34 protein-coding genes (1 of these 34 cut by a window edge) are annotated in these 57671 nt (G+C 66.4%); 23 read left to right on the top strand and 11 right to left on the bottom strand.

The annotated features are described in order from the left end of the window. The 3 genes from OIE68_RS36395 to OIE68_RS36405 form a co-directional block, all read right to left on the bottom strand. On the bottom strand, positions 1-229 hold the 5' portion of the coding sequence (locus tag OIE68_RS36395) for a hypothetical protein (RefSeq protein WP_327095454.1). 1274 nt of this gene lie to the left of the window's left edge; the window shows 229 of its 1503 coding nt (coding positions 1-229); it begins with the start codon at positions 227-229; its stop codon lies beyond the left edge, outside the window. Positions 230-483: 254 nt separating this feature from the next. Next, positions 484-915: a D-aminoacyl-tRNA deacylase gene (dtd, locus tag OIE68_RS36400; protein ID WP_327095455.1), complete on the bottom strand. Its 432-nt coding sequence runs from the start codon at positions 913-915 to the stop codon at positions 484-486. Between the two features lie 43 nt (positions 916-958). After that, complete coding sequence (locus OIE68_RS36405; protein ID WP_327095456.1) at positions 959-2716, bottom strand: hypothetical protein; 1758 nt, start codon at positions 2714-2716, stop codon at positions 959-961. Between the two features lie 240 nt (positions 2717-2956). On the opposite strand from OIE68_RS36405, the gene OIE68_RS36410 reads away from it, so the two are divergent. The 5 genes from OIE68_RS36410 to OIE68_RS36430 all read left to right on the top strand — a co-directional run bounded on the left by OIE68_RS36410 (position 2957) and on the right by OIE68_RS36430 (position 27695). Continuing rightward, on the top strand, positions 2957-3868 hold the full coding sequence (locus OIE68_RS36410) for a cupin-like domain-containing protein (RefSeq protein WP_327095457.1): 912 nt from the start codon (positions 2957-2959) through the stop codon (positions 3866-3868). 159 nt (positions 3869-4027) lie between these two features. Beyond that, positions 4028-4342, top strand: coding sequence for a hypothetical protein (locus OIE68_RS36415; RefSeq protein ID WP_327095458.1), 315 nt, complete (start codon positions 4028-4030; stop codon positions 4340-4342). Positions 4343-4352: 10 nt separating this feature from the next. Then, a complete protein-coding gene (locus OIE68_RS36420) occupies positions 4353-4868 on the top strand; it encodes a YbaB/EbfC family nucleoid-associated protein (RefSeq protein ID WP_327095459.1) in 516 nt (171 codons plus the stop codon). A gap of 16 nt (positions 4869-4884) precedes the next feature. Further along, positions 4885-25503, top strand: coding sequence for a hypothetical protein (locus OIE68_RS36425; RefSeq protein WP_327095460.1), 20619 nt, complete (start codon positions 4885-4887; stop codon positions 25501-25503). 569 nt (positions 25504-26072) lie between these two features. Next, a complete protein-coding gene (locus tag OIE68_RS36430; RefSeq protein ID WP_327095461.1) occupies positions 26073-27695 on the top strand; it encodes a hypothetical protein in 1623 nt (540 codons plus the stop codon). Here the strand turns inward: OIE68_RS36430 and OIE68_RS36435 are convergent. Next, entirely contained in the window at positions 27692-28357 is a 666-nt protein-coding gene (locus OIE68_RS36435; RefSeq protein WP_327095462.1) for a response regulator transcription factor, read from the bottom strand. The genes OIE68_RS36430 and OIE68_RS36435 overlap by 4 nt on opposite strands. 659 nt (positions 28358-29016) lie before the next feature. On the opposite strand from OIE68_RS36435, the gene OIE68_RS36440 reads away from it, so the two are divergent. From OIE68_RS36440 to OIE68_RS36495, 12 genes are all read left to right on the top strand, one after another. Continuing rightward, positions 29017-30288: a hypothetical protein gene (locus OIE68_RS36440; protein WP_327095463.1), complete on the top strand. Its 1272-nt coding sequence runs from the start codon at positions 29017-29019 to the stop codon at positions 30286-30288. A 274-nt stretch (positions 30289-30562) separates the two neighbouring features. After that, positions 30563-32371, top strand: a complete 1809-nt coding sequence (locus OIE68_RS36445; RefSeq protein WP_327095464.1) for a hypothetical protein — start codon at positions 30563-30565, stop codon at positions 32369-32371. Beyond that, the gene (locus OIE68_RS36450) at positions 32368-33153 is read left to right on the top strand and encodes an ESX secretion-associated protein EspG (RefSeq protein WP_327095465.1); all 786 of its coding nucleotides are present in this window, start codon (positions 32368-32370) and stop codon (positions 33151-33153) included. The genes OIE68_RS36445 and OIE68_RS36450 overlap by 4 nt, the downstream gene beginning before the upstream one ends. A 12-nt stretch (positions 33154-33165) precedes the next feature. Then, the gene (locus tag OIE68_RS36455; protein ID WP_327095466.1) at positions 33166-33507 is read left to right on the top strand and encodes a hypothetical protein; all 342 of its coding nucleotides are present in this window, start codon (positions 33166-33168) and stop codon (positions 33505-33507) included. A 28-nt stretch (positions 33508-33535) separates the two neighbouring features. Continuing rightward, positions 33536-33835, top strand: coding sequence for a YbaB/EbfC family nucleoid-associated protein (locus OIE68_RS36460; protein WP_327095467.1), 300 nt, complete (start codon positions 33536-33538; stop codon positions 33833-33835). 137 nt (positions 33836-33972) lie between these two features. After that, a complete protein-coding gene (locus OIE68_RS36465; protein ID WP_327095468.1) occupies positions 33973-34284 on the top strand; it encodes a type VII secretion target in 312 nt (103 codons plus the stop codon). Between the two features lie 2 nt (positions 34285-34286). After that, positions 34287-35564, top strand: coding sequence for a hypothetical protein (locus tag OIE68_RS36470; protein ID WP_327095469.1), 1278 nt, complete (start codon positions 34287-34289; stop codon positions 35562-35564). Positions 35565-35589: 25 nt separating this feature from the next. Further along, positions 35590-35922 carry a PE family protein gene (locus OIE68_RS36475; RefSeq protein WP_327095470.1) on the top strand — a complete coding sequence of 111 codons (333 nt, stop codon included), beginning with the start codon at positions 35590-35592 and terminating at the stop codon, positions 35920-35922. A 29-nt stretch (positions 35923-35951) separates the two neighbouring features. Then, complete coding sequence (locus OIE68_RS36480) at positions 35952-36932, top strand: PPE domain-containing protein (protein ID WP_327095471.1); 981 nt, start codon at positions 35952-35954, stop codon at positions 36930-36932. Next, on the top strand, positions 36929-37771 hold the full coding sequence (locus tag OIE68_RS36485) for an ESX secretion-associated protein EspG (protein WP_327095472.1): 843 nt from the start codon (positions 36929-36931) through the stop codon (positions 37769-37771). Before OIE68_RS36480 ends, OIE68_RS36485 begins: the two co-directional genes overlap by 4 nt. A 97-nt stretch (positions 37772-37868) precedes the next feature. Next, positions 37869-38171 (top strand): WXG100 family type VII secretion target, encoded by a 303-nt coding sequence (locus OIE68_RS36490; protein WP_327095473.1) that lies wholly within the window; start codon positions 37869-37871, stop codon positions 38169-38171. A gap of 48 nt (positions 38172-38219) precedes the next feature. Further along, entirely contained in the window at positions 38220-38510 is a 291-nt protein-coding gene (locus OIE68_RS36495) for a hypothetical protein (protein WP_327095474.1), read from the top strand. 96 nt (positions 38511-38606) lie between these two features. Here the strand turns inward: OIE68_RS36495 and eccE are convergent, their stop codons facing one another. Continuing rightward, the gene (eccE, locus tag OIE68_RS36500) at positions 38607-40337 is read right to left on the bottom strand and encodes a type VII secretion protein EccE (protein WP_327095475.1); all 1731 of its coding nucleotides are present in this window, start codon (positions 40335-40337) and stop codon (positions 38607-38609) included. Positions 40338-40665: 328 nt separating this feature from the next. Here eccE and eccB point away from each other — a divergent pair, with 328 nt between their 5' ends. Next, positions 40666-42171 (top strand): type VII secretion protein EccB, encoded by a 1506-nt coding sequence (eccB, locus tag OIE68_RS36505; RefSeq protein ID WP_327095476.1) that lies wholly within the window; start codon positions 40666-40668, stop codon positions 42169-42171. Positions 42172-42176: 5 nt separating this feature from the next. Here the strand turns inward: eccB and eccA are convergent, their stop codons facing one another. Next, positions 42177-43997, bottom strand: coding sequence for a type VII secretion AAA-ATPase EccA (gene eccA, locus OIE68_RS36510; RefSeq protein WP_327101952.1), 1821 nt, complete (start codon positions 43995-43997; stop codon positions 42177-42179). A gap of 270 nt (positions 43998-44267) precedes the next feature. On the opposite strand from eccA, the gene eccD reads away from it, so the two are divergent. From eccD to eccCa, 3 genes are read left to right on the top strand one after another with little or no spacing between them, the layout of a single operon-like run. Further along, on the top strand, positions 44268-45743 hold the full coding sequence (eccD, locus tag OIE68_RS36515; RefSeq protein WP_327095477.1) for a type VII secretion integral membrane protein EccD: 1476 nt from the start codon (positions 44268-44270) through the stop codon (positions 45741-45743). Continuing rightward, positions 45740-47173, top strand: a complete 1434-nt coding sequence (gene mycP / locus OIE68_RS36520) for a type VII secretion-associated serine protease mycosin (protein ID WP_327095478.1) — start codon at positions 45740-45742, stop codon at positions 47171-47173. Before eccD ends, mycP begins: the two co-directional genes overlap by 4 nt. 8 nt (positions 47174-47181) lie before the next feature. Continuing rightward, positions 47182-51234, top strand: a complete 4053-nt coding sequence (eccCa, locus tag OIE68_RS36525) for a type VII secretion protein EccCa (RefSeq protein ID WP_327095479.1) — start codon at positions 47182-47184, stop codon at positions 51232-51234. On the opposite strand, the gene OIE68_RS36530 is transcribed toward eccCa, so the two are convergent. Both OIE68_RS36530 and OIE68_RS36535 read right to left on the bottom strand, forming a co-directional pair. Then, on the bottom strand, positions 51216-51821 hold the full coding sequence (locus OIE68_RS36530) for a GNAT family N-acetyltransferase (protein WP_327095480.1): 606 nt from the start codon (positions 51819-51821) through the stop codon (positions 51216-51218). The two genes, eccCa and OIE68_RS36530, sit on opposite strands and share 19 nt — an antisense overlap. Before the next feature lie 30 nt (positions 51822-51851). Further along, positions 51852-52661: a GntR family transcriptional regulator gene (locus OIE68_RS36535; RefSeq protein ID WP_327095481.1), complete on the bottom strand. Its 810-nt coding sequence runs from the start codon at positions 52659-52661 to the stop codon at positions 51852-51854. 174 nt (positions 52662-52835) lie between these two features. Here OIE68_RS36535 and OIE68_RS36540 point away from each other — a divergent pair, with 174 nt between their 5' ends. Further along, positions 52836-53336: a DUF4254 domain-containing protein gene (locus OIE68_RS36540; protein ID WP_327095482.1), complete on the top strand. Its 501-nt coding sequence runs from the start codon at positions 52836-52838 to the stop codon at positions 53334-53336. Positions 53337-53479: 143 nt separating this feature from the next. Here OIE68_RS36540 and OIE68_RS36545 read toward each other — a convergent pair whose 3' ends face one another. Next, positions 53480-53752, bottom strand: a complete 273-nt coding sequence (locus OIE68_RS36545; RefSeq protein ID WP_327095483.1) for a hypothetical protein — start codon at positions 53750-53752, stop codon at positions 53480-53482. A 218-nt stretch (positions 53753-53970) separates the two neighbouring features. Further along, positions 53971-54402, bottom strand: a complete 432-nt coding sequence (locus OIE68_RS36550) for a VOC family protein (RefSeq protein ID WP_327095484.1) — start codon at positions 54400-54402, stop codon at positions 53971-53973. Between the two features lie 100 nt (positions 54403-54502). Between OIE68_RS36550 and OIE68_RS36555 the strand changes: the two genes are divergently transcribed. Beyond that, positions 54503-55477: a GlxA family transcriptional regulator gene (locus tag OIE68_RS36555; protein ID WP_327095485.1), complete on the top strand. Its 975-nt coding sequence runs from the start codon at positions 54503-54505 to the stop codon at positions 55475-55477. A 283-nt stretch (positions 55478-55760) separates the two neighbouring features. On the opposite strand, the gene OIE68_RS36560 is transcribed toward OIE68_RS36555, so the two are convergent. Further along, positions 55761-57047 carry an AAA family ATPase gene (locus tag OIE68_RS36560; protein ID WP_419150616.1) on the bottom strand — a complete coding sequence of 429 codons (1287 nt, stop codon included), beginning with the start codon at positions 57045-57047 and terminating at the stop codon, positions 55761-55763. Positions 57048-57671: the final 624 nt, after the last annotated feature.

A 57671-nucleotide genomic window follows, 5' to 3' on the forward strand; every position in this document is an offset into this window, starting at 1 on the left:
CGGCGGTAACGCGACCGGCGGCGAGCCAGTGCAGCCGGATGCCGACGGACTCCTGCGATGGCGCCAGCGCCTCGGCGGTCCGGTCCCTGCCGGGGCCGTTCTTGGTCGCGACCAGGCCTTTTGCGAGGTCGCACAGCGACGAGGCCAGACGCAATTCGTTCTCGACCGTCCGGTCGATCGCTGCCCGGCGATCCTCGGCTACCCGACGCTCGAGTGCACTCAGATCCATCGCGACCTCAACTCCCGCTTACCCTTCCGCGTCACGGTCGTCGAGCGGCCGCATTCTGCTCGACCGAGTTTGCCATAGAAATGGCCGGAATGAGCAGGCAATCAACCGGCGAGCGGTGCCGCCGCGATCGACCTGTTGACATCCACGGCAACCGCGCTTCGGCCGCCGTGGCTGTTCCGCGTGGTTCGTGAGTGTAGCCGAGCAAACCAGCGGTACGCGAAGTTGTCAGGGTGGTTGCGCTCGGGCGATCGTGTTCAGCCCTCCAGCAGCAGTGTCACGGGACCGTCATTGACGAGTTCGACATGCATATGCGCGCCGAACCGCCCGGTGGCGACGGTTGCGCCGAGCTCGCGCAGTGCCTGAGCGAAGGTCTCGACCAGCGGTTCGGCGACGGGGCCGGCCGCGGCGGCGGACCAGGACGGCCGCCGCCCCTTGGCGGTATCGGCGTAGAGGGTGAACTGGCTGACCACGAGAATGGGCGCATCCAGATCCGCGGCCGCGCGTTCCCCCTCCAGGATTCGCAACCGCCACACCTTGTCCGCCAATGCCTTCGCGGTGGATTCGGTGTCGTCATGCGTCACGCCGACGAGGGTGAGCAGGCCTTGCGGGTTCGGTTCGATCCGGCCCACGGTCTGTCCGTCGACGGTCACTTGCGCGGCGGATACGCGCTGCACCAGTACTCGCATTCGTCGATCCTCGCACCCGGGTGCACCTCCGGCCGGTCCGCCCTCAGGTCTCGTCGGGGTCGTCGGTCGTCTCGGCTTCGGTGATCGGGTGTGCTTCTTCGGTATGTGATGACGCCAGGTCGCGCAAGATTGCCGGGTCGATCGCGAGATCGTCCAGCGGAGCGAGATCCATCGACGGGATCGGCGTATCACGAACTGCCAGAAAGGTATCGAGGAGGGCAAGTGCGTCGGGCGTGAGGTCGGAACCGGCGGACGACAATTCGTCCTGCAGGATTTCCTGCCCGGACGCCGCTTCGATGCCGGGCGATGTCGGATCGACCCGCCGCCATTGCACCGCGACCGTCCATGACGGGTCACCGCATGCCCACGCCCAGATGACGTCGCGAACGAACTTGTGCCGCAAGGTGTATACGCGAAAGTGTTCGGACGCGGATCCCGCCCGGTGCTCGATTTCATAGACCCACTCGTGACGGCGCGTTTGAATGTAGGTCTCGTCCGCGCGTGCGACGACCAGGAACGGGTCGTCCGGGTCGGCGGCGGCGACCACCAAGTCCTCGAGCAGTGCGGGGGTGAGGTAGGGCAGTGACCGGCCGTCACCGACGGTCACGTGGACATCGACGTGCCCGCGAGGGTCATAGAGGTGGCCCGTCTCGACATCGAGCACGGCGAGGTCGCGGTCCTTGGTGAGTTCCAGTACCGCGAGCAGATTTCTGCCCCGGTGCGGTCCCCAGGTGCGCAGTACAGCGCCGCGCGAATCTGCAACGGGCGCAACGAATCCGACGGTGGCGCCGTCGCGTTCGATCTCGGCAATGAGGTTGTCGACGATGGGTGGGGTCGCACTGTGCTCCGGGGCGGTGCACATCTGTCGGTACTGCTCCAGCGCGTCGAGAGCGGTATCGACCGTGTCGGCGGGCACCACCGCGAACTCGCAGGTCACCGCCAGGCTGGTCAGTAGTGCCTCGAATTCCGGGGTCGGGCGCACTTCGACATTGTGGTCGGGATCGATCTCGGTAATGGCGGCCAGGCTGATCTCACCGTCCCGCCACCAGTAGACCGCCGGACTGATGGGCCGCGGCTCGCTGCGATAGGTGTTGGCGGCGACTTTGCCCAGCAGGATCATCGCCGTCAGCGCATTCGGCCCGACAATCGGATGCGCGTAGACGTTGCCCTCGTGCGATATGACGAAAAGTGCTCCGTACGTACCGATTACCGGATAGTCGCCGAGCCACTTCGAGTGGGCACTCGCGAAGTCCGAGCCGCTCAGAATGGCGAAGTGCGCATTCTTGTAGTTCCGCCATTCGATCTCTAGGCGGTCGGGGGTACGAGTGTTCGCCTCGGCCAGTTCGAAGAGCTCGGTGGTGGCGATCTGCCAGTGGGCGAGTTGGTCGGAAGTGACGGTCTCGGCGGTGCGGAGTTGCTCGAGCACCACCACCTGAATGATGCCCGGCGCGACGTATTGTCCGACAATGTCGATGCCCGCGATGGTGTCCGACGACGCGAACCGCGTCTTGAGAAGTCCACGCACTGTTGTGAATTCGTCGGTATCGAGCGGACCGGTGTAATCCTGATCCACTTGTGCCAGGAACGTTTCCACATGATCCGCGATGAGCGCGGGCCACAGATCGAATGGCTGCTCGGTCAGCCTGCGCCGTAGGTTGTCAAGCCACAGAAAATGTGGCCCGTCCCCACGCGGGCCCACCAACTGCACCTCGTCGGGTTCAGTTGCCCGGCACGAATACCCCATATGTTCAGCCGCCACGGTCACCAGCGAAATCACTGGGTCCGAAGGCAAGTCGGCCACGACATCTCCTGAAATCGGCGTACCCCGACCCTAGGCGAGTACCCCGCCCCCGTTGTTGCCGTCCGTGGGAGGTCCACCTGCTCGGGCCGTGAGTTGCGTCCCGATCTTCCCAGCGGTGGGCACGGATCGGGGCGGTAGACTCGAGGTTGTCGATAGGGTCGGGCTCACGGCGCAGTGAGGGTTGCTTCGGGCAACCGAAAGTCGAAGCAGTGCATCAATTCTCTTAGAAGACACGGGGATATGACTAAGGGTTACGATGAGAGGCCGGCCACGCTGGCTCCTATTTTCCTAGCCAGTTTCGTACTGTGGGCCGGTCGAAGTGTTCGCGATGTACTGAATCGGTCGACGGGTGGGCAACAAGGGCTGGTCGTACCCGATCGGGATTTCCAACTCGAGGCGGTCTTCGATAAACAGACTCCGGTCGTATTCCGCGGTGTCGCAACAACTTGGCCGGTATTCGAGGACTTTCAGCCGCATGCGCTGCGAGAGAAATACGGCGACCAGAAGGTCGCCGCGCTGACCAGCACGACCAACGTTTTCACACAGGAGACGTCGCCGGTCGAGGTGCTCGAATACCGTGACGTCATGGCAGCGGTTTTCGACGAGCCGAAGCCGGGCAAGAACTACTACTCGCGTGCCGCCGCCGACCCGCAGCCGCTCGCCGATCAGCTGCCCTCGCGCGTCGGCACCCGGCAGCAGAGCTCGGCGGCGAGCAGTGTGTGGATCGGCCAGCAGGGCAATCTGACACCGCTGCACAATGATCCATGGCACGGCCTGCTGATTCAGCTGCACGGCCGCAAGCGGGTCCGGCTGTTTCCGCCGAATGAGTACCGCAATGTGTACGGCCGGATTCCGATGAAGGTTTCGGACCCCTACACCGGACTCCCCGACGAGTTCGACCCGGATGTGAGCAGCTTCGAGAAGCTGCAGGATGCGTCCTGCTACGACGTGGTTCTCGAGACCGGCGACATCCTCTACATCCCGATGTTCTGGTGGCACCAGGTCGAATCCGTGGATCCGGCGATCTCGTATGTCGCGCGCTACAACCCGAGCTACTTCGAGTTCATGAAGGCGGCCTTCTTCCCGATGGCGGTGCGCGGTGTGCTGCGCATTGTCGACGGCATCGTGGGCAGGTTCCGCAAGCCGAAGTGACCGATCGCCGAGCGAACCGCGGTCGGTGGGCGCTGTAACTGGCGCGGCACTTGCCGTTCATGTTCGAGCTACTGGTGAGTTGCCAAGCGCTGTCATCGTCGAATCAGAGGATCCGATGGTGATGGGTGCGGGTAACCGCTGGAGCTCGAGGAGTACGCGATGTCGGACAAGTTGAGGCACGACGCGGATCTGTTCGAGAAGGCCGCGGAGCGGACCAGCGCCGTTCGGGATCGGGTCAATGGCGTGCTGAGCACATTGGATGCCGCGCTCGCCGGACGCGGTGCGCCGTGGGGGAACGACAAGCTGGGGCGCCAGTTCGCCGAGGGCCCCGATGGATACAAGGTCGCGCGCGAGCAGATGACCGGGAATATCAAGACCACGGCGGCGAATTTCGACAACTTCTACACCGGTCAGACCAAGACCGCCAAGGAACTGCGGCGGATGGACCAGTCCAACGGCGACGGCTTCCGGTGAGTTGTAGCCCATGACGAACGAATTTGCCAAGGCCGAGATGGCGGCGGTGCTCGATGAAGTCCAGCAACAGTTTCGGGCGATCGCGCAGGTGCAGCAGCAGCGTGCCGAACTGACCGCGAGCGCTACCGTGCGCAAGCGGATCACGGTCACCGTGAATGCCGACGGCACCATTATCGAAACCAAATTCGGTTCCGGCATAGACGAATTGAGCTACGGCGAGATCGCGAAGGCGGTGACCGAAGCGGCGCAGAAGGCGACCGCCGAGGTGACGCGCAAGGCACAGGAGCTGATGACGCCCCTGCACGACCGTCGTGCGCGACTGCCCAAACTGTCGGATCTGATCGAGGGCATGCCCGACCTGAGCGCCGAAATGCCGAAGGCGCCAAAGGTTTCGCTTGCACCGCCGAATTCCGAGGAGCGCCAATCGGTTGTCGACGATGACGGCGCGCCGATGGAATTCAGCAATGTCGAGGTCGTCTCGCGTCAATCGGCCACGGACCGCGGAGTCACCGATTCCAGCTGGTGACCGAGGGTGAGCGCAGATGGCTGAGCTGCCGGGTTATCTCAAATGGCTGGAATGGGTCGCCGGATCCGACTGGCCTGCGGGCGATCCCGATGGCATGTGGGGGCTGGCCGACGACTGGCGCGCGGCGGCCGCCGGACTGCGCGACATTCTGCCCGATATCCGTGCTGCGAAAACGGCGTCACTGAAGGCATATCAGGACGGCGACGGCATCGAGGCGATCATCGCCAACTTCGACAGTTATCTCGAAGGTCCGCAATCGCTCGAGATGCTGGCCCGCGATTTCGAGAAGCTGGCCGATTCGGCGACCAGCGTCGGCACCGAAATCGAATACGGCCAGCTCATGCTGATCACCTCCCTCGCGCTGCTTGCGGCCGAGATCGCGATCGCATGGATCTTTCCGCCGACCGCGCCCGCGGAGGAGGCGCTGGCGATTGCTGGAACGCGGGTGGCCATCCGGATAATCGCCAAGCGGATCATGGACAAGATCGTCGAGATCGTGGCCAAATTCCTCGGGCGTCGACTGGCGAATTTTCTGGTCCGGCACATTGCCATCGACACGGTCCTCGGCACCGTCCAGGACTGGGGAATTCAGCAGTACCAGGTGAATTCGGGGCATCGCAAGGAGGTCAACTGGGAGCAGGTCGGCATCACCGCGATCAGTTCTGCAATTGGCGCTGGTGTCGCGAGCCCAATCGGCGAGCGTCTCGGCAAGAAGCTCGCCGAGACCGAGATGAAGGCCTGGCTGCGTGGACTACTCACCGGCGCGACGGCGGGCACAGCGGGTGCCATCGCCGGATTCGGCGGCAGCGTCGGCGCGCAGTTCGCGTTCACCTGGGCGAAGTCCGGACCGGAAGGCGGCTGGGACAAGGCCGTCGAAGGTCTGAAGAAGACCGAATTCGACCTGCGCATGCTGACGGCGGGCGCCTCGAACGGCGCGATGTCCGGTGCGAATCGTGCGGCGGCCGAGAAGTTCTATCAGAATCGGCATCCGGATTGGTACCGGCCGAACGGTTCGCCGGTAAATCCGGATGACTTGACCCGCATCGGTTTTCGCCCCGATGCCGGTCCGGTTGGTGCCGGTGCCGGTGCCGATGGCGGCGGGCGTGCGGGTGCAGGTTCGGGAACCGGGCAGACCGGCGAGGGTGCGCCGAATGCGGGGCATACGGGCGAGCCTGTTGCCGGTCGTGGCGCTGGGGATGGTGCGGCCGACGGTTCGACTGCGCATGCCGTGGACGACGGGTCGGCGGCGGGAGTTGATGGTTCTTCGAATAGTCATGGTGCGGGCGATGATTCGGCGCGGGTGCATGGTGCTGATGACGGTATGTCGAAGGCGGGGGCCGCCGCCGATGGCTCTACTGCGCGTGCGGGTGATGACGGTTCGGCTGCGCATGCCGGTGACGATGGTGCGACGGCCCGCGCTGGTGGCGATGGTGCGACGGCGCATGCCGGTGACGACGGTTCGGCCGTGCGTGCGGGTGATGACGGTTCGGCCGTGCGTGCAGGTGACGATGATGCGACCGCCCACGCGGGTGATGACGGTTCCTCGGCTGCGCGGGCCGACGCGGATGCTTCCACGAACACGCAGCGCGTCGGCGATGGAACGGCGGATGGTGGAGTCGACCAGTCGAGCACGCGGAACTCGGAGGAGGGCGCCGGATCGGGAGGTGCCGTCCGTCCCGCAGGAGAATCCGCGAGTCATTCGGATGCGTCTGCGGTACAGACGAATTCGACTGCCGAATCCAACGGTGCCGGCGACCGTACGGGGTCGGCCGACCACGCGGGAGCGCGCGAGGGGCAGGGCCGCCTCGATGCCGATACCCGAGCCGACCTGACCCCTGCAAGCGTGGAACACAGTTCGAACGCGACCGCCGATGGTTCGCGCGTCTCCGGTGACAACGCGGCCCCGCAAGCAGGCACCGCCGCAGCATCGCCCACACTCCAAACCGGCACTGCCCCTACACATCCTGGCACCGCGCCGACCCACGCCGCACCCGACGCGCGGACCAGCGCAACACCATCTACTCCGCGCACGACCTCGACCGCCGACATGCGCCCCGGCGCAACCGCCAACACCGAAACCTCACGCGGCGAACAGGCCCGCCCACAACCGACCGCCGAACCCCGCACCACAGACCCACGTTCCACAACCCCATCCACCGCGGATACCCGCACCACCACCGATGGCCGCCCGGGCCCGGACCGATTCCGTACCGGCACCGGCGATACCTCCTCAGAACCCGAATCCCGCCGCGCCACAACCGAAATCCGCGCGGGCGCAGCCCAATCCACACCCCGACACCCCACCGCCGAACCCATAGCGGGCCCACAGCCAGAACCAGCCCCCATCCACGCCGAGACCCACGCCGACGACAATGCCACCGTCCGCCCCAACAGCGACCCCGCCGCACACCCGGACAGCGCCGGTGCCGTGCAGCCCAATAGGGATACCGCCGGGCGCTACGGTGCCGTGCCACCTGTCAACGACAGTGTCGTTCGTTCGGACGGCGACAGTGCGGTGCGCCCCGACAGCACCAATGCGCTGCGGCCCGAGGGCGAGAGCCCGGTGCTGTCCGACGGTGACGGTGCCACGCGGCCCGAGGGCGACGGTGTTGCCAGGCACGAGAGCGATGGCCCGGTGCGGCGCGACGGCGATGGTGCCGCGCTGCGCGATGGTGATGGCGCGGTTCCGTCCGTTGGCGACGGCGCGGTGCGCCCGGATGGCGATCGTGCCGTTCGGTCTGAGGGGGACGGCATGGCGCGCCGCGAGGGGGATAGTGCGGTACATCCCGAGAACGAGAGCGTCGTACGTCCCGACGGGGATGACGCGGTTCGTCCGCGCAACGAGGGGGCAGTGCGTATCGAGGGGGACGGCGTGTTGCGGGCAGAGGGTGAGGACGGGGAGCATCGGGGGGCGGATATCGAGCCTGCCAAGTCGCATCGTGCTGATGATTCGGCGCGGCGGGAGGAGGTCGAGGCGCGGCGGGAGGCGGCGCGGCAGCGGGCTCAATCTCTGGATCCCGCAGTGGCTTTCGTGCCTCAGCCGGCGGCCGAGCCGCATACTCATCGGACCGCGGGGGATGCGCCCACGGATAGGTCTCGTGAAGCGGCGGATGTTCAGCAGCGGCAAGGGGGCGATGAGCCTCGGATTCCGGAGCGGAATCGTGGTCGGTGCGCGGAGTTGTCGCTGCGGTTGATCAAGGCGCTTACCGGGAGTTCGGCGATCAGGTTGCCGGAGCGGGTGATCGGGCTGGACGGGATGACGGCCGCGGAGGTGCAGACGGCCGCGGGTGGGCAGTTGCGTTCGTATGACGGTCATGCCGAGATCGCGCGGCTGTTGCTTTCCATGCCGGAGGGGTCCTCGGCGCTGGTTGTCGATGAATACAGCGGTCCGGTCGACAGGTACAACGTCGGCGCGCACGCGTATGTGCTGGTGCATGAAAACGGCGGGATCGTGGTGCGTGACCCGGGGGCGGGCCGGGTGGAGGGCTTTCCGCCGACGGTGCCGCGCGAACTCCGTGGCACGTATGCGATTGCCTTCGACGCAGCCGGAAAGCCGTTGCACCCCATCGGTTCCGAGCATCCGCTCGCGACCGATCCTGGGGCCCGCATCGGCCGTTCGCTGGATGCGCAGCCCGATCAGGTCCGTGAACTGCTGCGCCAGACCGAGACCGGGCGACGGATCGCGGCAAGCTTCGACAACAGTCCCGTGCGCGACGGATTCGAGCCGTCCGCGGGTGACGGCCGAGCCGGTGAATTCCGACGGCGCGAATTGACCGCCGTCGCCTTCACCTCGGGCGCCGATCATGTCCAGCAGGCCCTCACCCTGGCCCATGAATCCGTGCACGCCGAACGGTACGTCCAGGGCCGAACCGGTGACGTCCGGGGGATGGCACGCGACGAATTCGTGCGCACCATGGTCGACGAGGAGGCCGCCGCAACCGGACGACGCTTCCAATTGGCCCAGGAATTCCGGGATCTCGGCCACGACATCGCGGTGCATCCGCTCGAAGAGACCTACACCACCGCCTACCGCGCCGCCGCCGATCTGTCGGCAAGTGATTCGTCGCTCACCCCAGCCGAGATCCGCCAGGCCGCACATGATGTCGCCGTCGATGCGCTACGCCAGGAAATCGCCACCCACGAGTGGCGAAACGGCAAGAACTACACCGATTACTACGGCGACGCCTGGGATCGCATGCATGCGGCCGATGCCGAACTCCCGTCGGGTGCCCGCATGCAGGACACCCCTGGTGATATCACCGAAAGCCTGCGTACCGGGGCGCTGGACCGCGAGTCGGCCTTCCGCGACCTGCGCAACACCTCGGAAGAACTAGGCAAGCGCGCGACGGCCCTCGGCCTCGATCCCACCCTCGCCAGACAGCCGCTGCAACGCCAGATCACCGAACGCATGCAGCGCATCACGAATGAACTTGCCGGACCGGATATTCCGCCCGAGCAGCAGGCCGAACTGCGTACCGAAGAACATGATCTGCGCACCCTCGCTGACCTGGCCGACCAGCGTCAGCATGCCCAGGCGACCTACGACCACCACGCCGACCAGTTGGCAGATGCGGCGATCAGAGAGGTTCTCACCCAACAAGTACGCGAGAACCCCGATGCGCGAATGCTCAACGAGCACATCGTGCATATTCCCGGGGAACCGGACCGTCTCGTCATCGCATCCGGCGCCGATGACCACCAGCGCGTCCTGCGAGAGGCCCAGCAGCACCCGGAAATCCGCGATCTGCTCGCCCGGCCCGAGGTCGTGCGCGAGCACCTGAACGTGGACGCCGACAAGATCGGCCGCATCAGGGTCGAGCCCATCGACGAGCCGTCACCCAACCAATTCGATCGCGCCACCGACCTCACGCCACTGGACCGTGCTGGTCAGGCGGCCCAGGAACGCATCGCCCGGATTCGAGAACAGCTGCGGGAGACCGAAATCGGCCGGTGGGCGGACGAGGTGCTCACCCGCCACGACGTCGATATCGTGCACGAGTCCGGCGCCGACGACCGCTACTACCCGAGCCGTCGCACCCTCGCCCTGGATGTCGGCACCTCCGATGCGGCACAGATGGCTGCCCTGGTGCACGGCGCCATCCACGTCGAATTGGCCCATACCCGTGCGACTCCCGGCGGTGCGCAGGAACGTATGCGCCTGCCGCGCGAGGAATACATCGCACGCATGCTCGACGAGGAAACGCGTGCGCACACGCTGGAAATCGTTGCGGCGAAACAACTCGGAGCCGCCGGACACGATCTCGCGGAAACTCCGCTGGAGCGCGCCTACACCGCGGCCTACGACCGAGCCCGCGCCCGAGCGCACGAAGAGAATTCGGAAGCGCCCGCAGCAGAACTCGATCGAATCGCCAATGATGCGGGACTGGACGCCATCCGCCCCGAGGTGGCTCAGCACCGCCCCGAGCATTCGACCGAAACCCATGCCGAGTTCTACGGCCACGCGTGGGATGACGCGCACGGCATCCGCTCGTTCGACGATATCGTCCGCTCCGCCATCGCTTCCGGCGAGCGTTCGGTCACGGTGCTCAGCGAGGGGTCCTCGGTGCATGCCGCCAGGAAGGTGGAGCTGGTCACCTTCAACGATGGCACCGAACTGATCCGCAAGACCGTCTTGAATCCGCGCCACGCCGTCGCCGAGCGGCTGGCGTCGCTGCTCGGCCGCACCATCGGCGCGAATGTGCCCGAGGTGTTCCATGCCAAATCCAATGTCGTGTACATGGAGAAGTTGACGGGACGGGTTGCGGCCGAACGGCATCCGCAGTTCGTCGATGTGCACGAGCTCGGTTACGCCGATACCGTCGCGGGTCGTGCGCTCGGTCTGCTCGACGCGCTGATCCGGATTCCGGACCGCGATGCACAGGGCTGGATGATCGGCCCGCAGCGTGAAGTGCTCGGTATCGACCACAGTCGCGGCTTCGAGGAAAGCGATGCCGCGCGACATGCGTTGAGCCCGTTCGCCGAACACTTCCTGCGTCGCAATGGTGACAGCATCGAGGTCATCGACCACCATCTGCCGCGCGCGGTGGTCGACGCGATCACCGAACGCGTCGCCGCGTTGCGACCGGAGTTCGTCAAGCACGGGCGGGGCCAGTGGCACGACACGGTGATGGCACGCCTGGCCGAAATCCGGGCGCACGCCGGCGAGCTGCCGCCCGAACACGGCGATGTTGCGATGCGGCCGGAGGATTCGAGCAGGCGCGACGAGGATTTCGACGACCGTCCGAACGCCTACACCAACCGGTACGGCGGTGACAACCAGCACGGCATCCACGGCCGAGTCGATGCGGACGGCGCGCTGCGCGCGACGGTGCGCATCGGTGACGGCACGCCGACCGGGCGCGAAATGTTCCGGGACATGATGCGGGAGCTCGGACATCAGGTGACCGAGATCCGTGCCGAATGGAATGCCGACGACCGGGTGCGGGACGACCTCGACACCTTCAATGCCGGTGTGCAGGAGCTGTACCTGACTCCGGAAGAGGCGGCACGCAACACCTTCACCGGCAAACTGGCTGTCGAACTCGGCTTCACCGAGGTGAGTTTCGATCACGATGCGATGCGCGGTCGGCCGGGCGAGTACGAGAAGGTCGTGGCGCATTTCAGCAGACCGGAGACCTCGGTCCGATCCGAAGCGCCGGGTGACGGCGCGGATTCGCCCGAGTTCCGGCCGACCGGCGACGGTCCCGAACCGGACACCGGGGCCTGGCAGGTCCGGCCGCGGGATATGGCCGGTGGTCCGGTGTGGGAACTGCTGGGGCGCAGCGAAATCGGACGCGAGGCCGCCGATGCACTGCGGGCCGCCGGTGTCGCGGTGCGCTTCGAAGATGGTCAGCGGGACTCGTTCAACGGCCGGACCATGGACGTGTCCGTCGACACCCATGACCGCAGCCAGCCCGCCCAGGCGGAGGCGCTGGTACGTGCGGCGGTACTCGCGGATGCCGTGCTGTCCGGTCGGGTCGAGGTGGATCCGGCCCGTATCCGCGCCATCGATCGCGCGGATTACGTTGACGCACAGCTACGTACGGAAGCAGAGGTGCTCGGCCGGCAGGCCGAGTTCCGTCGAGAGCTGGGCGCGGCCGGATATCCGGAAACGGCCCCGACCACACACGATATTGCCGATTCGGCCTATACCCGCGCCTTGCACGAGCAGTATCTGACCGCCCGCGACGCGGCCGTGGCCGCTGCGGATCCGGGGCTGGGCGAGCACGAACTGCGCCGAATCGGCCGTGCGGCGGGCATCGAGGCGGTGCTGTCCGGCGATATGTTCGACTCGCCGCTCTATCCGAGTGAGGGCGCGAGTCTGCGAGATATCCACGGCGGCACCTGGGACGCTCAGCAGCACCCGGACGGAATGTACGAGCCGGCGTCCGCGGAATCGGCACGGGAACTGCAGCGTCTGGTCCGCGAACATGCCGCGCTCACCCGGGAACTGCGTGCGGTCGAAGGCGATTGGAATCGAGCGGTCCGCCGACTCGGAGCCTTCGATCCCGAAATCCACCGCGGCGACCGGGATCTCTTCGAGCGCGGCCGACAAGCGGTGACAGACAATAGGATCCGGCGAGCCAGTGGTGCCGGAATGAATTCCGAGCGCACCGCGCAGGTGCGCGCGCTGGCCGAGCTGACCCGCCGGCATGGCGAGGTCGAGGCGGAGCGTAATCGTCTGCTCGATGAGATCGCGGCACGGGTCGGCCGCGAAGTGCTCGGCCCGGAAGCCCTGGACGGGCATTGGGTTGACGACCGGGTCGCGGTGCTGCCCGGTGAACCACTGCGAGTGATCGTGGTCGATGCTCGCGGTGATCATGCCGCGATATCGCGCGCGGCGGCGGATCGAGGCAGCGATCTGCATCGCGCCATCCGCTACGGCGATGCCGTCGCGGAACGGGTCCGCGTCAGCGTCGACGATTCCGGTGCCGTCCAGGTGCGCCGGGAGCCCGTGGATCTGCGCGCCGCCTGGGTCGACGCTGCCGCAGCGGATGTGCGTGCGGAGGTAGACCACCTGGTGGCACCGCGACCGCCGGACGAACCCGCCGCGGCATTGCCGGACCAGTCGATGGCCGACACCGCGCAGGTGGCGTCGGACCGGCTGCAGCGCATCCTCAGGGGCAACGGACTCGGACGGTGGGCGACCGAGGTACTGGCCAGGCACGGGGTCGAGATCCGCTTCGGACTCGACGTGGATTCCAGCCGCTACGACGGCAGACAGCAGCGTGGCGTCGACGCCGGATACGACCCGGCCTCGAATACCGTGCTACTCGGCCTGACCGATACACCGTCCCAGCATGCGGCGGAGGCGATTCGGGCGGCATATCTGGCCGAACAACTCGGCGACGGTCCGCTCGAGCGATTCACGCTCGGACGCGACGAATACGTCGATCTGATGCTCGATCGGGAGGCGATGGCACAGGCCAGAGCCTTCGAATTCGACCGGTGGCGGCAGTTCGGGACGGAAGCATCACCGGCTCCGGAAACGTTGCTGTCCAAGGCATATAAGGACGCCTTCAAACAGGCGGAGCAGCAAGCCTTGCGGGCCTACCGCGACAACCGTGAGGTCGCGGACAGCATGATCGATGCGGCCGCACACCATGCCGCCGCCCGTGAAGTGCGAAATCGGTTGGTGGAGTTGGGCCCGCGCGTCGACGGCGGTGACCTCGCCGCGTTCTACCGGGCGCGGTGGGACAGTGCACACGGAATTACCCGTGCGCCCGGCGAGGGGCCGCCGACGCACCACACCGACACCCCAGCGATCCGGGATCAGCGCAACCGTCAGTACGCGGCGGAGATCGAATCCCTTCGACTGCTGCGTGATTCGGGCCGCTTCGTGCCGGTCGGTCCGGCCGAACGCGCGTACGCCGACGCCTACGACCGCGCCTATCAGCGTGCGGAGCGTGCTGCGGCTCGCTCGAATGATCCGGCGATCCGGCCGGAGCGGGCGGGCTACGAGGCGGGGCGCGAAGCGCTGCGCAAATACATCGACAAGGTCGGTCTGGAGCCCGCCGAGGTCGCGTTCGATGTCGCTCGGCACGCCGACGACAACGTCGACGACTACCGCCCGTGGTCGGATAAGACCGAGCCCGAAACCGGGCGTCCGGCCGATCAGGACGCATCGCCGCGCCCGATGAGTTCGGAGGAAACCGCCGACCGTGTACGTCGTGCTCTCGACGATGAGCTGGCGCGGGATCCGGGTGGGGCCCGGCGCACCGAACGGGTCGGCCAGTTTCCGGGTCACCAGCCGGTGGGACGCGGACGTCTGGTGGTGGTGGCGCCCGAGGGCCAGCACATGGACGCGCTGCGCGAACTGGCCGCGACGCATCCGGAATACACCAATGTGCTGTGGGACGGCACACAACGGATCGAATACCTGCAAGTGGGGCCCGGTTCCGATGGTCTGCACGATGCCCGGTTCATCACCGCCGACACTGCCGAGGGTCCCTACCGTCGCCCGACCGAAGACGAGGCGGCCACCGAACTACTCGCGCACTACCTGCGCTACCGCGCCGCCGGGCAGACGGATGTCGGCTTCGATGCCTGGGTACGCCAGCTCGGCCCGGATGCCTTCAATACCAGGGAAAATGCGTACCCGAACCTCGAGGGCAGACTGCGCCTGGACTTCATGGCCCGCGGTTACGAACTGGTCGAAGCGGATCCGTCGATCGGCGAGCCGCATCCGGCGGAGGTGGCGCGTCGGCTGCTGACGCGGCAGGTGGCGATGCCGGAATCCGCTGATACGGCAGGGCGGGAACGTCGCTGGCCGCAGTTCAGTCGAACCGAAGTGAAGACGCGGGCGTGGGACTTCCCGGTCACGCTGCAGTCCGATGGCAATGGCGGCTGGCGGGTGGCGCCGCCCACCGGAGCCGGCGGCGCGGGCGATGTGCTGGCCAGGCAGTTCCAGGGCATGTCCGATACCGATACCGGGCGGCTCAGGGAACGGATAACCCGAATCCTGCTTGATGGTTCGGCCGATCTGCACGACCACAGTGCGCCGAAGGGCCTGCTGCGCAGGATTACCGACCGACTGTCGTTCGGGAACCGATCGGACGAGGGTGATGCCGCGCCGCGACCGATCGATCGGCCACGGCCCGAAGATGATTCGTTCGACGCACCGGAGTTCCCACCGGCACATCCGGACGATGGCGCACAGGAGCGACAGGCCCAGCAGCAGCGACAAGACGTGCTGGATCGGTTGGCGGCCGAGAATGCGGTTGCGGTGCGCGAGCGCGACGAGGCAAGGGCCGCAGGCGATCCGGAGCGCATCGCGCGGACCGAGGAGCGGGTCGAACGGCTCGATGAGGCGATGGCGATCGCACTGCAGCGCGATGCGTTGTTGCGGGCCGGTGCGATTCCGGTGACCGATCGGGTCGGTGTGGTGCCGGGTGAGCTGGCGCGCGTGTTCGTGGTCGGCTGGGGCGACGGTGATCCGGTCCGCGTGCTGGACGATGCGGCCGCCCAACATCCGCAGCTCGCGGAGTTGCGCGCCGAACCCGGCACGGTTGTGCGCGAGCTGCGGATCGGTGCGCAAGGCGAGACACGTGTACTGCGCATCGATGATCCGGCGGCGCGGCAAGAGGTCGAGCGGCCAGCCGAGGCTGGTGGCGGCGGTAAGAAGCCGCCGTCCGAGCCTCCCGTCCCCGCCGGGACGCCCGACTATCCGGAGCACTCGCGAAACGAGAACTCCGGCAACGGATCCGAGGAGCCGTCGGCGGGACGGCCGTTCGCTCCGGCGAATCCGGACGCGCCGCGCCGCGTCGTCATCGATGCCAATGGCGAAGAGGTGCCGCTACAGGTGCGGCCCGACGACGCGGGTCGCTGGCGGGTCGAAGCTCCCGAAGAATCCAGAACACCCGCTCGCCCAGCGGATTCCGAGCCGCCCGAGAAGAAATCGCCGCTGCGTCGAGCGTGGGAGCGGATTCGGGAGAAGATGCGGGTACGTGGTTACGTGGGCGACTACCCGAAGTACCCGTCGGGTTCGGGTGAGGACCGCCGCGGCCAGAACGCGCTGAAGGATGGCGTCGAACATGCACCGGACCTCTTCGAGTCGCATCCGAATGCGCCCCATCCGCCGCAGGCGACACCCGGGCACGAGACCGTCGCTCGACCGGCGCCGGAGAGTGCAGGCGAGGGCCTCAATATGGCCCGAATCGCCAAGGAGGGCTGGACCGCCTGGCGCAATCGGGAGCATCTGCCGATCCTGAACAGGTTCTCCGGTCGGACCCGGGATGTGGCAGGCGATTTCGTGGTGCCACGCACGTCCGATGGCGAGGAATACCGGTTCTGGGTCAGCGATGCCGATCCGGATCTGGTGCGCCAGACCGTCACCGAACTGCTCGAGGTCGAGGCCATCGCGCCGGAAGAGGCGCGGGCGGTGCTGGAAGAGGCACTGGCCGTCGCCGATCCGAAACAGCGGCAGCGGATCATCGATGACCTGGAGAACTTCGGTCTGATCTCCGACGAGGAGGCCAGGGCACTCGAGCACGAGCCGACGCATCCGGAGCCGACTACCGAACTCGACGGTCCGCCACCGGAAGACGAATCGCTCACCGATAAGGCACACCGCCTCGGTTTCGACCTGCCCGACGAAAGTCCGGAGACCATTCGCCGGGTACTCGACGAGCAGCAATACCGGACGATGCGTGAAGCGGCCGTGATCGCGGGCCTGGCGGAGGCGGCCGATCGCTTCAACGAGGAGGTCACGCGTCCGTACGTCGATGCCGACCTGCTGGGCGACTCGGCGCCCGAACTGCACGGTCGAGAGCCGGTGGCGGGCGAAATCGAGGATCCCGATGCCAGGCGGCTCGACGAGGACGAGGACTACTACGACGAGGACGAGCCGACCCGCGAGTCCGGCCCCGGATGGGGCGCGCCCGATGCCACGGGCCGTCCGGTGCCGCTGGCCGACCAGCTCAGCATCTTCGACGACAATCCGATGGGCCGCTTCCTCAAGGAGCTGATCAGCGCCTTCGACGGGCATCCGGGTCTGCAGAACTTCCGGCCGGTCGGCAATGGCGCTGACCCGCTGCGCGAATGGGGTGATATCGGGGACGGCCAGGAACTCGGCCGAGACCAGGGTCCCAGGGTGTTCTTCGAGCATGCCCTGCGCCGCGACCAACTGCGCGACGAGGCGTCCACGTGGGCGCAGATGTTCGGCTTGGATCTCAACGATGTGAACCCGCGGAATCTCGATGCCACGCTGCGCAGGCTATGGGCCGAGAACGATGCGCGCGCCGCTCGGGTCGCCGAATTCGCCGACGCCGCCGAACCGCATCTGCGTGCCGGAGAGCAGGAGCCGGTCGGGGAGATCCATGGCGATCAGGTCGCTCGGGTGCCCGTCGGGGAAGGCGCGCCGGACCGGCTGGTGGTGATCAATGGGCCGCTGGACCGGGCGGATGCGCTGGCCAGGGCGCTCGCCAATGATCCTGCCTTGGCCGATGCCCTCAATCGTGGTGAGGTCGAACTCGATTACCGGAACGCGCGCACAGATCGCGTGGGGCAGATTCATCTGGATCCGGTCGAAACACCCGAGGTGTACCACCATCGGGAGACGATCGATGGCCGCGAGCTGGTTGTCACGATGGTGCGCGACAACGACGGTCAGTGGCGCGCCGTGCAGGCACCTATCGAGGAGCCGACGAGCCATTCGCCCGGCCACGAGAGCGATGCGCCGCCGCGCACTCGGGCGGAAATGGTCGCCGAAATCGTCGATCTGGCAAACGAACTCGGCCTCGGACCAGCGGCGCTGCACCCGGATCGGCTGGCACAGACCATCGCGGAATTGAAGCTGGCCAATGCCCTGCGCGCCGGTCAGGTCGAGGCGCTGGCCGACTTCGCGCGCACGATGAACGAGATCGAGAACTTCAACGATATCGGCGATGCGCGTGGACAACTCGCGCACCGGCTCGATATTCCGGAGTCGGAGCTCACGCCTCGGCGGGCTGCCGAGGCGCTGGCCGATCCGGAATGGCGCAGTGCGCGGCGCGAACAGCAGTTCAAGGATCTGGCCGATTACGCCAAGCAGTTGCGCGATATCGATCTGAGAGCGGTCAATGCCGCACGCGATCGCTTGGCCGCACAGCTCGGCCTGAACAGCTCGGAATTGTTGCAGCCGAACAAGATTCGAATCGCGGATGACGGTGAGATCCTGCGCGGACTGGATGCGAACGGACTGGATCCAGCGAAGCTGCGCAAGGTGATCGCGGGCCTCGAAGGTAAGCATGATCAGGTGGTCGACGCGCTCACCGAATATATGCGTGCGCTGATCGATGTCGATCCGTACTCCGATGTGCCTCGGGGGGATCTGTCCGCCGATCCGCGGGCCGCTGGCGAACCGCCTATCCATGAGCTGGCCTGTGTGCAGGCGTTGCGTGAACTCCTCACTGAGGCAATGCAATCCGGTGATGCGCTCGATCTCGGAAGTGTGCTTGCCGACCATCCGGGTCGCGCCGACGGCGTATCCGGCGAGGGGCGTGGGCGGCCCGAACCGAATCGCGACTGGGCCCGGCTGGTCGGTGTCGATATCGCGGGTGCGGACGATGCGACCTTCCGTAAGGTGTACGAGGCCTACCGCGATGGAAAGATCGAGAAGCACGAGGGGCTCAGTCCGAGCGAGCTGACTGCGGAGCTCGGTCGTATACGCGCGGAGATCCAGACTCGCGCCGAACAGATCAGAAATCTCGCGGCGCTCCTCGACGAGTTCTACGACGCTCCGAGTGAGTTGGCTGGTGCGCCCCGCGGGCTGGGTGGGCCGGACGAGGGCGGACCCGGGCCCAAGCCCGTCGGCCCGGAGGACCCGGGGGCGAGCGGTGCGGTCGATCCCTCTGTCCGGCCTGGGGGCGATGAATCTGAACCTGGTGCCCAGCAGGAATCCGGATCGGGTGGTGTGGCCGATCCGCCAGTCAGGCCCGGGGGCGATGAGTCGGGCGCGGCGTCCGAGCTGGATTCTCGATCGGACTGGAAGCGGCAGATGGATGCCGAACAGGACGAGTGGAACGCGCGCATGCACGCGGAACTCGACGAGTGGGTGGCGCGGATGCGCGCGGAAGAGAATGTGCCGCAGCGCAATTCCGACGATCCGAGGTCACGGATCGACGAAGCGTTCCAGCGTGAGTCGGCGGCGGCGGAAGCGGATTTCCGGCGTCATGAGGAGGCTTCCGAGGCCGCGCATCAAGCGCTGCTGGATCACCTCGATGAATTGGCGCGCCGGCTCGAGGAGCGTTTCGGAGATGTCGACGATTCGCAAAAGACCGTGCCGGCACCGGATTCGGCTGATTCCGAGCCGCCTATCGATGAGGCGTCACCCCATGATTCCGGGGATGGCGAGGAGTCCGCACATCATCAGGATGAAGACGCTGAGTATCGAGCGTTGATCGACCAACTCGATGAGTTGGTGCGGCGCCTCGAAGGGGATTCCGAGGAACCGCCGCCGTCGGATGAAGATGGTCCTGAGCCGACGGCATTGCCGTCCGGCCCGCCACACGATCCGCCGGACAGTCCGGCTTCCGGTGCGAAACTGATCCCGGAGTCGTCCGAGCCGACGCGCGCCGAGGAGCCTGTTCTGGTTCGTTTCGACGACGATTCGGATGGCGTGGAGCCTGTTCGTCCGGAGGAGGCGGGTCCGGATGAGGCCACCGAACCGGTCGCCGAAGCCGGTGGCGGGTCGAAGAAGCCACCCGCCGACCCGCCCGCCCCGCCGGTGCCCGAGCCGGAGGAACCGTCGGGTGGGAACCAGGGTGGGGAAGAGCGCGGCGGGGATAACCGGCGGGATGACCCGCCCACGTCCGAGCTGGAGAAACCGTCGGGTCGGAACCAGGATAGTGAACAGAGCGGCGCGGAGAACCGGCGGAACGACACGGAAGCAGCCGGGAACTCGGAGCCAGGGAGCGAAGCCCGGACCGGACCGGAGCATGAGGAGGCGGTGCGGGTGCATGCGGATGCGATCGCGCGACGGGATGCGCTGGCGGCCCAAATCGCGGAGCTGGCCGACCGACTTCCGGCGCAGGAGGATGCGGATGCGTGGACGCCGCGCCGAATTCGGGCGACCGTTGCCGAATTCGCGGGGCGGCGACTGCTTTCGGATGCCGATCGTGCCGTTGTAGCCGAATTGGAGCGGCTCGCACCGGAATTCGCACGAGTGGATGCCGAGGTCGGCGAACTCGCGGCCCGCATCGGACTGGTCGACGAGTACGACCGGCTGCTGCAGGAGCGACGAGATCTGGTGCGCGAGCGCGAGTTCGTGCGCGCCAAGGCCAATGAGCGCGCCGCCAATTTGGGGCTGGACGATTCGACCGAATGGGTGCGCCGGGACCCGGATGCGCGCGACGAGGCGATTCAAGCGCTGCATGCCCACGCACGGACCGATGTCGTCGACGTGCTGGGTGGTCTCGAGGAGGCGAACCGGCAGGTGCGCAGTCCGGTCGAGCCCGGGGAGCAGGGACGGCGCGAAGAGGCGCTGCGCAAACTCATTGCGGCGACCGAGGACTTCGAATCGCTCGACGATCAGGTGCGGCGCGCGGATCAGCGGCTGTCCGAGCTGGAGGACCAGGGCGTCGCGCGGCACCGCCCGCCGTCGGAGGAGGGTGCTGCCGACATCGATCGGATGGCGCGGGAGCGGGCGGAGGAGCTCCGGCAGATCAAGCCGCGGCGGACCATGCGCGACGATCTGGCCGTCCGGCTCGGTGTGGTCGATGAGTCGGGCAATCCGGATGAGGCTGCGCTGCAACCTGATCGGCTGCGCAGCACGATCACCGGTCTGCGATTCGATGCGGATGACGAGGTGCGCGATGGCACGCTGTCGCCGGATGAGTCGGCGGCCCGCCATCGCGAGATCGACGGACTCTTCAACGCCGCCGACGATGTGAACCAGGCGCACAATCGGATCGGTCGACTCCAGGACGAAATGGCCGGAGCCGCGGGCGTATGGCGGCAGCAGGTCGAAGCCGAAGGTGGCCGTATGGCCACCGACCGGGTCGGCATCGTGGAGGGCGAGCGACCCCGCATCATCGTGTACGGTCCGCGCCTCGATCCGGCGTCACCGCGCGCGGATCACGATCGGGCCCTCGCCGATGCGCTGCGCCGCGATCCCGCCGTCGCCCAGGCGATGGTGCGTCCGGAAACCCGCGTCGAATACCGCCAGGTGCTCGCGGATCGCGAGGGCAATACCCGGACGTTGCGAATGCCGCCACCCGAGATCCGGCGACTGAGCACCGGCTGGCACAACGGCAGACGTATGGATATGACGTCGTGGGTCGACGCCGAAGGCACTGTGCACCATGTCGATCCGACTCGCCCCGATTGGGTGGGCAATCGAGATGCCGGGACGGTGCCGAAGAAGTTCACGCCCAAGGATCCGCCGGACGGTGTCAGCGGCTGGGCCATGGAGGATGTCGTCAACGACATCACCCTGCCGACCGATCACGTTCCGCCGGGTGAGATCGCGGAGAGCACGCTGCCGGTCAATATGCCGCAGGCGCCGTCACGCTACGACACGTCGTCCGTGCCGCCGGGCACACCGATCTTCGAACAGCATTGGGGCGGTGACGCTTACAACATCACCCGGCTGATCCTGATGGCCGCGCAGACGCCGAAGCATCCGGCGGTGAAGGCCTGGATCCAGGCGCATCCGGAGATCGGTGAGTGGGTGCAGGCCCGGCCGTGGCTGCAGAAGATTCCGCCGTTCGGCACCGTCTTCCGCAATTACGAGTGGTTCGCGGGACCGGAGCGCAATATTCAGCCCATGCATCGGCCGTGGGATCCGGCCGAACACGGCAACCCCGCGGACCGGGTGGAGATTTCCGAAGGGCTGCAACGGGAATGGGATCGCGACGTCGCGAACTGGCGTCGCGTGCAGGATTGGGCCGATGCCGAGTACGAGCGGTTCCTCGCCGATGACAGCGATATCGATCGGATCATGGACGGGCTCGACGCCCACCGCCGTGCCCAGCAGGTGGCTGCGGCACGGGATGTGGTCGGGACCGTGCAGGACAGGCTGGTAACCGCGGATCGCGGTATCGACCCGACCCGCGATGTCGATGCGCAGTTCCTGCGGATGCAGGACGAAAATGACCGTGTCGCAGACGATTTGGCCGACCGCTTTCAGGTCGACGATCGGGATGCGGTACGCGACACCATCGCCGATATTCGCGAGCTCTTGCGCGCGGGCGCCGATCCGGATGCGATCGCTCAGATCCTGGCCCAGCACACGCGCCACGACGTACCGGATTTCACGCGCGCCGAGATCGAGCAGATCAAGAACCACCTGATGGTCGACGAGCATCTGGTGCGCGATTACAGCGATCCCAATGGCACGTATATCCGTCGCCCGATGGATCGCCTCGCCGATGTCGCCGAGGCATGGAACCGGTTGATGGCGGGCGAACCGCTGCCCCAGGACCTGGTCCTGCTGCAGGATGCGCGCGCCGAATCCGGCTTCCTGCGCGCCAATCCCGGTGCCACCTGGCGCGCCGCCAACACCCACGCCATCGGCCTCGGCTTCCACTGGGACGCGGACCGCCCGCCGCTCACCGACTGGCGTGCGGGCATTCCGTACGCCGTCGACATCGTCGCGCCTGATCCGTCCTGGTCGCCGCCCGACCAGCACGCCGGCCCCGAACTGCCTCCGCCGCCGGATGCGCCGCAGTTGGGTGCCACCCCGCCGAAGCCGGATGCGCCGAGCTCCGATGGGAGTGCGCGACCCGGTGCGGAGCCGGAATCCGTGCCGGAGGTTCAACCGGAAGGCACTGCGCCGGGACAGGATCCCGATCCGGCCGCTCGACAGGCCGAAATCGAACGCGTCGCGGACGAATGGGCAGCTGCGTTCGTCGCCCGTGAAGACGCGCGCACCGCCCTCGACGAGGCTATGGCCGACCCGAGCCCGGAACACGCGGACGAACAACAGGCCGCGACCCGCCGACTGGACGAGGCCGACGCCGAACTGACGCGGCTGAACGAGGAACTGAGCCGTGCGGTTGCCCACGACATCGCGGAAACTGAAGCAACTCATCATGATTCGGGAGGAACGCGGCCGGACGCGCCTGCACGGCAGGATTATTCGGGCACCGATACCTCGCCCGACGTGACCGGCGACGGTGGTTCAGGTCGTCCACCTCGAGACCACCCGACCCCGGCATCTCCGGACGAACCCACCGACCCGGTGCAGCGAATCGAGCAGACTCGCCAGCGCGCCGAGGCGGGGTTCGACGAGTTGCAGCGCCGCATCGATGCCTGGCACGAGGAAGCGCTGCGCGAGAACGAGCAGCGCCATGAGGAAGCACTCCGATCACTCTTGGATTCCGCTCCGCCGCCATTGTCGGACCCGCCGCTGGACGGCGCTGAGCCGACATCGGACGATGCTGCCGGACCGGATGGTTCGCCGAGCCGACACACGGACGGCGATTCCCTCGACCCGGTGCAGCGAATCGAGCAGGCGCTCCAACGGGCTCAGGCCGGATTCGATGAGTTGCAACGTCGCATTGATGCCTGGCATGCGGATGCGTTGCGGGAAAACGAGCGCCGCTATGAGGAGGCCATCAACTCGCTGAGTGAGCCGGACCGGCCGGTGTGGCGCGACGGCTCATCGACTCCGATACGGGAAGCGCCGCTCTCGGATGTTGTCGAGCAACCTGATTCAGCGATTCCGCAACATCCGGATGAGGTCAGCTCTGATCCGGTGCGGCGGATCGAGGAAACGTGGCAGCGCGCCGAGGCCGGATTCGATGAGCTACAGCGCCGGATCGATGCATGGCATGCGGAAGCGTTGGCAGAGAACGGGCGTCGCTTCGACGAGGCCATACGTGCCTTGGCTGATCCCGGCCCCCAGCCGAATTCTGATTTGCCAGCTGCGGACCCTGTTGCACGGCAGAGTGATCCGCTGCGTGAGATCGAAGAGATCCGCCAACGCACCGCCGCTGGGTTCGATGAGTTGCAGCGACGAATCGATACGTGGCATGCGGATGCGCTGGCGGCCAACCAGCGCAGGCATGAAGAAGCCCTCCAGGCACTGGCGGAGCGGCCGCGACCGGACGATGGTGCCGAGCAGAGCGATCTACTGCGCAGGATCGACGAGCTTCGCCAGCGCGCCCAGGCCGGGCTGGATGAGTTGCAGCAGCGGATCGATGCCTGGCACGAAGAGGCATCGGCGGCGAATCAACGCAGGTTCGACGAGTTCAACCGATCGTTGAATGCGACGGTGCCGGAGGGGGATAACTCCGACACAAGTGGTCGTGCGCCGGAGCCCGGCCAGGCCGATTCGGGTCCGGCGGAGGCCCGCGGACCGCTCGCGGGGCGGTCGGGTGATTCCGAGCCGTCGCCGCTCCCCGGCTCGGTGCTGCGCTCCCATATCCCGCATCCGCCGAGGCTGAACCACGAGTACGAGATGCCTGATCCGCCGAGCAGGGCACCGTTCGATCCGACGTGGCCGCTGCCGAAGCACCCGCCGGAACCCCCGAAGCCACCACACCCGCCAACGCCACCACACCCACCGAAGCCGCCTGTGCCGCCGCGGCCGCCTGTGCTGCCGCATGAGCCGAAGCCGCCCAAACCACCTGTCCCCCCGAAGCCCCCGCTTCCACCGACACCACCGGTTTCGCCTGTGCCACCTACTCCTCCGGTGCCATCGCCGACGCCAGTGCTACCTTTCCCACCGACGCCCCCGGTGCCGCCGACGACACCGGAACCACCGACGCCACCGGTGCCACCGGCTACACCGACGCCTCCGGTGCCACTGCCGACGCCGGTGCCACCTTTCCCACCGACGCCACCGGAACCACCGGTGCCACCAACGACGCCGGTGCCGCCTTTCCCGCCGCCGCCGGAACCTCCGGTGCCGCCGACCACGCCACCGGAACCACCGGTGCCTCCGCCGCCGCTGGTGCCCCCGTTCCCCCCGACCACGCCGGAACCCCCGCAACCCCCGACGTTCCCACCCCACGACCCGACCACACCCCCGCACGACCGGATACACCCACCGTCATCAGGCCACCCGTCGGAACCCCCGAACCGCCCGGATACGCCCGTAACCTCGGAGCCACCCAACCAGCACCATTCAGGTGCCCCGATGTCTCCCGGCCGGCCCGACGCATCCCACCAGCCGATCAACCCCATTGCACCGCAACAAGACCCGACTACTCAAACAACTCCACCGCCGATGACACCCCCAACCATCGGCGCACCACCGTCACCCACACGAAACCGCCAAGGTTCCAACGGCCACCGCAACCGCCCATCCCAGAACGGCAACAGTGCAACGCTTTTCGTCCAACCCTTCTCCGGCTTCGGAGTGCCCGCACACTTCGACCCGGAAACCGGCGCACTCCAAGCCGTCGGTGGCGGAATCGGCCCGCAACTCGGCGTATACGGTGATCTCGGTGACACACCGGTCGTCTTCTACCGAGACCTCTCCGGCCTCGCCCTACGCATCGGCGACAACACCATCAACCTCGACACCCCCCTCGTCGCAATCGAATGGGAACCCGTAGAGAACCGCCGAACCCGCTTCGCCGTCACCGCCTCCGGCACCGTGGTCTGTCAACTCCTGTACCGCTCGCTCCCACCCGAACTCGACCTGGGCCGCCTGATCCACGACGTCTGCGCCACCCCCACCCGCCGCACCCAAATCTTCATCCGCTGACCCAGGCGCACCGATCGAGCCGGTTGCTTGTCCGGATTCGCTGGTGGTGGGCAGTATTCCGGCCTGAGCGAACCCGGCTAGGCGATAACCGGGCATCGCTTAGATCGGCCCTCGTGAATGCTCTTGCGGGACACGGAATTCGGACCAGTACTGACGACGCATCGCATCCCACAACCGCGCGAGTTTCGGGAATTGCTTGCGCATCTGAACCAGGTCCGAGGCAGGGGCGGACATCAACCGTCGGCTCGAGAAGGCTTCCGAGCGGAGCGAGGAATCGGCGAATCTGGCCGAGCAGCAGGAACTCGACATCGAGATGAAGAGGCTCGAGCTCGATCAACGACGGCAAGAACTGGAGATGCGTCAACGCGAGTTCGAGTTCGAGATGGAGAAGAAGCGAGGGGGCCTTACGGAGTGAGGCGGGTCCAGAGCTGTTCCTTCAGGGACGGTTAAGCGGTGGACTTTCGTGAATCGCGTATCTCGGCGCTGTGCCAGGATAGGAACGGTAATAAGCTCGGGCACTGTGCGTGCGTTCCCATGTGCGGTGCGCAGATGAGGGAGATTGCGGCAACGTGACCACACCTGATGGCGAAGCACCCGGCGACAAGTCGAATGAAGAGCCGACCCCGAATCACGTGCAGCGCGCGGCGGTACCGGATGGCGATGCGGAGTTCATGGCCGAGTTCATGAAGGCCTTCGAGGCGGCCGACGCCAACCCCGCAGAGGCTGACCTCGCCCAGGCCGAGGAAGAAGACGAAGACACCCCCGACATCGGCTTCGCTCTCGACGAACCGGTAGACGTCGCCGAGCAAGCCAAACAGCTCATGCACCGGATCGCCCGTGCACTAGCCGCCGGTGGCCCACAGGGCTGGCGGCGCATGGAGGCCGTCTTCGCGATGACCACGAGCACCGAAATCGGGTTGGTGACCTTCGCCGATGACGAGCAGCGCGAGGCGCGGGTCCAGCCTGCCGATGAGGTGGTCGAACTGGTCCGCGAGCAGCGGCATCTTTCGGCCCAATTGAGCGATGGCCCCTGGTGGCGGCTGTTGATCGAGTTGGCCGGCACCGGCGAGATCGAGGTCGATTACGACTATGGTGACGAGCCCTTCCCGGACGATCATCTATTCCTTCCCGAGGTCTATCTCGCGGATTTGCAGGCGTATCCGCGCGACCGACTGCCGGTTTGGCTCGCGGCCTATGTCGGCCACGGCGACCGGCAATCGCGCCCGGCGGCCGCAGCAGCCGCGCAGGCCAGGGCGGACCGGGAGACCGGTGTGCGCCCGGTGCTGTCCGAGCGGGACTTTCCGGCCTTCCCGGTGATGTCGGCCCGCTGGGCGACTATCGCGGCTGCTTTCGTGGCCGCCGGATCACAGTGGGGGCCAAGGGTTTTGCCTGCTCTCGGTTGGTTCGAAGGTTCGAAACGCAGCGGGTCGACCCTGTATGCCCTGCCGGGTGGTCGCGCGGTGCTGTCCGGTGGCGTGTGGAATGCGCCCGAACTCGATGCCGTCTACAACGCCGCGACGCCGATGCCCGCACTGTATGCCGGCGCCCCGGAGTGGGTTGCCAATCCGGTGCTGAATCCGCGTGCGGCCAGCGGGTTGTTGTCGTTCTGCTATTGGTGGGACGGCGGTCGGTGGTATCGCGGCGAGTCGCCGACCGCGGACCGGCTCAGCGAAGCGGTGCCCGGCATCTGGACCTCCGATACGGTGGCCGGCGTGGTCGCGGGGTTGGTCGCGGAGCAGCCGAGCGATGGGCAGCGCGCTGTGGTGGCGAATCTGGTGTCGGCGGCGGAAATCGGTGTGGTAACCCGGGATACGCTCGTCGAGGTCTTCGGCGACGACGGCACCTTCGATATCGACAGCGCCCTCTATCAGCTCACGCTGGCCGGTGTGACGATCACCTTGCCGGAGCCGATCTCGCGGGACACCGCGATGGCCCAGGTCCGCCAGTTCATCCTGGATCAGAATATGGACACCACCGGCTATACGTTGGAGAACCTGCGCGCAGACCGGATCAGCGTCGGCTGGATGGTGTACGTGCCGACCGAACCCGGTGAGATCTCGATCGGGCGTGCGATCTTCTATGTCGCCGATGACGGTGTGCTGGAACAATCTTCGTCATCGGTGGCGCCGTCGGTCTATGTCGCGGAGTTCGAGCAGCGCTTCCAACAGCGGCACGGTTCGGTGCAGACCTAGGATCCGTCGGTGCGCCAGCGATAGCCGAAGCCGCGGATGGTGGTGATCAAACCGGGCCGGTCGAGTTTCGCGCGCAATCCGGCCATATGCACATCAAGTGCCCGCGATACCGAGGCCGATGAGTCGCCCCAGATACGGTCCATCAGCTCCTGCCTGCTGACGGCGGTATCGGGTCGCTCCGCCAGGATCCGAACCAGCTGGAACTCCTTGTGGGTCAGCATGATCGGCACCCCGGCCACCTCGACCTGCCGGGCTATCAGATCGACCCGAACATCTTGGGAGACAACCGCTTCCACGGGCGAGGTGTGGATCACGACGCGACGGGTGACCGTCTCCAGTCGCGCGACCAGCTCCGCGATGCGCGGCGGTTTCACCAGGTAGTCGTCCGCGCCGGAGCGCAGCGCGAACACCACGGTGCGCTCACCGGCCCGGGCGGTGAGGATCAGCACGGGGACCGAGCTGACCGTACGCAGCCGCCGCAACACCTCCAACCCGTCCATATCCGGTAGTCCGAGATCGAGGATCACCGCGTCGTAGTCGCGGTGGGTGCGTAGTAGGTCTGCGCCGCGCCGCTTGCGGTCGACGACGTAGCCGCGAGCGGTGAGCGCGGCCCGCAGCGCTTCCCCGACTCCGTCATCGTCTTCCACCAGCACAAGCCGCACGCGCCGATCCTCGCAAAGCGAAGGTTCGACGCGCAGCCGTTTGCGGATAGCCATGCTCGAGGCACGGCCACCTCGGCATCGGCATTGGCCTTCGCCTCGATCGTGGGGTTCTTCGAGGTCTCCCGCATGAAGTAATCAGATCGTCAACGAGATCGCGACGTACCAGTGGCTGTGCGGTGGAATCGCCCTTGGGAAGAAGCTGTGCGCGAAGTACACGCTGAATGCCGCGTAGACATACCAGTCGTACTACTCGGCGAGATTGCCGAGCGAGCCACGCAGCATGTTGGCAATGACCCTGCGCTCGTCCGTCACTTGTGTCGTAGTAATTGTGAATCTCCTTCTGGCGCCGCACCTACCGCCGTAAAGGCGACTGTGAGTGCGGTCATAACACGTTGCCAGGGGTCCGCTCATGTTCTAACTGTCCCTTAGGAAAGAAAGTCCGAATGGAATTCACGTTTCGAAAAATCCGGCAGATGCCCAGGTCGGAGGCGGGACCGAATTCTTAACAGTCTCTTTAGCTAGTCACCATCGGTAACGCGATACGGGTGCCGATCCGCGTGCCACTATCGAAAAAGACATCGGTGGCGACTACGTGCCCAGCGCTCGAAACAACAGCGCGCGATCGGTGAATCGGCTGTGTTGGAACAGGAACGAGAGCAGTGAATCAAGCATCGCGTAGCGATTCCGTGGGGGGTGGTGGTCGAGCGACGGGCGACGGACAGATCGACGGCCCGAGTACCGCAGTCGCCGACTCCGCCGGCCGGTACGTCGACACGTTGGTTTCGCGCATCGCGAGCGAGTTGGGGGAACTCGGCCCACTCGGTTGGCAGCGTCTCAACGCGGTATTCGCATTGACCGTGACCGTCGAGTCGGCGCGCGTCGAATTCACCGGTGCGCATCGGCCGGTACGCCTGGAAGTGCCGGAGTCGGTGGTCGCGCTGGTGCGGCAGTATCGTGCCGAGATCGCCGCATCCGGCACCGAGCCGTGGTGGCGACTGTTGTTGCGGGCCAACGTATACGGTGACGTCGAGGTCGATTACGACTACGGCGACGAGCCGTTCCCGGCCGATCAGCTCTTCCGCCCGGAGGCGTATCGCGCCGATGTGGCGGCGTATCCGCGGCCGCGACTGCCGGTGTGGTTGGCGGCCTACATGAATCACCGTGACCGGCAGTGTCGCCGCCCGCGCCGCGCCGTGGCCGCCGCCCTCGTCGGCCGGGCGCATGGGGTGACCGCGCGGCCGGTGGATCCGGAACTTCCGTCGTTTCCGCAGTTGTGGGCCCGCTGGTCGATGATTTCCGCGGCACACGTTGCCGTTTCGTCCGACCGCGGACCCCGGGTCGTACCGTCGAACGGCTGGTTCGAAAGCGGCGGGAACGGTAGCAGCGGGTCCACGCTGTACGCCATACCGGGCGGCCGAGCCGTGCTCTCGGGCGGAGTATGGGACGCACCGGCATTGAACGCGGCGTATAACGGCGGCATCGATCTGCCGAATCTCTATGGCGGAGCGCCGGATTGGGTGACCAACGCGGTGCTGAGCCCGCGTGCGGCCGTCGGGTTGCTCTCGTTCTGCTTCTGGTGGGACGGTCAGCGGTGGTACTGCGGGGAGTCGCCCTCGGTGCAGCAGTGCGGTGTGGCAATGCCGCAAATCTGGCAGTCGCACACCGTGATCGAGACGGTGGCCCGGTTACTGTCGGGGGATCCGGGCACCCGAACACGAACCGCGGTGGCGCGCTTGCTGACTGCCGCAGAGCACGGGGAGGTCACTCGAGAGCTGTTGGTGGACGCCTTCGGTCGCGACGGCGATCTCGAAGCCGCGACGCGTCAGCTGTCGGCGGCCGGGTTGCTCGCGCCGCGCTCGAATCGAGTCCATGCGATGGGATTTCACCTTTCGGACGGCAGACGTCCATGCGATGATCGAATTGTGCTATAGCCCGAGGTCGGAAGAGGTTTCGAGATGACTGAGAGCTTCCGGGGCAACGCCTGAGTCGAGCTACTGCAGAGCTATTCGCAAGGCGTCACGGACGCAGGATCGGCGCTCACCGGCACCGATCAAGCCCATGAGCAACAGCATGATTCACGATGAGGTCACCGACCGTTCACGCAGCTCATGGGATGATCGGTGTCGTATGTGCGCGGATGAGGGGCGACGCGAGGGGGCGCACACCGCGCGTCGAGGCAGCACCGAGCAGGGCAGGAGTTGACCAATGGCGCCGACAGATGACAAGCCCAATCCGTGGCAGCTCTCCGGGGACGATATCGGCAAGGATTCACAGAATCTGACGGTCAAGCAGAAGAGTCTGCAAACCCTGGCCAAGTACGCCATCGACCTGTACGACGTCTTCGACACCATCGAGGGTTGGACACACTTCGTCGAGAAGGTCGATGGATTCGGGAATCTCCCCTCCGGCATTGCGTTACAGGGCAAGTTCCAGCGTGCGGGCCGCGACTTGAATGATCGGGCCAAGAGCCATAAGACCATTCTCGAGGACCTGGCACAGCAGTTCATTACCGCGGGCAAGCTGTACACCGCCGCCGAGGAAGCCAATACTTCCGGATTCGATCGGCTCAGGAATGCCCGCTCCGCCGAACGCCACGGCAGTTGGAGCCTGCCCGCCGACGGCACCACCAAGATCCCGGATTGGGGCGGGAAGACCGGCCGAACCGATAAATACGGCGGACCACCGGCCGACCTGAAGCAATATGCCAACGAGAAGGACGGACGCGATATCGAACCGGTTCGTCCGGAGCCGGCGAGTGTCCTGGATTACCCGACCGCCTACTCCTGGCACCAATCGTTGATCAACGGGATGGGGCACACCTCCGACGCCTCCGGCATCTGGAGCGATATGGCCGAACATGTCACGGGGCCGGCCGCGAATCTGGGCAACCAGATGACTGCGATGCAGACCTCGGATGACTGGAACAGCGACGCCGCCGTGAAGGCGGGCGGCGCGGTTCAGGCCTATGTGTCAGGTGTGCAGAACATGGTCGACGGCATGCGCATGGTCGCCGGCAACCTGCTGAACACCTCGGGCTGGCTATGGGCGGTGCAGGCGAATACCCCCAATATCCCGCCGAATACGGTCGGGACCCAGTACGCGCGTGATGAAGTCGACAAGGCAAAGCGGATCTTCAACGACTGGTACGTGCCTGGACTCGCGGCATCCAGCAATGCGATTCCGATCATGGTTCAGCCGGTGAGCCCGGTGGTACAGCCGACCGCGCCGACGCCGTCGCCCACGCAGACCCAGCAGACCGGACCCGGTGGCGGCACCGGCGGAACCGGCAGCGCAAAAGGTGGGACCTCGGCCGCCCAATCGCAGGCAGCTCAGCAGGCGCTCGCCGAGCAGCGCAAGGCGACCCAGCAGGCCGAGAAGACCGCGGCCGAGCAACGCCAGCAGGCCGAACAGCAGCGTCAGCAGGCCGAGCGCGAGGCCGCGCAGCGCGAGGCCGCGCAACAGCGGGCCACACAGCAACAGGCGGCCCAACAGGCCGCGCAGCAAGCCGCCCAACAAGCCAGTCAGTCCGCGCAGCAGGGCATGGATGGCGTGAAGCAGGCAATGGACCAGGCCGCACAGGCGGCGCAGCAAGCGCAGGCCGCGGCGGCCAAGGATATGCAGTCGGCAGGCCTCGCTGGTCTGCCTTCCGCGCTGTCGGCGTTGGGCAAGGACGCGCTCAAGGCAGGCGGCGGTAGTGGCGCCGGCAAGGGCGGTGGCGCAGGCGGCGGTGCGGGTAGCGGTGCCGGAGCGAATCTTTCACCCAATAGCCTGCAGAATTCGAAGCTGTTCCCGCGGGCGGCGGCTGCCGAGATGGCCGGGGCCGCGACGGCGAGCCGCGCGGGCATCGCGAGCACCGGCCAGCCGGGTTCACCCGGTGGTATGGGCCCCGCGGGGCACGGTGCCGGTGGTCAGAACAAGGAACACAAGCGGGCCGCGTATCTGGATTCGGTCGAGCACATCGAAGAGGCGCTCGGCGACGCGCCGGTGGTCGTCAAACCTGTTGTCGAGCAATGAATCGCACCTGGAAGTTCACCGACCTGGAATTCATCGTCCAGTGGGAGGCGTTGAAGCAGGACTACCTGCCGGAACCATTCGTGTACACCTGTCGCACCTGGGTGAACGAGGATTATGTCCGGGAACAACAGGATGCGCTGGCGCGGCTGCGGCACTCCGGGGATCGGTCGTTCGACAATGTGCTGGACGTGCTGGCCTTCCCGGATCTGCGCATCGTCGCGGAAGGCTATGATCCGGCGGAACCGTGGAAGCCGGACGTGCCGGTTCGGCTGCACGGTGTCCGCCGGGGTGACCGCGGCTACATCCTCTCCGAGCTGTCCGGCGAAACATACTGGCATTCCGGTGGTTTCACGATTACCGAATGCGATGCCGTCGATCTCGCGGGTGCGATCGTGCGAGCGCTGCCGGAGGTCGAGCCGGGACGCCGCGCCACCGTGGTGCTGTCCACCCAGGACAAGGGCGACGGACTGGACTACTCGCTCGGCCGATCGGTGGTGCACGATTCCTTCGACGATACGATCGCCGATCGCTCCGCGGAATTCTTGGCACTACCGACATCTTGTTCCGGGACGATCGATGTGATCCAGGGGCGGTCGCGTTTCGGCCCGCGCGGGATCACTCGACATCGGCTGCAGTGGCGCGACATTCGCGACGACGGCCGCTATGCGATCGACGACCAGAATCCTCCGGTGGCGCGTGCCATCGATGCGAAACACCTCACCGCGATGATCAATACGCGAGTCGCCGAGGTAGTCCGTGCGATCAAGGATGAGCGAGTCTGAAAGGTGGCCGCCATGGACGGAACACAACCGGGTATTCCCGAATGGACCGCGACCTCGCGCAGCGGCGCGATCTCGGTGCGCACCACGGAACAGGGCCTGCCACTTGGTATTTCGGTCGAGCCAGCCGAGCTGAAGCGCGATCCGCAAGCATTGGCGGCCGAGGTGTTGCGGCTGTGCAGGCAGGCGGCTAATCGGGCCGGGATGGCGCGTAGAGCGGAGTTGGCGGCGGCGGGAGTGCCCGCGGAGATGTTGGCGCTGAGCGGGTTGCCAACCGCCGAAGATGTTGCGCGCCAGGAATTAGCCGAAGAGCGGGAGTACGAGACCGAGCCGAGTAGCTGGTTGCGCCAGGTGTAGTTCCCGTTGTCCGAGAGGAGTTTTCATCGTGTACGAGACCATGGACGAACTGATGGCCGGCGTACAGCGACGGCTGTATCGGATCCGGGATCTGACCGACGATATGGCCGGGGTGCGCGGTCGGGAGACGGCGCAGGACGGTTCGGTCACCGTGGAAGTCGACGGCAACGGAACATTGCTGGATCTGCAGTTCTCCCAGGCAGTTTCGCGGATGACACCGGCGGAATTCGAGTCGACGCTGGTAGCGACAGCGGCTGCCGCCGTGCGGCAGGCCTTCGAGCGACGTAGCGAATTGGTCACTGCCTTCAACGAGGAAGTCGCCGAGTAGACACCCGACGTTCACGCTGTCCCCGTAGAACTTTGTCAAGAACCTTAAGTTTGTGCAAATTTGCTTTCGGGCCTTTGCAGTTCGATCGACAGGTTCGATGAAGAGTCGTCAATTCCATTACGGGATGGGGGATCACGATGAGCGAACTCGTGGCAACGCCTGATGCGATTCGCGTGTATGGAGACGCGGCGGTGGCCATGGCCACCGGTGTCGCGACAGCGGGTGCGTTCGACCAGGTGGCAACCGTGGCGGCGGCCGCGCCGGTATTCGGCTTGATCGGCCAGGACTTTCTGATGGCGTTCGCCTACGCGCAGTCCAATCACGCGAGTTCGATGTTCGAATTGGCCGGTGTGCACGCGGGTACCGCGCTGACCGCGCATCAGGGCGCCGCCGCCTATGAGGCAACCGAGGCGGCATCCGGCACCGAATTCGGCGCTGCCGGCGTCTAGCGATGACTGCGCCGCTCGACCCGTCGATCGTGGATCTGCTGCGCGGCAGTGCCCTTGCGCCGCTGATCGATCGACCGGTCAACGACATCCTGAAGGATATGGGTCTCGGGCCGCTGCCCGAAATCTCCGGGCTGCCACCGCTGCCCGAACTGCCGCCGCTGCCGGTCATCGATCTGGCCGCACTGGCCAGGCCGCTCACCGATATGGCGAGCGGGTTCGGCACCGGAAATCTCGGCGCGCCCGCAGGCGGCGGACCCGACCCGACCAAGGTGCTCTCCGATACCGCGCAGGCCGCGCAGACCGCGATCCAACTCGGCACCCAGGCGCTGCAGACCGTGATGTCACTGTGGCAGGGCTTGGCCGCGATGCAGGCCGCGAACAAGTCCGGACAGGCCGCGGAGAACGGCGCGGAACTCGCCACGCAGAGCGCGCAGGAGAAGGCGTCGCTCGCCGGTGGCGCGGCCTCGGTGGCGACCGGCGGCGCGCTGATGGCGTCGGTCATCGCCAAGTACATGGGCACGGTGGCCGCGGCGACGCCGTGGCTGGCAACCGGTGGCGGACAGGCGTTTATCGCGGCGGCGACGGTGGAGGCGATCACCGAGGGCATCGCGGTGGTGACCAAGACTCGGGTCGAAATGACCGCGCATTCGGCGAATATGACCGCCGTGGGCAAGAAGGTCAAGGTCACCGATGCCCCCAAGGGCGTCGATTCGATGCAGCAGGTGATGCAGCTGCTCACCCCGCTGATGACCATGGCGCAGACCGGCGCGCAAACGCTCACCCAGGTGGCGACGCAGAACGCGACGCAGGCTCAGAAACTGCAGGCCGACGCCATCGCGAGGGAACAGCGCGAGGCTACGGAGAAGGACGAGACCGAGCGCGGCGCGTCGGATGGTGGAGCAGGCGGTGCCGGTGTGGGCGGTATCGGCGCGGCCGCGATATCGACACCACTGAGCCCGTGGAGCGGACCGCGCACTGCCGGACTCAGTGGTATGCCCGGCTTCAATGCCACCGGAACCGGTTCCGCGGCAGTGGAACCCGCTGCCGCGGTGCGTGGCACCACCGGTGCGCCGGGCAGCCCGGGCATGATGCCCTACGGCGCGACGGGCGCGGCAGGTGCGCGCGGGGCGGGGGACGCGGGCGGCGATATGCCCGGTTTCCTGGTCAATGCCGAGCACGGCGAAGAGGTCGTCGGACCGATCGAGGGGGTCTCGCTGCCGGTGGTCGGCGCGGCCGAACAGATCTCGGAGCCACCACCCGATAAGGAACTCACCCTCTAAGGGTTCGTTGATTCAGGAGGTTGCGATGGCAAGCGGCGGTGCGGATTTCGATGGAGTGATGTTCGATCCGGCGGCGGCCCGGGACGCGGCCACCCGGCTCGACGGACTCGCGGCACGACTGGAAGCGGAACTGCGCGAGGGCTCACCCGCGTTGACGGTGCCGCCGGCTGGTGTCGACGAGGTTTCGGGGCGCGCGGCGCAGACGATGAACGATGTCGCGGCCTCCTACGGTCAGAGCGCGACCGCCGGAATCGTGGAATTGCGCAAGCTGGCGGCGACCCTGCGCGCACAGGCAGCACAGTTCGGTCGCGCCGAGAACGACAGTGTCGCCGATTTCGGCGTCCCTGGCGCGGCCTGACACCACAGCGAATACGACACGGAGCCACCATGATCGAACCACCGCAGCCCGGTTTCACCGGTGTGGTCTGGGGCGCGCGCGAGCCGGATCGGCTGGCGCGCGAACTGTCCACCGGTCCCGGCGCGGTACCGATGGCCGAGGCCGGTGCCGCGTGGACCCGGCTGGCCGCCGGATTCGATACGGCGGTCGTCGAATACGAACTGATCGTCGCGTCCATGCGCGGTGCGTGGCAATCCACCACGAGCGGCCCGGTGCTGGACCGGATTGCGCGGTTGCGCGATTGGCTCGCCGATGCCGCGACGTCCGCAGGCAATAATGCGGTGCGTGCCGAAACTCACGCCGCCGCTTATGAATTGGCACGACTGACCATGCCGCATACCGCCGAGATCCAGGCCATCCAGGCGGTGCAGCGGATGCTCGAATCGATCGGCGGGGCGCTCGGCGCACCGATCAAGGCGGTGGCCGCCCAGGCCGACACCGACGCCGATATGGCGAAGGCAGCGGCCGCGCGGGTGATGCAGACCTATGAGGCGGCGACCGAACCGCTTGCGACACCGTGGATTCAGCAGGAGCCGCCCGTGATCGCCTCACCCGCGGCGTTGGCGGCCGAGGAGGCGAGCGCGCCGGTGGCGGCCGCGACATCGGCCATGCCCGGGCTGCCCGCGATTACACCGGGCATGTTCATGCCGGGCGGAATCGGCACGATCTCAACGCCCGCGAAGCTGCAGCCGTATCGGGCACCGGTCTTCACCGAAGCACCCGCGCCGGTGGAAGTGACTACGCCACAACCGGTTCCAACCTCCGCGGCGAGTTCCAGTGCGCTGCCGATGGCTCCCGGCGCGATGGCGGCAGGCACCGGTGCGGAGGAAGAAGAGTACGCCCCGCGCGCGGCGGCGGTGACCGGCGACGCCATCGGTGCCGATCTCGGTATCGCCGCCGCCCCGGCGGTACTCGGCGCTCCGGAAGCACCTGCGGCCACCGGTCAGACGGCATCGGGAGGTGCCGAATGACGACCATGACCAATGACGGCCTGCTTGCGGTGGCCGAGCGACTCGGTGTCCAGACCTTGCCGCTGGTGCTTTCCGTTGGACCGCGACAGGATTCGTTCGATGCGTGGGCCGAGGCGCAGCAGCGCGCGGTGATCGAACTGGTCGGCGCGGGCGTGCTCGACGCCGAGGGCGATGTCGACTCCGAACTGGCCGATGCCATGTTCACGCTGGCCCAACCCGATCGCGAGTTGGTTGCCCGCATCTATGCGACCGGGCCCGACGGAACGCCGGCCGTGACCCGGATCTGCCTGGCCCGCCGCGGCGAACAGCATGTCATCGCGGTGCGCGCCGGCGACACCTTCGACGTGCGGACCGTCTGGGCGGACGGGTCTGGCGAGGCGCTGGTGCGCCCGCTGCTCGAAGCGCTCGGAGCCGGAACACCGGCGGAGGTGGTCAATTTCAGCGCGCTGTCGAGTGAATTGAGCGAGCGACTCACCGCTAGCGACTGCTTGCAGGTCGCTCGAAACAACCCTGCGGCACGGACCGCCGCGGATTACGCGGACGCCGTTTACGCACTGGGCGTCGCTGATCGTGACGCCACTGCTTACGGGCTGGCGTTCGCCTCCTGCCATGCCTTCGCCGAGATCGTGGCCTACGCCCATCTCGACGGTATGACCACCCGGCCGCCCGGTGCGGTCGCGGTCTATGACACCGGACGCGGTCGCATTGTGGCCGCGCCCGGGATTGCTGCGGATCAGCAGGTCTGGTCCACGGTGACACCGGGCACCGATCACCGTATCGCGCAGGCGATTTCGGCCTTGATCGAATCACTGCCCGGGGGAAGGTGGCTTCCGCAGTAGACCCTGAGGGCGCGCAGTAAGTAGCCGCCGACCTTCCGGCGATGTCACCCGACATCGTTTCCGGGCATTGGAATCACTACACGAGAGGGTGTCCACGATGAGTGGTGAAGGTGTACACGTAGACGAGGCGACCGCGAAGAAGGCCGAGGAGTTCATGGCCGCCGCGGTCGACAACATGCAGCGCACGCTGAAGAAGATCGATGACGAGGTCGCCGCGGCGACCCACTGGGAAGGCGATGCGAAGGCGGCGTTCGTCGCGGCCTCGACCAACTGGGCCCAGCACTCCCAGGAACTGCACAAGAAGCTCAACGCCATTACCGAGCAGGTTGGTCACGGTACCCGGCAGTACATCCAGATGGAGCACGAAAACCGCGAAGGTTTCGAGCACATCAGCCTGTAATCGCCTGGGCCGACACACTATTCAGTCTTCGATTCGGAGGTAATCACCATGACTATGGCATACGCCAAGGGCCCGATGGTGGCTCTGTACAACGATCTGGTCACCCTGCACGGCGACCTGATCAAATACGGCAGCGACATGGAGGACGCGGGCGGCGTGCTCGAGGTGGCATGGGAGGGCAACGTGGCCCACGCCAGCTTCAAGCAGGTCTACGACGCCTGGCACTCCGAGTACGGTGACACGCTCACCTCGCTCAACAATGTCGCCGCGGCGGTGGAGAACTCACTGCACCGCGCGCTCGGCACCGACGGCAAGATCGGTGACGGCTTCGGGGCCTGAAACACCGTAGCGATCGCTTGCGGGTCGCTCGAAAAGGTCAGCTATTACACGGCCGGTCCGGAGCGTCACGCTTGCGGACCGGCCGTATTCGTTCGATTACCTTGCCGCGGCGAGGGATTCGCCGATGTACCACATCTCCTCCGGGGTGGTGACCATATTGACCGTCGCGCTGGTGGTCGAGGTACGCACCGTGATCAGGTTGGGAGCCGAAATATCCTGCACCAGAACGATATCGGCATCGAACTGCGCATCGGGCTGCTCGGGCGTGCGGATGTGCACGATGGTCGCGCCACCGGTCAGCGCGGTTGGGGCGATACCGTCGAAGACCACGACGGTCGCGGTGGGAATGGGCCCGCCGGGCTGCGGTGGGGCGAGGTGATGCCCCGCACCGGCGAAACGCGGTGCCAGCGAGAGCGAATGCGGCGCATCGACATTCGCGACCATGGACTGCCAGGCCTCGGGCCGGTCGGTGTGCACGATGGTGTGCGCGCCGAGGGCGATGGCCCGCAGGATCACCTGCTGCGCCAGATCCAATCGGCCGATCACCTCGAGATGTCTGGTGCCGTCACCGATCAACGGCACCGCGATGCCCTGGCCGGCATTGTCGGCGCCGATCAGCTGACCGCAACCGGCGGTCGGCACGACGATGCCGTCGAGCGCGGCGAGCGGACCGCGGTAGTCACCGGCGTTGTCGCCGTCGCGACGAGCAGTGCGGGCGGGCAGGCAATCCAGCAGTGCGCGGAATTGCTCACCCGGCAGGGTGCGCAGGCCGGGCACCGGCGGCTCGACCGGTTCGGCCGCGGTATCGAAGCGGACCAGCGCGCCCAGCGTGATCGGCGGGGAACCGGTTTCGCGTCCATCGCCGGGCCGCTGCGCACCGGGTCGCAGTCGCACGGTGACCGTCGTGGCCAGGCTCGGGGTGGCCCAGATATCGGCGAAGCCGCGCGACCCGATCAACTCCGGGCCGATCTCGTAACTGGTGAGGTACAGGCCCTGGTGCACCAGCGATTTCGGGGTTTCGACGAATCCGTCCAGTGCGATACCGCGGCTGAGTTGGCGCGCCGCGCTGTTCATCTCGCCCGCGGTGAGCACCGATGCCGAGATGTCACGGCCGGCGAGTCGATTGGCCACCCGGCGGGTCGCGATGATCGCGGTTCGCAGCGCACCCGCACCGCCTCCGCCACGGTTGTCCACGGCCTCGGCGTTGGCGAGCGGATCCAGCCGCAGCACCAGCCAGACCGTGCGATGCGCGATGGCGGGCAGTGGGCCGAGGATGCGGTCGTAGAGCTGGGCCACCGATCCGCCGCCCGCGGTCCGGGCGCCGGTGCTGATCACATCGATCGAGGCCAGGTTGATATCGAATTGACTGAGGCAGCGACCGATTTCGGTGAGCGGAAGAACCTGGTCGGTGGACAGCGAACCGCGCCGCAACTGCGTCAGCGCATCCGGCGGCGGATCGATGCGCAGCATGGTGAGCAGCAGATTGCCGTCCCAGCGCACGCCGTAACTGCCGCCCTCGGGCAGCGGCACATCGAAGGCGGCCTGGCCGGCATCGGCGGGGCCGGGCCGGGTCCGCCGCCAGCGAAAGGCGATCGCGCGCGCGAGAATGCCGACGATATTGCGTGGTTCGCGCCGACGCACCGGCACCGCGCCGACAATGAGAACGACCGCGGCGACCGCGATGACGGCGACCGTCGGCGCCTGCAGCGCCGTTGCGATCCAAGCCGCGACCGCGGCAATCAGCGCGAGCGGAATCACGAGTCGCAAAGGCATTTGACGCAGCAGCCAGAATTCCGGATCGCGTAACGTTGTATGCGTCGCGTTCACGGACTTTTCGTTTCCGGTTAATTCACGCGCGTTCGCTCCGGAGTCGGTATCGCGTTTGTTCACAGCCCCGTCCCCGATAATCAGACCAGTATTGCGATAACAGTACCGCGCCACCCCCATGTTCGCGGCTGACCTTTTCGAGCGACCTGCAAGCAGTCGCTACGGCCCTTTTCGAGCGACCCGCAAGCAGTCGCTACGGCCCTTTTCGAGCGACCCGCAAGCAGTCGCTACGGCGAGAATAGTTTGCCCAATTGTCGCTGGATTGACACCGCGGCACCGAACGATACTGTAATTACGCTGTTCCTTCCCGTAGTTCGATGGAGACCATGTGCCGGCTCAGCTGACCACCAAGGCCCAGGTCAACGGCTACCGTTTTCTGCTGCGCCGACTCGATCACGCACTGGTTCGACGCGATGTGCGGATGCTGCACGACCCCATGCGATCTCAGCTGCGTTCGATGCTCGTCGGCGCCACCCTCGGCGTGCTCATGGTGGCCGGCGCGGCCATCCTGGCCTTCCTGCGGCCCCAGGGCTCGATCGGCGACGCGAACATCGTGATCGGCAAGGACAGCGGCGCGCTGTATGTGGTCGTGGCCGAATCCGAGGACAAGAAGGACGACAAACGCCTGCACCCGGTGCTCAACCTGGCCTCGGCCCGGCTGATCAGCGGCAGCAACGAATCGCCCAAATCGGTGAAGGATTCGAAGCTTTCGTCGATGCCGCGCGGTCCGATGCTCGGCATCCCGGGTGCGCCCGCGGCACTGCCCGGTTCAATGCAGGGTGGTCGCTCGGACTGGTCGCTGTGCGAAACGGTGCAGCTCTCGATCACCGGCAGTGCGGCCGCGGCGACCGGCGTGGAAACCGCGGTTTTCGCGGGCAAACCCCAACTGGACGAACGCATTCGGACCCTGGAGCCATCGGATGCGCTGCTGGTGCGGCGGGCCGATAAGACCTACCTGATCTACGACGGCAAGCGCGCGGAAGTCGATCCTGGCAACTCGGTGCTGGCCCGTGCGCTGAACCTGACCGGGCACAAGCCGCGGCCGGTCGGCACCGGCCTGCTGGATGCCGCCATCGCGGTGCCGCCGCTGGCCGTGCCGGATATACCGAAGGCCGGACAGTCCGGTCCGGCAAAGCTTTCCGATGTGCCGATCGGCGGGGTCATCGCGGTCGGCGGCACCGGCCGCACCGATCAGTCCCAGCTGTACGTGGTGCTCGCCGACGGTGTGCAGCCGATCTCCGATTTCACGGCGCAGGTCATCCGCACCGCGAATTCCCAGGGCATGCGCGAGATCAAGGCCGAACCGCCGGACGTGCTCACCAATATGCCGGTGCTACACCAGCTTTCCCTCGACCACTTCCCGGCGACCACCCCGAAGATCGTCTCCGCCGAGGATGCCCCCGTCACCTGCCTGAGCTGGGCAAAGGGTGGTGAACCCGCCAACGACGCGACCGAAAGCCCCACCGACCGAGCCGCTATCACCCTGCTCGCGGGCAACCGTCTACCGCTGCCGGGTTCGGCTGAACCGGTGAGTTTGGCCACCTCCGACGGCACCGGCGATCGGGTCGATTCCGCCTACATCCCACCGGCTTCGGGGGAGTTCGTGCAGGTAACCGGAACGGAGCCGGGCAGTTTGCGGCGCGGTGGCCTGTTCTATGTGGCGGATAACGGAATCCGCTACGGCATCCCGGATATCGCCACCGCCCAGGTGCTCGGACTCGGCGCCGAACCGCGCCTTGCCCCCTGGTCGATCATCGGTCAACTGGTGCCGGGACCGACGCTGTCCAAGAACGATGCGCTGGTCAAGCACGATATCTTGCCCGTCGGAAACTGAGACTTTCAAACGCCCAGCGAGGCCAGTACTCCGGTGAGTGCGGCCTGCATATCCGGTGTTTCGATGCGCATGAGTACGGTTTCGTCCACCGCGCTCAGGTCCAGTGTTTCGTCGTTGGCGAGGCGGAATTCGCGTTCTTCCTCGGCGGATTCGATGATGTTGCGCACGAATCGGCCGTTGCCGGCGAGGTCGATGCCGCGACGTGGCTGCCTGTTCTGGTCGACGCGTTCGGTGTTGTAGAGCCGTTCGCATGCCTCGATCAGTAGTTCCATTGCTTCCTCGGACAACTCGGAGTCGCGGGAGCGGGCGATCAGGCTGCCGATCTGCCCGAGTTCGGTGGGGGTGTAGGAGGGGAATTGCAGGCGTTTGGCGAAGCGTGAAGCCAGACCGTCGTTGGCGGCGAGTAGCCGGTCGATTTCGCCGTCGTAGCCGGCGATGATCACCACCAGCCGGTCGCGGTCGTTTTCCATTCTGGCCAGTAGGGTATCCACCGCCTCGCGGCCGAAGGCGTCACCGCCTTGCAGACCGGTCTGGATCAGTGTGTATGCCTCGTCGATGAAAAGCACACCGTCCATCGCGGTATCGATCAGCTTGTCGGTCTTGATCGCGGTGCCGCCGAGGTTCTGGCTGACGAAGTCCACGCGTTTGGCCTCGAGGACCTTGTCGGTCTTGAGTAGTCCTACGCCGCAATAGATTTTGGCCACCACCCGGGCGATGGTGGTCTTACCGGTGCCGGGGGGACCGGTGAAGGCGAGGTGGTTGCCGCGGGCCATGCTGGCCATACCCTTCTCGGCCCGGATCTTGGCTAGCTGCGCGGTCGCCTGCAACTTCGCGACCTGCGTTTTCACTGATTCGAGGCCGATCTGGGAATCCAGCTCGGCGCGCGCGTCGGTCAGGATCTTCTTGGCGCGGTCCTCGGCGTCGGCGGTCTGCATCGCCTCCACCGAGGGCGCCGACGCGGGATCCCAGCGGTCGGTGCGCGCGTCGATCGATTCCTTGGTGGTCACCGTGAGCCGGTAGGTGCGATCGCGCATGGCTGCGGTATTGGCGGCGAAATCCGGTGCCTGCGAATACACCTTCTCGAAAAGGGCCTGCGCCTGGGCCTCTTTACCGGTCTCGCGCAGGCACAGGCCACGGCAGAACATGGCGGTGGTCCGGGCCGCTGGGATCGGTCCCGCTTCGGCCTGTTCCATACGTCGGATGGCCTCGCCGAACAGGCCGAGCTGGGCGCATGCCGAGCCGACCATCACATGTGCGCCCGCCGCCAGATACGGGTCGTCCCATTCGGCGGATCCGGCGAGCACGGCCATCACATCGGGCCAGCGCTGGGTGTTGAAGTGCAGTACGCCACGGATATACGCGCAGATCCGGTCGTCGATCTCCCGATCGGTATCCGAGAGCCTCGAGGCGCGGTGGGTGGCGAGTTCGTCGAGCACCTGTTCGGCCTCGTCGTACTCCTTCTCCGAAATCAGCTGTGCCGCTTGGGCCAGCCAGATTTCGGTGTAGCCGGCCAGCGGGTAGTCGATGTACAGCCCGGCCAGGAAGCGTCCGGCCAATGCCCGCGGCGCCAGCCCCAACCGGCGTTGCTCGCGGAAAAGTGTTGTCCCACTGTTCTTGTAGAGGTTGTAGAGCACCTCGGTGGTGACCTCACCCGCCGCGGCCCGGCCCAGCCAGGCGTCACACATCGTCGGGTCCCACTCGGTGGCACGCACAAACGCCAGTTTCGCGTACTCGAGATCGCGAGCCGATTCCTGTCCGTCGATGGTCAGGCCCAGCGACAGGATTCCGGCGTCGAAGGCCCGTTGTGCTTGGCGGTTGCCGGTCATTGCTGTCAAACCCCGAAGTGTTGGTTGGAGCTATCTTTTTTGTTGCGCGATTGTCCGCGTACATCTTCCGACCAGCTTAGCGATCGCGTCGGCTCGACTCCTCCGATACATTATGTTTTGCCACCGATAGGTTGCAAAGTGTGCGACGACCACATGCGACGGGGGAACGTTCGTGCGAGAGTGGATCCGAGTCGTAGAGTTGGTTCGACAGGTAGGAAACCGGGCGCAAGTGTTTGGATCGTTCCGTAAAGAGCTGGGATCGGTGCGCAATTGACCGAACCGTTGAGCAGCGGCACCCGCGCCGCCGAACCTGAACTGTGCCGAGTCTCCGTCATCGGGGGAAATACCCAGCTCGATGTCGGGCTTCCGGCGACCGTGCCTATCGCCACATTTATCGGTGATCTCGTCGCCCTGATCGAATCGCGCAATCCCGATGTGGTGGAGGGCGACGACGGCGGTACCCCACTGCATACCGAACACTGGACCCTGGCCCGGCTGGGCCGTGACGCCATCGCACCGAGCCGCAGCCTCTGCGAGGCCGAGGTGTTCGACGGCGAGCTGCTGGTGCTGCGCTCGGTCACCGCGAAGGAATCGCCCGCGCTCTTCGACGATGTCATCGATGCGGTATCCCGGCTCACCAGTGTCGATTTCCGCGGCTGGTCGCCCACCGCGGCCCGTTGGACCGGTCTGGTCGCCGCGGTGTCGGCGGTGCTGCTCGCGGTGGGGCTGCTCGCCGCTGGGCGTGCGCACGGCGGCGCTCTGGCCGCGCCCTTCCTCGCGACCGGTGTCGCCATCATCGCTGCCGTCGCGGCGGGTATCGCGGCGCGTAAGTACGCGGATCAATTGACGGCTACCTGGTTGTCACTGTGTGCGCTGCTGTTGTTCTTCGGCGGCGCAGCACTATTCGTGCCAGGCGATCTCGGCAGTCCGCATCTGCTGCTCGGCTGTTCGGTCACCTTGGTGGCCGCGGCGGTGATCTATCGCGCCACCGCGACCGGTGCCGCGCTCACCGCGTCCGCGGTGACCGTCGCACTGTTCGGCGGATTCGCCGCACTCGTGCGGATGATCTGGAATTTCGACCTGCCCAAGATCTCCGCCGCCATCCTGGTGGTGGCCATCACACTGATCTCCGCGGTGCCGCGGCTTGCGGCGGTGGCTGCCCGGCTGCCGATCCCGCCGGTGCCGACCGCGGGTGGCGCGATCGATCCGGCCGATCACGAACCACGCCCCACCATCGAAGGTATCGGCGCGATCGGCGCGACGGCACTGCCCTCGGCCGCCGGACTCGGTGAGCGGGCCAGGGCCGCCAACCAGTACCAGACCGGTATGCTCATCGCCTGCGCCATTGCCGCGGTCGTCGGTGCGTTCGGCGCCGCTGATCCGCTGGGATCCGCACGCTGGCAAGGGATTACGCTCGCCGTCATCGCAGCGGTGATCATCGGTCTGCGCGGCCGTTGTTTCGCCGACCTGGTGCAGGCCGGTGCGCTGATCGCGGGCGGCTGCGTCATCGTCATCGGTCTGATCACCGGACTGGCCCTCGGCAATTCGGATCTGCTGCTGCTCGCGGGCGTGCTGCTGCTGGCCTTCGCTGCGGGGGTGCTGGCGTTCGGAGTGATCGGTCCGCACCTCGAGGTGACGCCGGTGACCCGACGAGCCATGGAAATCACCGAATATCTGCTGATCATCGCGGTGATCCCACTGGTGCTGTGGATCATGGGAGTGTATTCGATGGCCAGGAACATATGACTGCTCGGGCGAGCGAGCCCGGCTGGCGGCGCGGAACCGGAATCGTCTGCGCTGCAGCGGTTCTCGGTGCATCGATGCTCGGTTGGTCTGCTCCGGCCGGTGCGGTCCCGCCACCGACTATCGACTCGGGCGCACTCGGGCCCGCGCAGGCGCTCAGCGGTCGGCCCGCGCCCTTGGAGCCGACCGAGCAAAAGGTCGTCTGCGCCGAACTGTCGCTCATCGGTGGTCCACCCGCGGAACCGCCGCTGCCGCAGCGTGTGCTCGACCTGCCCGCGGCTTGGCAATTCAGTCGCGGTGCGGGACAAAAGATTGCGGTCATCGACACCGGCGTGAACCGGCATCCGCGACTGCCCACACTGCAAGCCGGTGGCGACTATGTTTCCGAGAGTGACGGCACCGTTGATTGCGACGGCCACGGCACCCTCGTCGCCGGCATTATCGCCGCGCGCCCGAGCCCGGACGATGCCTTCGTCGGCGTCGCGCCCGACGCCGAGATCCTCACCATCCGCCAATTGAGCACGCACTATGAGCGCAAGGATCGCGCGGGCGGCGATCAGCCGCCGGATGCCATGGTGCCCTCCGGCTACGGCAGTGTGCTCGGCTTGGCAGCCTCGGTGGTGCGCGCCGTCGATATGGGTGCCACGGTTATCAATATTTCCGAAGTCTCTTGCAGCGCAGCCGGAACCGACACCGCCGACGTTCCGCTCGGTGCCGCGGTGAAGTACGCCTACGACCACAACGTCGTGGTAGTCGCTGCAGCGGGCAATGTGGAGAACGGCGGCGCATGCGAGAAGCAGAACGACGATGACGGCTGGGACAGCGTGCAGACCATCGCCAGTCCCGCGTGGTTCCAGCCCTACGTCCTGACCGTGGCCTCCATCGATCCGAACGGCGCGCCCTCGGCGCTTTCGCTGCACGGGCCGTGGGTCGGCGCCGCCGCCATCGGGCGCAATATCGTCTCGCTCGACAATAAGCCGGGCGGTACCGGACTGGTCAACGGCGCGGTCACCCAGGAGGGCACCGGAACCATCCAGGGCACCAGTTTCGCCGCACCCTATGTCGCCGGGCTCGCCGCACTGGTCCGCTCCCGTTTCCCGGAACTTACCGCCGGACAGGTGATCGATCGAATCACCCGCACCGCACAAGCGCCCGGCCCGGGCCGCGACGATCGGGTCGGCCACGGCCTGATCGATCCACTGGCCGCACTCACCGCACAACTCCCGGATAACCCGGTCAGCGTCGGCGCCGATACCCCGCGTGTCATGGCGGCCCCGGTCCATCCTGCGGGACCCGATCCGCTGCCGCGACGTATCGCGATCATCGGCTCGGTCACCTGTCTGATCGTGCTGGGACTCGGTGCGGCGCTGTCGATTCCGTTCCGGCGCGCTCGCGGTTCCGCCGATCTCGAGTCCGAAGTAGTAGAGCAGTAGAGGGACCCATGGCTACCGAAGGTTTCGTGCGCCGCCCCCGCATCGCCCCGCCACGCGCACCGGGTGGTGAGGTGGCGTTGAATTCACCGCCGGAAATCCAGCGGGCCCTGCCGGGACCGCTGATCATGAAGTTGATGCCGGTGATCATGGTGGTCGCCGTCGTCGGCATGATCGCGATGATGGTGATGATGGGTCGCAACCTGCTCGCCAACCCGTTCATGATGATGTTCCCGATGATGATGCTCATGTCGATGGGCGGCATGATGCTCGGCATGCGGGGCAACGGTCCCAAGGGTGCGGGCGAACTCAACGAGGAACGCAAGGACTACTTCCGCTACCTGGACCAGATGCGCAAGAACGTCCGCCGCACCGGCAATAAGCAGCTGGAATCGCTGATCTGGAGTCATCCGGAACCGATCGATCTGCCGTCGGTGGTCGGCACCCGCCGGATGTGGGAGCGCAGGCCGAACGATCCGGACTTCGGACATGTGCGGGTCGGGGTGGGCAGTCATCGGTTGGCGACCAAGTTGGCGCGCCCGGAGACGGGACCGCTGGAGGATCTGGAGCCGGTCTCCACCGTGGCGTTGCGCCGTTTCGTACGAACCCATTCGGTGGTGCACCAGTTACCGACCGCGGTGTCGCTGCGCGCCTTTCCGGCCATCAATATCAGTGGCGACCCCGAGGAAGCCAGAATGCTGGCACGCGCGATGCTGATGGAGCTCACCGCATTTCACGGACCCGACCACGTCGCGGTCGCCATCGTCTGCGCCGATCCGGACGGTCCGGCCTGGGAATGGGCGAAATGGCTACCGCACCTGCAACATCCGACCGTCCGCGACGGCATGGGCTCGGCCAGGATGATGTACGGCTCGCTGGCCGAACTCGAAACCGCACTCGCCTCCGAACTGCTCGAACGCGGCCGCTTCATGCGCAATCCGCAACCGACACAGGGCCGTTTGCATCTGGTGGTCATCGTCGATGACGGCTACGTCAACGGCACCGAACGGCTGATCAGCGAATCCGGTCTGGATTCGGTCACCGTGCTCGATCTGACCGCGCCCGAGAACGGTTTGGCCGCGCGGCGCGGTCTGCAATTGGTGGTCAGTGACGGTGCGGTGAGTGCGAAAAGCGCTGCGGGAACCGAGAAGTTCGCCACTGCCGACGAGGTGAGCACGGCCGAATCCGCTTCCTTCGCCCGCAGCCTGGCCCGGTTCCGGATCGCGACGGCCGCACAGATCGTCAGCCTCGGCGACGACACCAGGGCCGATCCGGGGCTGATGGCGCTGCTGAAGATTCCGGACGCGGCGCAGATCGAACCGTCGAGGGTTTGGCGTCCGCGCACCGCGCGTGAGCGGCTGCGGGTGCCGATCGGCGTCACACCCGACGGCACCCCGGTCGAAATCGATATCAAGGAATCCGCCGAGAGCGGTATGGGTCCGCACGGATTGTGCATCGGCGCCACGGGTTCGGGTAAGTCCGAATTCCTGCGCACGCTGGTGCTTTCCATGGTGACCACACACTCGCCGGACGCGCTGAACCTGGTACTTGTCGACTTCAAGGGCGGTGCGACCTTCCTCGGCCTCGACTCGCTGCCACACGTCGCCGCGGTCATCACCAACCTCGAGGAAGAGCTCTCGATGGTGGACCGCATGAAGGACGCGCTGGCGGGTGAGATGAACCGCCGCCAGGAATTGCTGCGCGCTGCAGGCAACTTCGCCAATGTCACCGACTACGAGAAGGCGCGCGCGGCGGGCGTCGCGCTCGACCCGCTGCCCGCACTGTTCGTCATCGTCGACGAGTTCTCCGAATTGCTCTCGCAGAAGCCGGATTTCGCGGATCTGTTCGTGATGATCGGCCGCCTCGGCCGCTCACTGCACGTCCATCTGCTGCTGGCCTCGCAGCGACTCGAGGAGAACAAGCTGCGCGGACTGGACTCGCACCTGTCCTACCGAATCGGTCTGCGCACTTTCTCCGCCAACGAATCCCGCGCCGTACTCGGCATCACCGACGCCTACCATCTGCCCGGCATTCCGGGCTCCGGCTATCTCAAGAGCGATGCCGACGATCCGCTGCGGTTCAACGCGACCTATGTGTCGGGGCCGTATGTCTCACCGAGCGGCAGCCGACAGGTGGACGGCCGGGTGGTCGGCGGCCAGTCGCCCACGGTGTTCACCGCCGGACCCGTCGAGGCCGAGAAGCGGCCCGAACCGGCGCGAATGGAACTGCCAGATCTGCCGCCGCCTCCGGGTGCCGAGCCGGAAGCGGAGGAGCTTGGCGGCGGCGTTCCGGAAACGCTGCTCGAGGTTGTCGTGAAACGTCTTACCGGACACGGCCGTCCGGCGCACGAGGTGTGGTTGCCGCCGCTGGACGAATCGCCGACAGTGGATATGCTGCTGCCCGATCCGGATTGGCGCTCCCCGGTCAACCGGCACGGCCAGCTGTGGATGCCGATCGGTATCATCGACAAGCCCTACGAACAGCGCCGTGACGTGCTGACCATCCAATTGGCCGGTGCCCAAGGCAATGTCGCGGTCGTCGGCGGTCCGCAGTCGGGTAAGTCGACCACCATCCGCACGATCGTCATGGCCGCCGCGGCGACCCACAGCCCCCAACAGGTCCAGTTCTACTGCCTCGATTTCGGTGGCGGCAGCCTCGCCGGTCTATCCGGTCTGCCGCATGTCGGTTCGGTCGCGGGCCGCTTGGACGGCGATCGGGTGCGCCGCACCGTCGCCGAACTGACGACGCTGATGCGCCAGCGCGAGGAGCGCTTCGCCGAACTCGGCATCGAATCCATGGTGGAGTTCCGGCGCCGCAAGTACTCCCAGATGGAGGCCCGGCTCATCAACGGGACCGAGGCCGATCCCAACGATCCGCTCGCCGCCGACCAGTTCGGCGATGTCTTCCTGGTCATCGACGGCTGGCAGGCCATGCGCGAGGAGTTCGACGCCGTCGAACCGCAGATCACCGCCATTGCGGCACAGGGTCTTTCGTACGGCATCCACCTGATCATCGGCGCCGCGCGCTGGGGCGAGATCCGGCCCAATGTGAAGGATCAGATCGGCACCCGCATCGAGCTGCGCCTCGGCGACCCGACCGATTCCGAAATGGGCAGGCGCACAGCGGCGCTGGTGCCGGTCGGCCGTCCCGGTCGCGGCCTCACGGCCGATGAACTGCATATGCTCATCGCACTGCCCCGGTTGGATTCCGATTCCGATCCGCAAACCCTGGCCGAAGGCGCCGCCCAGGCCAGAGACCAGATGCAGCAGCTCTATCCGGGCCGACGCGCCCCCGAGGTGCGCATGCTGCCATTGCGGATCAGCCGCGACGAGGTCGTGGCGATCGCGCGCAAACACGAGGTCGAACTCGGCCCGACCAAGGTCCTCGTCGGGCTCGGCGAGAACGAATTGGATCCGTTCGTCCTGGATTTCGGCCAGGAGCCGCACTTCATGGCCTTCGCCGACGTCGAATGCGGCAAGACGACGCTGCTGCGCAATATCGCCATGGGCATCACCGAAAACGCGACACCGGAGCAAGCCAAGATCATCCTGATCGACTATCGCCGCAGCCTGCTCGGCGTGGTCGACGAGGCCCATCTCGGCGGCTATTCCACCTCATCGCAGACCTGCGGACCGATGGTCAGCGAACTCGCCCGCTACATGTCCAAGCGCATCCCGGGCTCCGACATCACCCCGCAGCAACTGCGCGAGCGCAGTTGGTGGACCGGACCCGAAATCTATTTGCTTATCGACGATTACGACATGATCACCGCGGGCATCAATCCGCTGCTGCCACTGCTGGAGTACCTGCCGCAGGCCCGCGATATCGGTCTGCACGTGATCGTCACCCGACGCACCGGCGGCGTTTCGCGCGCGCTCTACGACAACGTGCTCGGCGGTATGAAGAACCTCTCCGTCGACGCGCTGATCATGAGCGGCCCCAAGGACGAGGGCAAGCTGATCGGCGATGTCCGTCCGATGAAGCTGCCGCCCGGGCGCGGCATCCTGGTGTCGCGCAACCGCGGTCAGGAGATGGTGCAGATCGCCTATCTGCCGCCGCTGTGAGCCTCGGGCGCCGGCTCCGGAATCGGCTGCGGCACATGGGTCAGCATCGATGTCATCGGCTCGAAGGTCCAGCTGTCGGAACGGCGTTGGAACAGCGCACAGGACGGTCCCGAGGCGGCCGGGCCCGCGATCCTGACCAGATGGAAGCCTTCCCTGTGGTAGTAGTCGTGCAGATCGGTATTGGTTGTCCAGGCGTCTAGTCGGACCCAGTGGCGTTGTCGTTGGCGCGCAAGCGATGCGGCGTGGGCCAACAGGCGATGGCCGACGCGCTGACCGGCGAAGCGGAGGTCGACGATCATGAAATGCACGACCACCGCGTCGGCTAGTTCCCACGGCGACCATAACCCCGGGTCCGAGCGGTCGTTGACGGTGATTGTCCCGGCCGGTTCCCCCGCTACCTCGGCAATCCAGGTTTCGCCCGCGTCCAGCGCTTCGCCGACCGCCTGCGCGAAGATCTCGATCGGCAGGCCGCGGCTTGCGACGGTCCACTGATCGGAGCCGCGCGCGGTGAGCCAGGCGGTGCGCTGGATCCGGAGTCGACATATGGTGCCGAGATCACGCAGGGCTGCCCGGCGGATGGTATTCATGGCTGCACCGTATTCATGGCGGAACATTTTTCATGGCAACGAGATACCCGGCCGGTAAGAGATGCCGAGCGTATGTCGGATGACGTCGCTGCCTTCGTCGTCGCCGAGTTCGTACGCCAGCCGGTTACGGGTCGCGATCGACCGATGCCGGGTGGCCCTCGTGATGCGCTCGTGGTTGGCGCCGATGCGTAGATGATCCAGCAGAATGGTGCCGGTCGCAACGCCGAGCACGATCGCTTCTTCCGCACTGGCCGGGCGGGCGACGAGCGTGTCGCGATGTGCGGTCTCGGCATGGCCGCGGTCGGCCAATCGGCGTGTCGTGCCCTCCGGAATATCGTGTGGCGAGTCGATACCGGTAGCCTCCGCCAAGTCCCGCGGATAGAAACTGACCTCCCACGACCACGGCTCGTTGTCCAGGAACTGGACGACCGTCCTGGCCAGCACCCAGGAATCCTCCGGCACGCCCAGCCAGTGCGCCACCTCCGGATTCGCGGGTTCCATCTTCGCGCTGAACTCTTTGGTCGGTTCGCGATGTGCGGCGCGCGCGATCTCTTCGAAGATATCGTGGGCCGATTGCGGACGATCCGGACGAATATGGTCGGTGACAACCGATTCCAGGACTTCTTGGTTTCGGACGATGGTGCCACGGGAAGTAGCGGTGTAGACGAGATTTTCGGCGACCAACACCTGAATGGCATTGCGCGCGGTAGTGATCGAAACCTGCATTTGATCGGCCAGCTCGTTATGGCTGGGCAACCGATCACCCGGATTCCACTTGCCTGCGCGGATCTCCTCGCGGAGGAGGTCTGCGATCCGGAGATACGTCGGACCGTCCGCCATCTTGCTCCTCGGTCAGTCGTGCAGGTAACGAAGTGTACTCTTCGTGACTCCCTACGGCCCGGTAACGCTTGACAGGTGCCTTCAGAGGTTTATTGTAATGAACGTCCTGATCCAGGTGTTGTGCGGCGATGACGGCGAGGCAACGTGGCAGGTTCGGATTCATCAACGGTTGTGATGGCTCTTCCCGGCACACCCAGGTGTGTCGATTCGACGGTGCAGTCCCTGACTCCCGGACTACTTCCCACGTCGGATCTACTTGTTCGGGCGTGCCGCGGTCACCGAGTTGTCGGTGGTCCGCTGCTATGGTTCGCCCGTGACCTGGCGATTCTGCATGAGAAACGGCTCGTAGGTCGTGGCGGATCGGTATCGACCGATCCGGCGACGATCCTCGAAATCGAGCGTCGCAGAATCGAATTGGTCATGGCGATCGACGATTGGGTGGCGCGTAGCGTGCCGCAGCACCGGCTCGGCGCGACGCTACACACGGAAACCGTCGGCTCGGTCATCGACCGGATCGCGGAATCCTCGGTCCGCGCGCACCACGCGTTGATGACCCTGGATGCCCACAATGAACAGCTACACGTCGCGTGGCATCATCTGGCCGAATTGGCCGATGCCTACGACGATTTGGTACGCGATGTACTCGCCGGACGGCGGCGACTCCCGGAGTGGTGACGACCCGGGTTGACGAGGGGCCGTGGCTTCCCTAGCGGCTAGCCACGGCCCCTTGCCGATTCGCGAACCGCCGAGCGTAGTCCAATGGCGGCGCTAATCGGATAGCAGACCGCCATTCGACTACCGTCGGCGTGCCGACCAGGTCACCGGCGTCTGGTGTAGGGGGAAAGGCACCAGCGGCCGTCCTCGGCTTCGCGGACCAAGTTGCCATAGGTGATCGACAATTCGGCCAATCGCGTCCATGCCACGTGCATATGTTCGCCGGTCAGATCGCCGGTCATCAGCAGGTGGAAGGCGTGGTCGGCGGTGGCCGCGATGCGATCGATGATGTCGCCGAGTGCGGCGTCGCGATGGCTGTCGCTGCGCAGCGTCAGGTGCTCGGTTGCCCAGATATTGATATTGGCAACCAATTCCATTCGGAGACAGTCGATTACGGCCGAACACTGGGGATGCTCGCGTCTTATTCGGTGCAGCCGGACCAGATCGCGCGACCATCGGCAGACATGTCCGCGGACCTGTTTCCCGCTCAGCGCGCACAGTAGTTCGCTGGTGCTCGGCAGTGCCGAGCCGATATTCGTGCGCACCAGCGTCGGAGCCCGACGGAACGTCGGATTACTACAGTGCGCCGGCGCGTTCACAGCGGTGCGGTGAGCTCGAGGTGGATACCGTCGGGATCGCTGAAGGACAGGATCGCGATGCCGAGTCCGTCCAGCGGCGTGACCTCGCCGTGTTCGATTCCGGCCGCGGCCAAACGGGCGGCGGTGCGGGTCAGATCGTCGACTGAGGGCACGGTGAAGCTGAGATGGTCCAGTCCGACGCGTTCGGAATCGAATTTATCGGTCGGTTCGGCCACCGGGCGTAGCCCGAACAGCATTCCGTTCGTTTGGAATACGACGCCGCCGTAGAACTGGGCCGGATCGGTGCGGACCTGCGGATCCTCGGGACGGCCCGGCGACTCCACCGCGATCTCGAAACCGAGCACGTCGCCATAGAACGCCTTGGAGCGGTCGATATCGGTCACGGTGAGGCGGATGTGGTGGATACCGGTGGTTTCGACGATCGTCATATGAACTCCGCAGGGCAGGCCGGGTAAGTAGTACGAACAGTAAGCCGCTTATTCCGCAGTTCCGAGTGTCGGAAACGACATATTCAGTACTGTTTGCGACATGGATGTTGCGGTCTTCGTGCAGGACGGCGTCGCCGACCTCGGACTCACCGCCGTACTGGAGACCTTCGCGACCGCCAATGCACTGCGCGAGGAACTGGATACGGCTCCCGATCCATGGCGGGTGCACATCGTCGCCGATGGCAAACAAGTGCTTACAGCGCACGGATTCCGCGCGCAGACGACACCGATAACCGAACTGCCGGACGATGTCGGTCTGATCGTCGTCCCCGCAACGCGCGTCCTGGATGCGGATGGGCTGATCGGCGTGGTCTCCGCACCCGCGAATCGGCCGGTGCTGCAGCTGATGACGCGGGCCTATGAATCCGGCGCGCACCTCGCCGCGGCCTGCACCGGAACCTTCTACCTGGCAGAGGCGGGTGTGCTGGACGGTGTGGTGGCGACGACGAGTTGGTGGCTCGGCCCGGCCTTTCGGCGTCGATATCCGCGCATCGATTTGGACGAGAGTCGAATCCTGTGCCGGGCGGATCGGCTCACCACCGCGGCGGCCTCGCTGTCGCATATCGACCTCGCGCTGGCGCTCATCGCCGCGCAGAGTCCGACCCTGGCCGAGCTGACCGCCCGATATCTGGTGGTCGGTGATCGCCGCACACAGCGCGACTCCGCGATACCCGAGGTGATCGCCCGCAACGACTCCCTGGTCGCCGCATTCGAGCGCTGGGTGCGCGACCACGTCGCCGACCAGTTCCGCATCGCCGACGCCGCGCATCTGCTCGGCGTAACCGAACGCACGCTACAGCGCGCCACCCAAGCCGAAATCGGAATGTCGCCACGGGATTTCGTGCACGAGGTCCGGTTGGAACGCGCCACCCAACTGCTGCGCACCACGACCTTGACCATCGACGCGATAGCAGTCAAGGTCGGCTACCTGAATGCGGGCACACTGCGCGGCCTGTTCCGCCGCCGTCGCGGGCGATCCATCGCGGAGGTGCGCGCGTCCAGGTTGTCCTGGTGAGTTCCCGGCTTCGCATGGTTACAGCCTCGGTGACCCCACGAAGCGAGTCTCACGAGCGAGGAGTTCGCGGCCCGTCTCGCGTCCGCAGCAGAAGGCACGGCCATCGAACGCAGCCGGGTCGTCGAAGCGCATGCGCCGCAGGCGCGAGTCTCGACAGCGCCGCTAGCGACTGCTTGCAGGTCGCTCGAAAGGGCGCCGCTTGCGACTGCTTGCAGGTCGCTCGAAAGGGTCGGACGCGAGACACCAGGGTGCCGTGAACACGCCGCGCCGCAGGCGCGGCAAATCAAACACCGTAGCGGTGGTGATCGATGCCGAATTCGTCTGCGACGGTAGCGGCGAGTTCGACGTAGGCGCGTTTGGTGGTCTTGTGCAGGCGGTGCAGATCGATCTCGGCGCCCTCGGACAGATGCGAGTCGTACGGAATGATGTGCACCGCGCGGCAGCGCGACAGGAAGTATTCGCGCAGCTGCTGAATGCCGACATTCGGGGAACCCTCACGCGGCAGGTTGATCACCACGACCGCATTGCGGACCAGATGATCGTGGCCGTGCAGGGATAACCAGTCGAGCGTCGCCGCCGCGCTGCGCGCGCCGTCGATCGCGGCCGAGGAGATCAGCACAAGCGAATGCGCGAGGTCGAGCACGCCGCCCATCGCCGAATGCATCAGCCCGGTACCGCAGTCGGTCAGGATGATGTTGTAGAACCGCTGCAGGATGCGGGCGACGGCGCGGTACTCCTCGTCGTTGAACGCCTCCGACGCCGCCGGATCCCGTTCGCTGGCAAGCACTTCCAATCGGCTGGTGCCCTGCGAGGTATGCCTGCGCACATCCGAATAGCGCTGGATCGCGGGATCCAGCAAGAGATCGCGCACGGTCGAACGGGTCTGCAGCGGCACCCGCTGCGACAGCGTGCCGAAGTCCGGATTGGCATCGACCGCGATCACCCGGTCACCACGGATGGAGGCGAAGATCGACCCGAGACCCATTGTCGTGGTGGTTTTTCCGACACCACCCTTGAGCGAGAGCACCGCGATCCGATAGTCACCGCGCACCGGCTGTCGGATCCGCGCCACCAATTCCTGCAGCCGCAACTCCTCCGCGGACAAGCCGGGATTGATCGCGCCCCCGGAAACGTGGTGCACGGCCTTGCGCCACCCACCGCTCGGCGACTTCTTCGCACGCCGCAACGGCACGTCATCGAGCGAAGGCTGCGGCCCGTGCGGATGCTGCGGCTGATACTGCGCAGGCTGATACTGACCACCCTGCTGATACCCGGGCGGCGGCCCGGCCGATGGTTGGCCGTACCCAGTCTGCGGATCCCCAATGGGCGCTTGCTGTCCCATCGGCCCCGCCGCATACCCCTGCTGCCATTGGTCAGCAGGCTGCTCACCCGGCGACTGCTGCCCCGAGCCCCGCGCCGCAGGATTCTGCCACTGCTCACCCTCGGGCGCCCGCCCGATCGGCGGCTGCCCATACCCGGACGCACCTTGCCGTGGTGTTTGATCGCCGCCGGGCGCATGGCCGGTGGGGCCGCCTTGCTGCGGTGCCTGGTCACCGGGCACCTGCCCCATGGGGCCGGACGCGCCGTGCCACGGTACCTGGTCGCTGCCAGGGGCCTGGCCTGTCGGTCCGAGTCCGCTTTGCTGCGGTGCCTGGTCGCTGCCGGGTGCCTGTCCCGTGTGCGCAGGGCCGCCTTGCCACGGCGAATGATCGCCGCCTGGCGCTTGCCCAGTGGGCTCGCCCTGCCACGGTCTTTGGTCACCGTCGGGTGCCCGGTCCGTAGGCCCAGGTCCGTTCTGCCAAGGTGGGCCGACCGGACCGCTGACCGGTGCCTGCCCGGTGGATGGTTGCGCGTACCCGGGTCCGCTCTGCCATGGCGCCGCCGGATCGCTGCCAGGTGCTTGCCCCGTAGATCCAGGGCCGCTCGGCCGTGGCGCTTGGTCGCTGCCGGGTGCTCGGCCTGTGGGCGCGAGTCCGCCTTGCCACGATGCGTGTTCGGCTCCGGGAGCTTGCCCCGGTGGTCCGCTCTGCCATGATGGGCCAGTTTGATCGCCGACTGGCGCCTGCCCGATGTGCGGTTGCGCGTACCCGGGTCCGCCTTGCCACGGTGCGGCCGGATCGCTGCCAGGTGCTTGCCCCGTAGATCCAGGGCCGCTCGGCCGTGGCGCTTGGTCGCTGCCGGGTTCTCGGCCCGT

Source organism: Nocardia vinacea (assembly GCF_035920345.1).
Taxonomy (GTDB): Bacteria; Actinomycetota; Actinomycetes; order Mycobacteriales; family Mycobacteriaceae; genus Nocardia; species Nocardia vinacea_A.

Excerpts from the sequence above, each read along its gene's own strand:
- dtd (WP_327095455.1), bottom strand. The coding sequence starts at position 915 with ATGCGAGTACTGGTGCAGCGCGTATCCGCCGCGCAAGTGACCGTCGAC.
- OIE68_RS36410 (WP_327095457.1), top strand. The coding sequence starts at position 2,957 with ATGACTAAGGGTTACGATGAGAGGCCGGCCACGCTGGCTCCTATTTTC.
- OIE68_RS36415 (WP_327095458.1), top strand. The coding sequence starts at position 4,028 with ATGTCGGACAAGTTGAGGCACGACGCGGATCTGTTCGAGAAGGCCGCG.
- OIE68_RS36420 (WP_327095459.1), top strand. The coding sequence starts at position 4,353 with ATGACGAACGAATTTGCCAAGGCCGAGATGGCGGCGGTGCTCGATGAA.
- OIE68_RS36425 (WP_327095460.1), top strand. The coding sequence starts at position 4,885 with ATGGCTGAGCTGCCGGGTTATCTCAAATGGCTGGAATGGGTCGCCGGA.
- OIE68_RS36445 (WP_327095464.1), top strand. The coding sequence starts at position 30,563 with ATGGCGCCGACAGATGACAAGCCCAATCCGTGGCAGCTCTCCGGGGAC.
- OIE68_RS36450 (WP_327095465.1), top strand. The coding sequence starts at position 32,368 with ATGAATCGCACCTGGAAGTTCACCGACCTGGAATTCATCGTCCAGTGG.
- OIE68_RS36455 (WP_327095466.1), top strand. The coding sequence starts at position 33,166 with ATGGACGGAACACAACCGGGTATTCCCGAATGGACCGCGACCTCGCGC.
- OIE68_RS36465 (WP_327095468.1), top strand. The coding sequence starts at position 33,973 with ATGAGCGAACTCGTGGCAACGCCTGATGCGATTCGCGTGTATGGAGAC.
- OIE68_RS36470 (WP_327095469.1), top strand. The coding sequence starts at position 34,287 with ATGACTGCGCCGCTCGACCCGTCGATCGTGGATCTGCTGCGCGGCAGT.
- OIE68_RS36475 (WP_327095470.1), top strand. The coding sequence starts at position 35,590 with ATGGCAAGCGGCGGTGCGGATTTCGATGGAGTGATGTTCGATCCGGCG.
- OIE68_RS36480 (WP_327095471.1), top strand. The coding sequence starts at position 35,952 with ATGATCGAACCACCGCAGCCCGGTTTCACCGGTGTGGTCTGGGGCGCG.
- OIE68_RS36485 (WP_327095472.1), top strand. The coding sequence starts at position 36,929 with ATGACGACCATGACCAATGACGGCCTGCTTGCGGTGGCCGAGCGACTC.
- OIE68_RS36490 (WP_327095473.1), top strand. The coding sequence starts at position 37,869 with ATGAGTGGTGAAGGTGTACACGTAGACGAGGCGACCGCGAAGAAGGCC.
- OIE68_RS36495 (WP_327095474.1), top strand. The coding sequence starts at position 38,220 with ATGACTATGGCATACGCCAAGGGCCCGATGGTGGCTCTGTACAACGAT.
- eccA (WP_327101952.1), bottom strand. The coding sequence starts at position 43,997 with ATGACCGGCAACCGCCAAGCACAACGGGCCTTCGACGCCGGAATCCTG.
- mycP (WP_327095478.1), top strand. The coding sequence starts at position 45,740 with ATGACTGCTCGGGCGAGCGAGCCCGGCTGGCGGCGCGGAACCGGAATC.
- eccCa (WP_327095479.1), top strand. The coding sequence starts at position 47,182 with ATGGCTACCGAAGGTTTCGTGCGCCGCCCCCGCATCGCCCCGCCACGC.
- OIE68_RS36530 (WP_327095480.1), bottom strand. The coding sequence starts at position 51,821 with ATGAATACCATCCGCCGGGCAGCCCTGCGTGATCTCGGCACCATATGT.
- OIE68_RS36535 (WP_327095481.1), bottom strand. The coding sequence starts at position 52,661 with ATGGCGGACGGTCCGACGTATCTCCGGATCGCAGACCTCCTCCGCGAG.
- OIE68_RS36540 (WP_327095482.1), top strand. The coding sequence starts at position 52,836 with ATGGCTCTTCCCGGCACACCCAGGTGTGTCGATTCGACGGTGCAGTCC.
- OIE68_RS36545 (WP_327095483.1), bottom strand. The coding sequence starts at position 53,752 with ATGGAATTGGTTGCCAATATCAATATCTGGGCAACCGAGCACCTGACG.
- OIE68_RS36550 (WP_327095484.1), bottom strand. The coding sequence starts at position 54,402 with ATGACGATCGTCGAAACCACCGGTATCCACCACATCCGCCTCACCGTG.
- OIE68_RS36555 (WP_327095485.1), top strand. The coding sequence starts at position 54,503 with ATGGATGTTGCGGTCTTCGTGCAGGACGGCGTCGCCGACCTCGGACTC.
- OIE68_RS36560 (WP_419150616.1), bottom strand. The coding sequence starts at position 57,047 with ATGGGGCAGGTGCCCGGTGACCAGGCACCGCAGCAAGGCGGCCCCACC.